At 61.4% G+C, this 56,281-nt stretch carries 53 protein-coding genes (2 of these 53 cut by a window edge); 25 read left to right on the plus strand and 28 right to left on the minus strand.

Going from position 1 to position 56,281, the window contains the following annotated elements; all coding sequences use genetic code 11:
* The 5 genes from tauC to ABX75_RS28030 form a co-directional block, all read left to right on the plus strand.
* Nucleotides 1-76 carry the final stretch of a taurine ABC transporter permease TauC gene (gene tauC, locus ABX75_RS03815; RefSeq protein WP_034095349.1) on the plus strand. The gene continues 761 nt to the left of window position 1, outside the view, so the window shows 76 of its 837 coding nt (coding positions 762-837); the start codon falls outside the window, past its left edge; it ends in the stop codon at nucleotides 74-76.
* Nucleotides 77-89: 13 nt separating this feature from the next.
* Complete coding sequence (tauD, locus tag ABX75_RS03820; RefSeq protein ID WP_047881477.1) at nucleotides 90-926, plus strand: taurine dioxygenase; 837 nt, start codon at nucleotides 90-92, stop codon at nucleotides 924-926.
* 387 nt (nucleotides 927-1,313) lie between these two features.
* Nucleotides 1,314-2,288, plus strand: a complete 975-nt coding sequence (locus tag ABX75_RS28020) for a hypothetical protein (RefSeq protein ID WP_144419287.1) — start codon at nucleotides 1,314-1,316, stop codon at nucleotides 2,286-2,288.
* 54 nt (nucleotides 2,289-2,342) lie between these two features.
* Nucleotides 2,343-3,275: a hypothetical protein gene (locus ABX75_RS28025; protein WP_053060069.1), complete on the plus strand. Its 933-nt coding sequence runs from the start codon at nucleotides 2,343-2,345 to the stop codon at nucleotides 3,273-3,275.
* A gap of 57 nt (nucleotides 3,276-3,332) precedes the next feature.
* Nucleotides 3,333-4,076, plus strand: coding sequence for a hypothetical protein (locus ABX75_RS28030; RefSeq protein WP_053060070.1), 744 nt, complete (start codon nucleotides 3,333-3,335; stop codon nucleotides 4,074-4,076).
* 62 nt (nucleotides 4,077-4,138) lie between these two features.
* Here the strand turns inward: ABX75_RS28030 and mgrA are convergent, their stop codons facing one another.
* The 3 genes from mgrA to epsC all read right to left on the minus strand — a co-directional run bounded on the left by mgrA (nucleotide 4,139) and on the right by epsC (nucleotide 8,538).
* Entirely contained in the window at nucleotides 4,139-5,176 is a 1,038-nt protein-coding gene (gene mgrA, locus ABX75_RS03835) for an L-glyceraldehyde 3-phosphate reductase (RefSeq protein WP_034095347.1), read from the minus strand.
* 139 nt (nucleotides 5,177-5,315) lie between these two features.
* On the minus strand, nucleotides 5,316-7,277 hold the full coding sequence (gene betT / locus ABX75_RS03840) for a choline transporter BetT (RefSeq protein ID WP_167389851.1): 1,962 nt from the start codon (nucleotides 7,275-7,277) through the stop codon (nucleotides 5,316-5,318).
* A 334-nt stretch (nucleotides 7,278-7,611) separates the two neighbouring features.
* The gene (epsC, locus tag ABX75_RS03845; RefSeq protein ID WP_034095345.1) at nucleotides 7,612-8,538 is read right to left on the minus strand and encodes a serine O-acetyltransferase EpsC; all 927 of its coding nucleotides are present in this window, start codon (nucleotides 8,536-8,538) and stop codon (nucleotides 7,612-7,614) included.
* Nucleotides 8,539-8,704: 166 nt separating this feature from the next.
* Between epsC and ABX75_RS03850 the strand changes: the two genes are divergently transcribed.
* From ABX75_RS03850 to ABX75_RS03905, 12 genes are all read left to right on the plus strand, one after another.
* The gene (locus tag ABX75_RS03850) at nucleotides 8,705-9,700 is read left to right on the plus strand and encodes a D-cysteine desulfhydrase (RefSeq protein WP_034111311.1); all 996 of its coding nucleotides are present in this window, start codon (nucleotides 8,705-8,707) and stop codon (nucleotides 9,698-9,700) included.
* A gap of 277 nt (nucleotides 9,701-9,977) precedes the next feature.
* Nucleotides 9,978-10,772, plus strand: coding sequence for a cystine ABC transporter substrate-binding protein (gene tcyJ, locus ABX75_RS03855; protein WP_047881478.1), 795 nt, complete (start codon nucleotides 9,978-9,980; stop codon nucleotides 10,770-10,772).
* A complete protein-coding gene (tcyL, locus tag ABX75_RS03860; protein WP_034111309.1) occupies nucleotides 10,772-11,437 on the plus strand; it encodes a cystine ABC transporter permease in 666 nt (221 codons plus the stop codon). The genes tcyJ and tcyL overlap by 1 nt, the downstream gene beginning before the upstream one ends.
* 3 nt (nucleotides 11,438-11,440) lie before the next feature.
* Nucleotides 11,441-12,187 (plus strand): L-cystine ABC transporter ATP-binding protein TcyN, encoded by a 747-nt coding sequence (tcyN, locus tag ABX75_RS03865; RefSeq protein ID WP_034095342.1) that lies wholly within the window; start codon nucleotides 11,441-11,443, stop codon nucleotides 12,185-12,187.
* A 316-nt stretch (nucleotides 12,188-12,503) separates the two neighbouring features.
* Entirely contained in the window at nucleotides 12,504-13,265 is a 762-nt protein-coding gene (locus ABX75_RS03870) for a hypothetical protein (RefSeq protein ID WP_047881479.1), read from the plus strand.
* Nucleotides 13,266-13,451: 186 nt separating this feature from the next.
* On the plus strand, nucleotides 13,452-14,693 hold the full coding sequence (locus tag ABX75_RS03875) for an SfnB family sulfur acquisition oxidoreductase (protein ID WP_047881480.1): 1,242 nt from the start codon (nucleotides 13,452-13,454) through the stop codon (nucleotides 14,691-14,693).
* Between the two features lie 24 nt (nucleotides 14,694-14,717).
* Nucleotides 14,718-15,911, plus strand: a complete 1,194-nt coding sequence (locus tag ABX75_RS03880) for an SfnB family sulfur acquisition oxidoreductase (protein WP_047881481.1) — start codon at nucleotides 14,718-14,720, stop codon at nucleotides 15,909-15,911.
* A complete protein-coding gene (locus ABX75_RS03885) occupies nucleotides 15,911-17,263 on the plus strand; it encodes an LLM class flavin-dependent oxidoreductase (protein WP_047881482.1) in 1,353 nt (450 codons plus the stop codon). The genes ABX75_RS03880 and ABX75_RS03885 overlap by 1 nt, the downstream gene beginning before the upstream one ends.
* A gap of 74 nt (nucleotides 17,264-17,337) precedes the next feature.
* Nucleotides 17,338-18,147: a MetQ/NlpA family ABC transporter substrate-binding protein gene (locus ABX75_RS03890; RefSeq protein ID WP_034095337.1), complete on the plus strand. Its 810-nt coding sequence runs from the start codon at nucleotides 17,338-17,340 to the stop codon at nucleotides 18,145-18,147.
* A gap of 2 nt (nucleotides 18,148-18,149) precedes the next feature.
* Entirely contained in the window at nucleotides 18,150-19,265 is a 1,116-nt protein-coding gene (locus tag ABX75_RS03895) for a methionine ABC transporter ATP-binding protein (protein ID WP_047881483.1), read from the plus strand.
* Nucleotides 19,255-19,899, plus strand: coding sequence for a methionine ABC transporter permease (locus ABX75_RS03900; protein ID WP_034111298.1), 645 nt, complete (start codon nucleotides 19,255-19,257; stop codon nucleotides 19,897-19,899). Before ABX75_RS03895 ends, ABX75_RS03900 begins: the two co-directional genes overlap by 11 nt.
* A 39-nt stretch (nucleotides 19,900-19,938) precedes the next feature.
* Nucleotides 19,939-20,571 (plus strand): bifunctional 2-polyprenyl-6-hydroxyphenol methylase/3-demethylubiquinol 3-O-methyltransferase UbiG, encoded by a 633-nt coding sequence (locus ABX75_RS03905; protein WP_034095334.1) that lies wholly within the window; start codon nucleotides 19,939-19,941, stop codon nucleotides 20,569-20,571.
* A gap of 676 nt (nucleotides 20,572-21,247) precedes the next feature.
* On the opposite strand, the gene ABX75_RS03910 is transcribed toward ABX75_RS03905, so the two are convergent.
* The 12 genes from ABX75_RS03910 to ABX75_RS03965 form a co-directional block, all read right to left on the minus strand.
* On the minus strand, nucleotides 21,248-23,434 hold the full coding sequence (locus ABX75_RS03910) for a glycoside hydrolase (RefSeq protein ID WP_047881484.1): 2,187 nt from the start codon (nucleotides 23,432-23,434) through the stop codon (nucleotides 21,248-21,250).
* A gap of 257 nt (nucleotides 23,435-23,691) precedes the next feature.
* Nucleotides 23,692-26,751 carry an efflux RND transporter permease subunit gene (locus tag ABX75_RS03915; protein ID WP_034111294.1) on the minus strand — a complete coding sequence of 1,020 codons (3,060 nt, stop codon included), beginning with the start codon at nucleotides 26,749-26,751 and terminating at the stop codon, nucleotides 23,692-23,694.
* On the minus strand, nucleotides 26,748-27,818 hold the full coding sequence (locus ABX75_RS03920; protein ID WP_047881485.1) for an efflux RND transporter periplasmic adaptor subunit: 1,071 nt from the start codon (nucleotides 27,816-27,818) through the stop codon (nucleotides 26,748-26,750). The genes ABX75_RS03915 and ABX75_RS03920 overlap by 4 nt, the downstream gene beginning before the upstream one ends.
* Nucleotides 27,815-28,897: an efflux RND transporter periplasmic adaptor subunit gene (locus ABX75_RS03925; RefSeq protein WP_034095330.1), complete on the minus strand. Its 1,083-nt coding sequence runs from the start codon at nucleotides 28,895-28,897 to the stop codon at nucleotides 27,815-27,817. The genes ABX75_RS03920 and ABX75_RS03925 overlap by 4 nt, the downstream gene beginning before the upstream one ends.
* A gap of 208 nt (nucleotides 28,898-29,105) precedes the next feature.
* Nucleotides 29,106-29,957, minus strand: coding sequence for a transporter substrate-binding domain-containing protein (locus ABX75_RS03930; RefSeq protein WP_034095329.1), 852 nt, complete (start codon nucleotides 29,955-29,957; stop codon nucleotides 29,106-29,108).
* Complete coding sequence (locus ABX75_RS03935) at nucleotides 29,954-30,730, minus strand: amino acid ABC transporter ATP-binding protein (protein WP_034095328.1); 777 nt, start codon at nucleotides 30,728-30,730, stop codon at nucleotides 29,954-29,956. The genes ABX75_RS03930 and ABX75_RS03935 overlap by 4 nt, the downstream gene beginning before the upstream one ends.
* Nucleotides 30,727-31,386, minus strand: coding sequence for an amino acid ABC transporter permease (locus ABX75_RS03940; protein WP_034095327.1), 660 nt, complete (start codon nucleotides 31,384-31,386; stop codon nucleotides 30,727-30,729). Before ABX75_RS03940 ends, ABX75_RS03935 begins: the two co-directional genes overlap by 4 nt.
* Nucleotides 31,367-32,032 (minus strand): amino acid ABC transporter permease, encoded by a 666-nt coding sequence (locus tag ABX75_RS03945; protein WP_047881486.1) that lies wholly within the window; start codon nucleotides 32,030-32,032, stop codon nucleotides 31,367-31,369. The genes ABX75_RS03940 and ABX75_RS03945 overlap by 20 nt, the downstream gene beginning before the upstream one ends.
* Nucleotides 32,033-32,495: 463 nt before the next feature.
* The gene (locus ABX75_RS03950) at nucleotides 32,496-33,278 is read right to left on the minus strand and encodes a MetQ/NlpA family ABC transporter substrate-binding protein (RefSeq protein WP_034095325.1); all 783 of its coding nucleotides are present in this window, start codon (nucleotides 33,276-33,278) and stop codon (nucleotides 32,496-32,498) included.
* Between the two features lie 128 nt (nucleotides 33,279-33,406).
* A complete protein-coding gene (locus tag ABX75_RS03955) occupies nucleotides 33,407-34,333 on the minus strand; it encodes a sigma 54-interacting transcriptional regulator (protein WP_034111285.1) in 927 nt (308 codons plus the stop codon).
* A 50-nt stretch (nucleotides 34,334-34,383) separates the two neighbouring features.
* Entirely contained in the window at nucleotides 34,384-34,965 is a 582-nt protein-coding gene (locus ABX75_RS03960) for an alpha/beta hydrolase (RefSeq protein WP_047881487.1), read from the minus strand.
* Nucleotides 34,966-35,090: 125 nt separating this feature from the next.
* Entirely contained in the window at nucleotides 35,091-35,933 is an 843-nt protein-coding gene (locus ABX75_RS03965) for a LysR family transcriptional regulator (RefSeq protein WP_040265346.1), read from the minus strand.
* 106 nt (nucleotides 35,934-36,039) lie between these two features.
* Between ABX75_RS03965 and ABX75_RS03970 the strand changes: the two genes are divergently transcribed.
* Together ABX75_RS03970 and ABX75_RS03975 are read left to right on the plus strand one after the other, a co-directional pair.
* Nucleotides 36,040-37,236, plus strand: coding sequence for a CynX/NimT family MFS transporter (locus ABX75_RS03970; protein WP_047881488.1), 1,197 nt, complete (start codon nucleotides 36,040-36,042; stop codon nucleotides 37,234-37,236).
* A 73-nt stretch (nucleotides 37,237-37,309) separates the two neighbouring features.
* Nucleotides 37,310-37,771 (plus strand): HIT family protein, encoded by a 462-nt coding sequence (locus ABX75_RS03975; RefSeq protein WP_047881489.1) that lies wholly within the window; start codon nucleotides 37,310-37,312, stop codon nucleotides 37,769-37,771.
* 44 nt (nucleotides 37,772-37,815) lie between these two features.
* Here the strand turns inward: ABX75_RS03975 and ABX75_RS03980 are convergent, their stop codons facing one another.
* Nucleotides 37,816-38,895: a fatty acid desaturase gene (locus tag ABX75_RS03980; RefSeq protein WP_034095320.1), complete on the minus strand. Its 1,080-nt coding sequence runs from the start codon at nucleotides 38,893-38,895 to the stop codon at nucleotides 37,816-37,818.
* A 101-nt stretch (nucleotides 38,896-38,996) separates the two neighbouring features.
* Between ABX75_RS03980 and ABX75_RS03985 the strand changes: the two genes are divergently transcribed.
* Nucleotides 38,997-40,001, plus strand: a complete 1,005-nt coding sequence (locus tag ABX75_RS03985; RefSeq protein WP_034095319.1) for an AraC family transcriptional regulator — start codon at nucleotides 38,997-38,999, stop codon at nucleotides 39,999-40,001.
* On the opposite strand, the gene ABX75_RS03990 is transcribed toward ABX75_RS03985, so the two are convergent.
* Nucleotides 39,998-40,363, minus strand: coding sequence for a response regulator transcription factor (locus tag ABX75_RS03990; RefSeq protein WP_034095318.1), 366 nt, complete (start codon nucleotides 40,361-40,363; stop codon nucleotides 39,998-40,000). The two genes, ABX75_RS03985 and ABX75_RS03990, sit on opposite strands and share 4 nt — an antisense overlap.
* Nucleotides 40,364-40,463: 100 nt before the next feature.
* Here ABX75_RS03990 and ABX75_RS03995 point away from each other — a divergent pair, with 100 nt between their 5' ends.
* Both ABX75_RS03995 and uraH read left to right on the plus strand, forming a co-directional pair.
* Complete coding sequence (locus ABX75_RS03995) at nucleotides 40,464-40,937, plus strand: heme-binding protein (RefSeq protein ID WP_034095317.1); 474 nt, start codon at nucleotides 40,464-40,466, stop codon at nucleotides 40,935-40,937.
* A gap of 23 nt (nucleotides 40,938-40,960) precedes the next feature.
* Nucleotides 40,961-41,371, plus strand: a complete 411-nt coding sequence (gene uraH, locus ABX75_RS04000) for a hydroxyisourate hydrolase (RefSeq protein ID WP_034095316.1) — start codon at nucleotides 40,961-40,963, stop codon at nucleotides 41,369-41,371.
* Nucleotide 41,372: 1 nt separating this feature from the next.
* Here the strand turns inward: uraH and ABX75_RS04005 are convergent, their stop codons facing one another.
* On the minus strand, nucleotides 41,373-42,059 hold the full coding sequence (locus ABX75_RS04005; protein ID WP_047881490.1) for a Crp/Fnr family transcriptional regulator: 687 nt from the start codon (nucleotides 42,057-42,059) through the stop codon (nucleotides 41,373-41,375).
* Nucleotides 42,060-42,142: 83 nt separating this feature from the next.
* Here ABX75_RS04005 and ABX75_RS04010 point away from each other — a divergent pair, with 83 nt between their 5' ends.
* Nucleotides 42,143-42,670: a DUF962 domain-containing protein gene (locus ABX75_RS04010; RefSeq protein ID WP_034095314.1), complete on the plus strand. Its 528-nt coding sequence runs from the start codon at nucleotides 42,143-42,145 to the stop codon at nucleotides 42,668-42,670.
* Nucleotides 42,671-42,749: 79 nt separating this feature from the next.
* Here ABX75_RS04010 and ABX75_RS04015 read toward each other — a convergent pair whose 3' ends face one another.
* The 6 genes from ABX75_RS04015 to dibA form a co-directional block, all read right to left on the minus strand.
* Entirely contained in the window at nucleotides 42,750-43,730 is a 981-nt protein-coding gene (locus tag ABX75_RS04015) for a sulfate/molybdate ABC transporter ATP-binding protein (RefSeq protein WP_034095313.1), read from the minus strand.
* A gap of 3 nt (nucleotides 43,731-43,733) precedes the next feature.
* Complete coding sequence (gene cysW, locus ABX75_RS04020) at nucleotides 43,734-44,603, minus strand: sulfate ABC transporter permease subunit CysW (protein WP_034111277.1); 870 nt, start codon at nucleotides 44,601-44,603, stop codon at nucleotides 43,734-43,736.
* Nucleotides 44,604-44,616: 13 nt separating this feature from the next.
* Nucleotides 44,617-45,435, minus strand: coding sequence for a sulfate ABC transporter permease subunit CysT (gene cysT / locus ABX75_RS04025; RefSeq protein WP_034095311.1), 819 nt, complete (start codon nucleotides 45,433-45,435; stop codon nucleotides 44,617-44,619).
* Between the two features lie 76 nt (nucleotides 45,436-45,511).
* Entirely contained in the window at nucleotides 45,512-46,522 is a 1,011-nt protein-coding gene (locus tag ABX75_RS04030) for a sulfate ABC transporter substrate-binding protein (RefSeq protein WP_034095310.1), read from the minus strand.
* 65 nt (nucleotides 46,523-46,587) lie between these two features.
* Entirely contained in the window at nucleotides 46,588-46,770 is a 183-nt protein-coding gene (gene oscA / locus ABX75_RS04035; protein WP_007941032.1) for a sulfur starvation response protein OscA, read from the minus strand.
* Between the two features lie 177 nt (nucleotides 46,771-46,947).
* A complete protein-coding gene (dibA, locus tag ABX75_RS04040; RefSeq protein WP_047881491.1) occupies nucleotides 46,948-48,861 on the minus strand; it encodes a phosphodiesterase DibA in 1,914 nt (637 codons plus the stop codon).
* Between the two features lie 165 nt (nucleotides 48,862-49,026).
* Here dibA and desA point away from each other — a divergent pair, with 165 nt between their 5' ends.
* Both desA and ABX75_RS04050 read left to right on the plus strand, forming a co-directional pair.
* Nucleotides 49,027-50,211, plus strand: a complete 1,185-nt coding sequence (gene desA / locus ABX75_RS04045) for a delta-9 fatty acid desaturase DesA (protein ID WP_034095308.1) — start codon at nucleotides 49,027-49,029, stop codon at nucleotides 50,209-50,211.
* Nucleotides 50,212-50,399: 188 nt separating this feature from the next.
* Nucleotides 50,400-51,413, plus strand: a complete 1,014-nt coding sequence (locus tag ABX75_RS04050; RefSeq protein WP_034111275.1) for a sensor domain-containing diguanylate cyclase — start codon at nucleotides 50,400-50,402, stop codon at nucleotides 51,411-51,413.
* Here ABX75_RS04050 and ABX75_RS04055 read toward each other — a convergent pair.
* The 4 genes from ABX75_RS04055 to ABX75_RS04070 all read right to left on the minus strand — a co-directional run.
* On the minus strand, nucleotides 51,410-52,627 hold the full coding sequence (locus tag ABX75_RS04055; RefSeq protein ID WP_047881492.1) for an HDOD domain-containing protein: 1,218 nt from the start codon (nucleotides 52,625-52,627) through the stop codon (nucleotides 51,410-51,412). The two genes, ABX75_RS04050 and ABX75_RS04055, sit on opposite strands and share 4 nt — an antisense overlap.
* A gap of 108 nt (nucleotides 52,628-52,735) precedes the next feature.
* Entirely contained in the window at nucleotides 52,736-54,013 is a 1,278-nt protein-coding gene (gabT, locus tag ABX75_RS04060; RefSeq protein ID WP_034095305.1) for a 4-aminobutyrate--2-oxoglutarate transaminase, read from the minus strand.
* Between the two features lie 182 nt (nucleotides 54,014-54,195).
* The gene (gene gabD / locus ABX75_RS04065; RefSeq protein WP_034095304.1) at nucleotides 54,196-55,638 is read right to left on the minus strand and encodes an NADP-dependent succinate-semialdehyde dehydrogenase; all 1,443 of its coding nucleotides are present in this window, start codon (nucleotides 55,636-55,638) and stop codon (nucleotides 54,196-54,198) included.
* Nucleotides 55,639-55,860: 222 nt separating this feature from the next.
* A protein-coding gene (locus tag ABX75_RS04070; RefSeq protein WP_034095303.1) for a helix-turn-helix domain-containing protein crosses the window boundary here: on the minus strand, nucleotides 55,861-56,281 show its 3' portion. Its footprint extends 404 nt past the window's final position; 421 of the gene's 825 nt are visible here — the last part of the coding sequence; its start codon lies beyond the right edge, outside the window; it ends in the stop codon at nucleotides 55,861-55,863.

Here is a 56,281-nt window from a genome sequence, read left to right on the forward strand (position 1 = left end):
GATCGCCTTCGCCCTGGAAATGGGCCTGCGTGCCCTGCAGCGTAAATTAGTGCCCTGGCATGGCCAGGCACACTGACTGTGAGAATCCCATGAGCAACGTTACCGTGAGCCCCTTGAGCACCGCCCTGGACGCCCAGATCAGTGGCGTCGATATCACCCGGCCGCTGTCCCCCGATCAGCGCGACGCCATTGAACAGGCGTTGCTTACCCACTCGGTGCTGTTCTTTCGCGACCAGCCGATCACCCCGCAACAACAGGCACGATTCGCGGCGAATTTCGGTGACTTGCACATCCATCCGATCTACCCCAACGTGCCGGAACAACCCGAAGTATTGGTGCTCGACACCGCCGTCACCGACGTGCGCGACAATGCGGTGTGGCACACCGACGTGACGTTCCTGCCCACCCCGGCTCTCGGCGCGGTGCTCAGCGCCAAGCTGCTGCCGGCGTACGGCGGCGACACGCTGTGGGCCAGCGGGATCGCGGCGTATGAGGCGCTATCCGCGCCGATGAAACGGCTGCTGGACGGCTTGACCGCCACCCACGACTTCATCAAGTCCTTCCCTCTGGAGCGCTTCGGCAACAGCGCCGAAGACCTGGCGCGCTGGGAAGCTGCCCGCCAAAAGAACCCGCCATTGTCCCATCCGGTGGTACGCACGCACCCGGTGAGTGGGCGCAAATCGCTGTTTGTCAGCGAAGGTTTCACCACCCGGATCAACGAGTTGGAAGCCGCCGAGAGCGAGGTGATTCTGAAGCTGTTGTTTGCCCACGCCACTCGGCCGGAATTTACCCTGCGCTGGCGCTGGCAGGCCCATGACGTGGCGTTCTGGGATAACCGTGTGACACAGCACTACGCAGTGGATGACTACCGACCGCAACGGCGGGTGATGCACCGCGCGACGATTCTGGGAGATGTGCCGTTCTGATTTCCGGCGCCCCCGTGCAGTCCAGCTCATTACGCGCCGCCTCGCGTCGGCGCGTTTGATGCTCATAGCAAACTTTAAACAGCCAATATCGACCGCATCCGATTTATTAAAATAAAACTCGTCATATGGCCTACTCTCGGCAACCTCGTTACACAATTAATTAACATCCCCGCCTTGCTATCACTTCAGAAAAATCCTCTATAGCTATCGTTATCTCACGTTACCAATTCCGCACTGGCACTCGGAACCCCAGACAGTTACCAACCACAGATCTCACGACACTGTCGCGACGTGAAAACGCTAACGCCTCACTCATCAATACCGCAAAAGCGATATAAAACTTAATCTTATATCGACAAAAAACTTATTTAATTGAGAAACAAATAGATGAACACATCACTAACATCTACTCACCCGTCAATCGCCGCCAATAGACAAAGCGAGAATTATAACAACACGTTACCCACGGCAACTGCGCCTCACAGGCACTCTAATTCAACATCAATGAAACATACACTTGCTCAGACTACCTCAGCATCCGCACCCTCTCATATAAGTGTCGAAAAAACACTTGCACTGCTTGGCAATGCACTCAATGAAATCATGACATCACTGAATAACCTGCTAAACATACAACCATCGGTAAAAACGTTGGTTGATAACAAGCCTCTCCGGCCAGCCACCGATCTACCCCATACAACATTGGAAACCACACAGGTAGTTGACGAGGCGACCGCCCCCCAATCACACGAGTTTCTTTCAGCCAAAAAAAGTGGCGAAAAACCGGATGACATCTGGGGCGGGCTGTTTTCTTCACCAGTGCTCACGCTGTATTCGAGCGGCGCCCCGCTCAGTTCCCATGTCGCGGGTATAAAACTGGCCATGCAACGGTTTGGTCAAAGTCCACGGGATATTTTCAGTGAAGTCACCAGACTTGACACGGGCTTCAATATAACGATGCGCGACGGCTTCAAACTTCATATTACGTTTGAAGAACTAAAACTGGCTCAAGAAGGCTGCCAGATGCTCGGTGACGAAGGCATGCTCAAAGATGCAGCCTTTCTTTTCGGCGCCTTGGTAAAACGAAAGCAGATCGAATCATTTAATGCTTCGGCGCCCTCCGACTATGCCATTGCCATGTGGGAAACCAACAAGGGGGAGTCGGCCAAAAACGTGTTGGAGTTATTGGGCATGAAAAACCATATCCAGTCGGCCAAGTCCCATGACATCGCCGCGAATAAAGGTTTAGGCATTGTTGTGAAAAGCCCTGTCGAGTCCCTCGCCATTGTCGATGGGTTGGCAGACTTCAACTGCACACCTTCCGGTGTCCGAAAACATCAACAAGCCTACCTGCTTACTTGACTATTCCTTTGAAGCGCCTGGAACAAAAACATCACACCCTTAGGAATTGAGCCGATGAACACGTTCTCCAACTACCGTTCCAACGCCCTGTCCGCCAATGCGTCCCCCTCGCTGGACAACCGCAATGCGCTGCTAAAAAACCACGATTACGAGGCTCCCCAGCAACCCAATGCACACACCCAGCACAGCATCGAGTTGGTCTTAAGTTCGATGTTCACGTTATTGCAAAGCCTTGAAACTGCTCTAAAGAACTTGACCCACCCGCAACAGGCAGCGGTCATCCATCAAGACACGCAGCTTTCCACGCCTGTCCGTCCCGGCGTTGATACAACACGGCAACTCCCGACCCGTCTTAATAGCCTGCTGCAAAAAGAGGTCACGCCAACGAACGACACTGAAAACCCGCAATTCCCGGACCTTTCGTCAAAAACCAACGGCGCAGCGCCCAGCGATATCGAAAAGGGGTTTTATTCCGTGCCCCGCGAGTTTGGTGAAAACCGCTATACGGATCGCTACGCGGCAATGATCAAACTGATGATGATGAGGTTCGGACAGAGCCCCATGGATTGTTTCGAAAAAGTCACCCGAACGGGAGACACCTATGCCGTCGACATGAAAGACGGAGAAAGCGTGAACATCACCCGCGCGGAAATAAAACTTACGGCAGATGCCGCCAAATTCGCCGGCCATGACAACGGAATGATCAAGGACGCGAACTTCATGCTGACCGCTTACGTAAAGCGCGTTCAGAACACCCATGAAGATCCGGTCATTCGCTCCAACTTCGAAGCCGCCTTGCGTAGCGTCATCACTACGCAAGGGTTTGAGAAAAAGATCCTGGAAGACCTTGGCATGGTGCCGTTTATGACTCACGCCAACGCACATGAGATGTCGGAAACCAAGGCACCGTCCTACCTGTATAACCACGGCCTGGTGCTGGATAAAGAGGCGCTGCCGTATGACGGGCACGGCTACATCCTGGTCTGAGCATCCTTGCTCGTTGGCTGTAACACAGGCGGATTTCCAAGCATCAAGGCGCATTGCATGAACTTATCAGCACTCGTGGGCAGCTATGCCCAACCTTATTCCAACCTCGTCCCCCCTGCGATTGAGCACACCGGCACCGCGCGTCCTGGCGCGTATGACAATACGGCGGCACAGGTCAACCGGTTCGACACGGGGTACATGCCCATGTCCAAAACCGCCGCTGGCATCAAGCCCAAGAATATCTGGACTGCTTTCACGCAAGGCAGGCAGGGGAATTGCGTCACTGTTTCGGCTATAAAAGCGGCGATGATGAAATACGGTCACAGCCCCCATGGCATCTTCAAGTCGGTGACCGAAACACCCACCGGCTTCGATATTGTCATGCGCGACACGTTCAAGCTAAGCCTGACCCATGACGAAATAAAACAGGCGAAGACCGGTTCGGCTTTTCATGGCGACGACCCAGACGTACTGGCGGATGCGGTGTTTTTATATGCCGCCAGTGCCAAGCGCGCGCAGATGAAAAACCACGAGGGCCGGGCGAAGCGAAGCTTCGAAGCCGCCATGGGCACGCTCAACGACGGTGAAGGAGACCGGGATGGGTTTAAGCGCCTGGGCCTGTTAGGCAAAACCCGCTGGACTCATTTTCGCGAACTGGACAAAGGCAACACCGGCACCGCCTCCCTCAACAACCATTCGGTGGCCGTGGTCGATGGGCACGTGGACCTCTATGGGGAAAAAATACCGTTTTCAATGTCCGAGTTTCGGCATTGGCGCGGGATGTACCTCAAGCTGGTATAGCGCCCGCGCCTGACCGGATGATCAAACGCCCTCTCGCCGTCCAGGCGAGAGGGCGCCGTGCATTACTGCGCCAGTGACGGCTTTTCCCACAAGTTAATCCCACCTTCCTGGGCAAACCGATCGATTTCCGCCAGTTCTTCAGCGCTGAACGACAAGTTGTTCAGCGCGCCGACGTTCTCAACAATCTGCTCTGGCCGGCTCGCACCGATCAGCGCGCTGGTCACCCGAGGGTCGCGAAGGGTCCAGGCCAGAGCCAGTTGCGCCAGGCTCTGGCCGCGACGCTGGGCGATCTCGTTCAGCGCGCGGACGTGGGCGAGGTTGGCTTCAGACAAGTGCCCGGCCTGCAACGAACCACCGCCGGGACGATTGACCCGTGCATCGGCCGGCACGCCATTGAGGTACTTGTCAGTGAGCAAACCCTGGGCCAGCGGTGTGAAGGCGATCACGCCGGTGCCAAGCGCTTCGGTGGTGTCCAGCAGGTCTTTTTCCACCCAGCGGTTGAGCAGGTTGTAGGCCGGTTGGTGGATCAGCAACGGTACTTTCCATTCCTTGAGCAGCGCGGCCATCTCGCGGGTTTTGGCGCCGGAGTAGGACGAAATGCCGATGTACAACGCCTTGCCCTGTTGCACGGTAGTGGCCAGGGCGCTGGCGGTTTCTTCCAGGGGCGTGTCGGGGTCGAAGCGGTGGGAGTAGAAGATGTCCACGTAATCCACGCCCAGGCGTTGCAGGCTCTGGTCCAGGCTGGCCAGCACGTATTTGCGCGAGCCGCCGCCCTGGCCATACGGGCCGGGCCACATGTCCCAGCCGGCCTTGCTGGAAATGATCAGTTCGTCGCGATAGTGCTTGAAGTCTTCGCGCAGCAAACGGCCGAAGTTGATCTCGGCACTGCCGTAGGGTGGGCCGTAGTTATTGGCCAGGTCGAAGTGGTTGATGCCCAGGTCGAACGCAGTGCGTAACAGCGCGCGCTGGGTGGCGATCGGCGTGCTGTCGCCAAAGTTGTGCCACAGCCCCAGGGACAGTGCCGGCAGCACCAGGCCACTGTGGCCTACGCGACGGTACGGGATAGATTCATAGCGGTTTTCGGCAGCAATATAAGTCATCGAATCCTCTCTTGGACATCGGCAAATAAGGCCCGGGAATAAGACTATTCCCAGGCCTTTTAACCAGCTGAATCGCTTAACTTCGCCATTGCTGTTTTACAGCAAAGACCTGCCCGAGAGGAACACGCACGCTTCGTCTCTAGCGCACCAGATGCAGGAACTGCAGGTGACGCTCGTACTGGTCGAGGATGTCGTTGATGATCTGCTCCTTGGTGTAGCCCACCAAGTCGTAATCCTGGCTGCCCTCGCTCAGATGCACTTCCGCCCGGTAATAGCGGCGGTTATTGATAGCTTTCTTGCCCATGCCGCCCAGGGCAAACGACGGCGTGAAGTAGCCGCGCATCTGCACTTGATAGACAAACGGGCGCTCCTCGCCGTGGCCGATTTCCAGGCTGACGCTGTCGTTGGCCGGGTCCGGCTGGGTGACAACGTTCAGGCCCTTCTCGACAAACACCGCGGTCACTTCTTCGATGGCTGGGCGCACGGTCGATTCGAGGAAACGGTACACCTCGTCACGCGATGGAAAGTGCACCGCCTGGCTCAAGCGTTGACGCCAGCCGCCACGGCCCTTGCGTGACGCAGAGATCGGCGCCAGCGAGTGCAACTGGGCGATCTGCTTTTGCGACTCCATGTAGAACGCCTTGTGCAGCCCCCACATCATCAGCAGCAGAATCAGCGAGAACGGCAACGAGGTCAGGACCACCGCCGACTTGAGCGAATCGATACTGCCGGCGAACAGCAACGCGCTGGTCACCAGCGCCGTCATCGCGCCCCAGAACACCCGCAGCCATTTCGGCCCGTCTTCGTCGGCGTTGCCACCCTTGGACGACAGCGTCGACAGCACCACAGTGCCGGAGTCGGCCGACGTCACGAAGAACACAAAGCTGATAAACACCGTGACGGCGATGACGGCCTTGCTCCAAGGATAGGTTTCCAGCAACAGGTAAAGGCTCATCGATGGATTATCGATAGCCGATTGGCCGAGCGCCGCCATGCCGTGGTTGAGCACTTGGTCGATGGCGCTGTTGCCGAAGATCGACATCCACGCCAGGGTGAAGCCGAGCGGGATCAGCAGCACGCCGAATACGAATTCACGGATGGTGCGGCCGCGGGAAATCCGCGCGATAAACAGACCCACGAACGGCGACCATGCGATCCACCAAGCCCAGTAGAACACCGTCCAGCCGCCCAGCCAGTCGCTGGGTTTGTTGTAGGCGTAGACGTCGAAACTCTTGGTCGGCAAGGCGCCGAGGTAGTCGCCGATGTTCTGGATCAGAGTGTTGAGCAAGTGCTGGGTAGGCCCGGCGAACAACACGAACAGCAGCAGCGCGCAGGCCAGCAGCATGTTGATGTCGGACATCACCCGCACGCCCTTGTCCACGCCGGCCACGGCCACCAGGATCGCAGCGCCCATCATCAGGGTGATCAACCCGACCTGGATCCACTGGGTGTGGGCGATGCCGAACAGGTAGTCCAGACCGGAGTTGAGGTGCAGCACGCCGAAGCCCATGTCGGCCCCCAGGCCGAACACCGTGGCGATGATGCCAAAGCCATCCACCGCATAACCGATGGGGCCGTTGATGCGCTTGCCGATCAGCGGGTACAGCGCCGAACGCAACGCCAGCGGCAGGTTATGCCGGTAGGCGAAATAGGCCAGGGCCATGCCGACAAAGGCGAACACACCCCAGCCATGCAGGCCCCAGTGCAGAAACAGCACCTGCATGGCCTGGCGTGCGGCGTCGGCGTTCATCGGCGCGCCTTGGGGCGGTTGCACCAGGTGCGTCAGCGGCTCCGAGACGCAGAAGAAAAACAGCGTGATGCTGATGCCGGCGGCGAACAGCATGCCGGCCCAGGACAAGTAACTGAATTCGGGCTCGTCGTGGTCGGCACCGAGTTTTATCTTGCCGTAGCCCGATAACGCGGTGACCACCACGAAGACCAGATACAGGGTCATCGCCAGCATGTAGTACCAGCCGACCGTATTGGCCGCCCAGTTTTGCGCCGCCAGTAGCCAGGCACCGGCCTGTTGTGGGATGGCGATAACGGTCAAGCCGAACAGCAGAATAACCGTGGCGGCAAAGTAGAAAACGGGCGCATTCATGCGCACCAGGCCGCTGGAAGGGGTAGACGATGCACTCATGAGCGATGCACCCCTGGGATGTGAAATGTGGCTGGGAAAAACAGACTCAGCAAAGGTAAGCCTCCTGTTGTGAGCGGGCAGCGAACCACCGGTTTAACTTGAACGAACGTTCAAGTTAAACATGAATAGGTGGTTTTGGACTAATCGCAGGGCTGAGCGGTATGACGGCTGAGCAAAGGAAATCGTTCAGCGACTGCTCACGGAAATACCGCCCCGGTGTGGAATACAGTCAGTGTATCTGTGGCTGACAGGCCACTTGTGGTGAGCCTCTCCCCAAGTGACCCGTGCAGGTTCTCTACTTCTGCGCCCCATCATCATGCTGCAGATTCGCTTGAGTGATATTCGCCCCCGCCGGCACATTGCGGGTCAGCCACACATTGCCGCCGATGGTCGAGCCCTTGCCGATGGTGATGCGCCCCAGAATCGTCGCCCCGGCGTAGATCACCACGTCATCCTCGACGATCGGATGGCGCGGGTGGCCTTTCTGCAGCTGCCCATCTTCATCGGCCGGGAAGCGCTTGGCGCCCAGGGTCACCGCCTGGTAGATGCGCACGCGCTCGCCGATGATCGCGGTCTCGCCGATCACCACGCCCGTACCGTGGTCGATAAAGAAACTCGGGCCGATCTGCGCGCCTGGGTGGATATCGATGCCGGTAGCCGAATGGGCGATTTCCGCGCTGATGCGTGCCAGCAACGGCAAACCGGCGCGGTACAAATGGTGCGCCAGGCGATGGTGAATCACCGCCAGGATCCCCGGGTAGCACAGCAGCACTTCATCCACACTGCGCGCGGCCGGGTCGCCGTGATAGGCAGCCAGCACGTCGGTGTCCAGCAAGCTGCGCAGGGCTGGAAGCGCCAGAGCGAAATCCTGGATCAGGCGGATGGCGTGGGCGTCGATATCACTGTCATCCTCACCGCCCTGGCGCGCGGCGTAGCGCAGCTCCAGGCGTGCCTGGGCGAGCAAAGCATTGAGGGCCACATCTAGGGTGTGGCCGACGTAAAAATCCTCGCTTTCTTCACGCAGGTCCGCCGGGCCCAGGCGCATGGGGAACAGCGCCCCGCACAGCGACTCAAGAATCTGCGCCACGGCCTGGCGCGAGGGCAACTCGCGCCCCCCATGCTCGCCGCTCAGGCGGCCATTGCGGGAGCGCCACTGATCGCGGGCGCCGCGCAGTTGGCTGACGATGGTCTGCAATTGCCAATGGCTGGAACGCTCACTCACGGTTTTCACTCCTGACAAAATGGCCATCACTTTACGGCAAGCGCACCGACCGACATTAAGAACCAATGGTGCGATGCTCATAACCATCGGACATAAGCGATTGACGGTTGCCCGATGAAAAGTGCCTGCCTATAGTCGGCCCATTACTTCGCCACCGTGTTTAACCATGATCAAACAACAGCTCGACCGTTTTGACCGCCTGGAACTGCTGGGCGGTGCCACCGCGCTGGAAAAACTCGAACGGCTATCGGCGTGGCTGGGCCGGGATATCTACGTCAAACGCGACGACACCACCCCGCTGGCCATGGGCGGCAATAAGCTGCGCAAGCTCGAATACCTGGCCGCCGATGCCATCGCCCAAGGCGCCGACACCCTGGTGACCGCCGGCGCGATCCAGTCCAACCATGTGCGCCAGACCGCCGCCCTCGCCGCCAAGCTCGGCCTGGGTTGCGTCGCCCTGTTGGAAAATCCTACCGGCACCGACGATCCGAACTACCTGGGCAACGGCAACCGCCTGCTGCTGGAGTTGTTCGACGCCAAGGTGGAATTGGTGGAAAACCTCGATCACGTCGACGAGCAGCTCAACGCCCTCGCCGACCGCCTGCGCAGCAACGGCAAGACGCCGTACCTGGTGCCCATCGGTGGCTCCAATGCATTGGGCGCCCTGGGCTACGTGCGCGCCGGGCTGGAGCTGGCCGCGCAGATCGAAGACAGCGGCATCGACTTCGCCGCCGTGGTGCTGGCCTCCGGCAGTGCCGGTACGCACAGCGGTCTGGCGCTGGCCTTGAGTGAGGCACTGCCGCAATTGCCCGTCATCGGCGTCACCGTATCGCGCACCGAAGAGGCACAGTTCCCGAAAGTCCAGGGCCTGGCCGAGCGCACCGCCGAGCTGCTGGGCGTGGGCTTGCCCGAGGCGTTCAAGGTGATCCTGTGGGATGAGTACTTTGCGCCGCGCTACGGCGAGCCGAATGCCGGCACATTGGCCGCGATCAAACTATTGGCCAGCCAGGAAGGTCTGTTGCTCGACCCGGTCTACACCGGCAAAGCCATGGCGGGTTTGCTCGACGGTATCGGGCGTCAGCGCTTTGAGGACGGGCCGATTATCTTCCTGCACACCGGCGGCGCGCCGGCGCTGTTTGCCTATGACGCGGTGTTCAACTGAGTAAACCAGTTAAAAGTGGGAGGGGGCTTGCCCCCGATGGCGGCCTATCAGTCAGAGATGCGCTGGCTGGACTATAGCTATCGGGGGCAAGCCCCCTCCCAAATTAGAAACAGTTTATATTCTAAAAAAGAATATGATTTTGAATTTATATTATTTTCAAGTCTTAAAAACCGGCTTTATAGTCGCGCCGCAGGCGAAGACGCGCTTCGCGCTTTAAGGCAGGATACGCCTACTGCGTCACCTGCTTCGCTCACCATAAAAAACACAGGGGCTCTTCATGTCTATTTCTGCATTCCGTCGCACGTTACTGGTTGGCACGCTGGGTCTGGCACTCGGTGCCGGTTGGTTGGGTCAGGCTGTGGCCGGCGAACAATTGGCCAATATCAAGAAGGCCGGCGAGATCAAAATCGGCCTGGAAGGTACCTATCCACCCTTCAGCTTCCAAGATGAAAGCGGCAAGCTCAGTGGCTTCGAGGTGGAGCTGTCCGAAGCCCTGGCCAAAGAGCTGGGCGTGAAGGTCAAGCTGCAAGCCACGCCATGGGACGGCATCCTCGCCGCGCTGGAATCCAAACGCCTGGACGCGGTGGTCAACCAGGTCACCATCTCTGAAGAGCGCAAGAAAAAGTACGATTTTTCCAAGCCCTACACCGTTTCCGGGATTCAGGCGCTGGTTCTGAAAAAGAATGTGGGCAGCATCAAGACCGCCGATGACCTGGCCGGCAAGAAAGTCGGCGTGGGCCTGGGCACCAACTACGAACAATGGCTCAAGGACAACCAGCCCAAAGCCATCATCAAGACTTATAACGACGACCCGACCAAGTTCCAGGACCTGCGTATCGGCCGCATCGACGCGATCCTGATCGACCGCCTGGCCGCGCTGGAATATGCCAAGAAGGCTAAGGACACCGCCGCTGCCGGCGAAGCATTCTCGCGCCAGGAATCGGGTATTGCCTTGCGCAAGGGCGAGCCTGAACTGCTGGACGCTGTGAACAAGGCCCTCGACAAACTGCGCGCCGACGGCACCTTGAAGAAGCTGTCCGAGAAGTACTTCAACGCTGACGTCACTCAATAATGGAAGCAAGCTTCCAACTCGCACTGGATTCCGCGCCCTTTCTGCTCAAGGGCGCGTACTACACGGTGATCCTCAGCCTGGGCGGCATGTTCTTCGGTTTGCTGCTGGGCTTTGGCCTAGCCTTGATGCGCTTGTCGCGCTTCTTGCCGGTGCGAGGGATTGCTCGGATCTATGTGTCGTTCTTTCGCGGCACGCCGTTGCTGGTGCAGCTGTTTTTGATCTACTACGGCTTGCCACAAGTAGGCATCGAGCTGGACCCGATTCCGGCGGCATTGATCGGCTTCTCGCTGAACATGGCCGCTTACGCCTGTGAAATCCTGCGTGCCGCCATCGGCTCAATCGAGCGCGGCCAGTGGGAAGCAGCGGCCAGTATCGGCATGACCCGCGCGCAGACCCTGCGCCGGGCCATCCTGCCGCAGGCCATGCGCACAGCGCTGCCACCGTTGGGCAACAGTTTTATTTCGCTGGTCAAGGACACGGCGCTGGCCGCCACCATTCAGGTCCCCGAGCTGTTTCGCCAGGCGCAATTGGTGTCGGCGCGCACCTTCGAAATTTTCACCATGTACCTCAGCGCTGCGCTGATCTATTGGATCCTGGCCAGCATCCTGGCGCATTTTCAGAATCGCCTGGAAGACCGGGTCAACCGGCATGACCTGGAGTCTTGAAGCATGATCGTGGTTGAAAAACTGACCAAACAATTCAACGGTCAGGTGGTGCTCGCCGGTATCGACCTGGAGGTCAAGGAAGGCGAAGTCATCGCCATCATCGGCCCCAGCGGTTCCGGCAAAACCACCTTCCTGCGCTGCCTCAACTTTCTCGAAACGCCCACCAGCGGACGCATCAAGGTGGGCGATATCGAGATCGACGGCAGCCGCCCAATCAACCAACAGCAAGGCCTGATACGTCGTCTGCGCCAGCACGTGGGTTTTGTGTTCCAGAGCTTCAACCTGTTCCCGCATCGCACCGCGCTGGAAAACGTCATCGAAGGCCCGACCGTGGTCAAGAAGATGCCACGCGAGGCCGCTGTCGCCCTGGGCCGCAAGCTGCTGGCCCGGGTCGGGTTGGCGGGCAAGGAAGACGCCTACCCACGGCGCCTGTCCGGCGGTCAGCAACAGCGCGTGGCGATTGCCCGTGCGCTGGCCATGGAGCCGGAGGTGATTCTGTTCGACGAACCCACCTCGGCGCTGGACCCGGAGCTGGTCGGCGAAGTACTGGCGACCATCCGCAGCCTGGCCGAAGAGAAGCGCACCATGGTCATCGTCACCCACGAAATGAGCTTTGCCCGGGATGTGGCCAACCGCGTGATCTTCTTCGACAAAGGCGTGATCGTGGAGCAAGGCGAAGCCAAGGCGTTGTTCGCCAACCCCAAGGAAGAACGCACACGGCAGTTCCTGAGCAAGTTTCTCGCTCACTGAGCCTGCCTGTTTGTGGCGAGGGTGCCTGCGCCCTCGCCATACCCCGCGTTCCTACAGCAACGCCCCATCGAGCCGCATAAAACGCCCTGCCTCGCGCCGCCTGAAATCCCCCTCCCAGTCAGACCCTTCTGAATATCCGCAAACCCGCCGTTTAGCCTTTTGCCGCCATTGACGCTCCTTGGCCAACCCTCTTATCTAGGCCTCAGAGGATTGGATCCTATCCCGGCTATTCACTGAATCGTGCCTTTCAGCCCCCCTGCGCACCCGCGCCAAGGGGCCGGAACGATTGCTGCTGGCTGCATCAAGGAGATGACTTATGACGCCCACGCTCACCGCCCCAACGCTGCCCCAGGCCAACCGATATGGCATCAACGCTCGGGCGGCCACCCAGTTGCAGGTTGCCATTGCGCCGTACCTCGGCATGGACGAAGGCGACCTGATCGAATTGTTCTGGAACCGTTGCTTTGCCGCCTCGCGGCGGATCACGGCGTGCAAGGTCGGCACGCCTACGCACCTGCGGGTGCCGGAGAGTTTTGTGCAAGACGGCCTGGCGCAGGTGTATTACCAGGTTATGCAGGTGGGCCACGGCCCGGCGCGCTCGGCCGTGACCCAGGTGCGCGTCAAGACCAACGCCCCAGGCGGCCAGCCCCCGGCGCTGTACAGCGACGAAAACCAGAACCTGGCCCCCGTCGCCCTGCCCGAGACCATTCGCCGCTACGGCGTCAACAGTCGCCAGGTACGCCGTGGTGTGCCGCTGACCATCGAGCCCTACCTGAACATGACCACCGGCGACGCCATCACCCTGCGCTGGGGCGATGTGCGCATGGATCTGCCGAAGATCCAGGCCCGCGGCATCGGCCTGGCCGTGCAGGTTTGGGTGCCGGCGACGGTGATCGCGGAGGCGGGCGACGACTGCCGGCTGGAGGTGACGTACTGCATTCTGGATCGCGTCGGTAACACCTCGCACTGGGCGCCGTCACGCACGGTGCGCATCGCGGCGTCGACGTCGTCACGGCCGACCCGGGCCGTGACGCCCTATCGCCCCAAACCGCTCGGCTCCCCGTGCGAACCGGGCTGATCGCCTTCTATGCATATTCCTAAAAGTTAGTTTATTTAAATATTTAACAAGCTTAGGGTATATGCACCGGACCACCGGACATCTCTGAATTTTTGTTTTTAATTTCATTGAATGCGAGGTCGGTATGGTCAGAATTACCCCGGTGCGCAACGCCAGGGCATTGCGTGCAGCCAAGGAGCGGCGCTGATGTCTAACTTGGCTCTTACACCCCCAGTCTCTCAGCTGGACGTCGCGCCTTTGCTGTTGCCGGCCGTGGTGCTGCGCAACGACGCAGAGGCGCTCGACGCCGCCCATGAGCTGGCCCAGGCCGCGCGCCTGCAAGCCGCCACACGCGACCAGCAACGCAAACTGCCTTGGGCGCAAATCGAACAGTTCACCCGCAGTGGGCTGGGCAGCATTTCTATTCCCCGCGAGTACGGCGGCCCGCAGGTGTCCTTCGCCACCCTGGCCGAGGTGTTCGCGATCATCAGCGCGGCCGACCCCGCGTTGGGGCAGATCCCGCAGAACCACTTCGGCATCCTGCATCTGTTGCAGGGCACTGCCACCGAGCGCCAGAAAGAGCAGCTGTTCCAGAGCGTGCTCGACGGTTGGCGCATCGGCAACGGCGGCCCTGAACGCGGGACTAAAAACACCCTGGAACTCAAGGCGCGCCTCACCGCCCAAGGCGACGGTTATGTAGTCAGCGGCCAGAAGTTCTACTCCACCGGCGCACTGTTTGCCCATTGGGTTGCGATCAAGGCGCTCAACGACGACGGCAAACAAGTCATGGCCTTCGTGCGCCGTGGCACCCAAGGGCTGCGCATCGTGGATGACTGGTCCGGGTTCGGCCAACGCACCACCGCCAGCGGCACCCTGTTGCTCGATCGCGTCCCGGTGGACGCCGACCTGGTGGTGGACAACTGGCGCCTCGGCCAAAGCCCGAACATCCAGGGCGCGGTCTCGCAATTGATCCAGGCCGCCATCGACGCCGGCATTGCCCGCGGTGCGCTGCAAGACACCATCGCCTTCGTGCGTGAGCGCTCGCGCCCATGGATCGACGCCAAGGTCGAACGCGCCAGTGATGACCCGTACGTGATCGCCGATATCGGCAAGCTGACCATCGAACTGCACGCTGCCGAAGCCCTGCTGCGCAAGGCCGGCCAGGTACTCGACCAGGTCAGCGCCGCGCCGATCACTGCGCAGTCGGCGGCGCGCGCGTCGATTGCCGTGGCCGAGGCCAAGGTGCTGACCACCGAAGTGTCGCTGCTGGTCAGCGAAAAGCTCTTCGAACTGGCCGGCAGCCGCGCCACCCTCGCCGAATTCAACCTCGACCGCCACTGGCGCAACGCCCGCGTGCACACCCTGCACGACCCGGTGCGCTGGAAGTATCACGCGGTGGGCGCGTATCGCCTCAACGGCACCTTGCCCGCCCGACACTCCTGGATTTAACCGAGCGGACGTCTGGAGACCTCTATGCCTTTCTCGACCAACGTCGCGGTGATCACCAGCGACGAACATGCCCTTGTAGTGGCCAGCGATCTGGCCGAAGACTTTCGTCGCGACAGCGCCCAGCGCGACCGCGAACGCCGCCTGCCGTGGCCTGAGCTGGATGCGTTCTCGCGCTCCGGGCTGTGGGGTATCAGCGTGCCCAAAGCCTTCGGCGGTGCCGGCGTGTCCAACGTGACCCTGGCCAAGGTCATCGCGCTGATCGCCCAGGCCGATGCCTCCCTGGGCCAGATCCCGCAGAACCATTTCTATGCCCTGGAGGTGCTGCGCGTAAATGGCAGCACCGCCCAGCAGCAGCGCCTGTACGCCGAGGTACTCGCCGGCCAGCGTTTTGGCAATGCACTGGCGGAGCTGGGCACTAAAACCGCCCACGACCGCGTGACGGCCCTGACCCGCGACGGCGATGGTTTTCGCATCAACGGGCGCAAGTTCTACGCCACCGGCGCGCTCTACGCCCAACGTATCCCCACCTCGGTGGTGGACGAACACGGCGTGCAGCAACTGGCCTTTGTGCCCCGCGACAGCCAGGGCCTGAACGTGATCGACGACTGGAGCGGCTTCGGCCAGCGCACCACCGGCAGTGGGTCGGTGATGTTCGATAACGTGTGGGTCGCGGCGCAGGACGTGGTGCCGTTCCAGAGCGCCTTCGAGCGCCCGACCACCGTGGGCCCGCTGGCGCAGATCCTCCATGCCGCCATCGACACCGGCATCGCTCGCGCCGCCTTTGAAGACGCGCTGCACTTTGTGCGCACCAAAACCCGGCCGTGGATCGACGCCACCAGCGACAAAGCCAGCGAAGACCCGCTGACCCTGAAAAGCTTCGGCCACCTGAGCGTGCGTCTGCATGCCACCGAAGCCTTGTTGGAGCGCGCCGGCGAATACCTCGACCGCGCCCAGGCCGACAGCAGCGCCGAACACGTCGCGGCCGCCTCGATTGCGGTGGCCGAAGCGCGCGCTTTGAGCACTGAGATTTCCCTGGCCGCCGGCAGCACTTTGTTCGAGCTGGCCGGCAGCCAGGCGACCCTGGCTGAACACGGCCTGGATCGGCACTGGCGCAACGCACGCGTACACACCCTGCACGACCCGGTGCGCTGGAAGTATCACGCGGTGGGCAATTACTACCTCAACGACGCCAACCCGCCATTGCGGGGGACGATCTGATGAGCAAAAAGAAAATCCTGCTCAATGCCTTCAACATGAACTGCATCGGGCACATCAACCACGGCCTGTGGACCCATCCTCGGGACACCTCGACCCAGTACAAAACCCTGGCCTACTGGACCGATCTCGCGCAGACCCTGGAGCGCGGATTGTTCGATGGTTTGTTCATCGCCGATATCGTCGGCGTGTATGACGTTTACCAGCAATCGGTCGAGGTGCCGCTCAAGGAGTCGATTCAACTGCCGGTCAACGACCCGTTGCTGCTGGTCTCGGCCATGGCCGCGGTCACCCGCCATCTGGGGTTCGGCCTCACCGCTAACCTCACCTACGAGCCGCCGTATCTGTTCGCCCGGCGCATGTCCACCCTCGATCACCTGAGCGAAGGCCGAGTGGGCTGGAACATCGTCACCGGCTACCTGGACAGCGCCGCCAAGGCCATGGGCCTCACCGAGCAAGTCGAGCATGACCGCCGCTACGACCAGGCCGATGAGTATCTGCAGGTGCTCTACAAACTGTGGGAGGGCAGTTGGGAAGACGACGCAGTGCTCAACGACCCGCAGCAACGGGTCTACGCGCAACCGGGCAAGGTGCATAAGGTCGAGCATCGCGGCGAGTTCTATCAGGTGGAGGGTTATCACCTGTGCGAGCCGTCACCGCAACGCACACCGGTGTTGTTTCAGGCCGGCAGTTCCGAGCGCGGCTTGGCCTTCGCCGGGCAACACGCCGAGTGCGTGTTTATCAGCGGGCAGAACAAAGCCGCGACCAAGGTGCAGGTGGACAAAGTGCGCGCCAGCGCGCTCAAAGCCGGGCGCAACCCTGAGGACATCAAGGTGTTCATGGGCATCAATGTGATCGTCGGCGCCACCGAAGCCCTGGCCTGGGAGAAACACGCCGAGTACCTGAGCTACGCCAGCGCGGAAGCGGGTGTGGCGCACTTTTCGGCGTCCACCGGCATCGACTTTTCCCAGTACGAACTGGACGAACCGATCCAGTACGTGAAGAGCAACGCCATTCAATCGGCCACCAAGACCCTGCAAAACAACGATTGGACCCGCCGCAAATTGCTGGACCAGCACGCCCTGGGCGGGCGCTACATCACCCTGGTGGGCTCGCCCCAACAGGTGGCCGATGAGCTGGAGTCGTGGATCAACGAAACCGGGCTGGATGGCTTCAACCTCACGCGCATCGTGACCCCGGAAAGCTACGTGGACTTCATCGACCTGGTGGTGCCGGAGTTGCAGCGGCGCGGGTCGTACAAGACTGAATATGAGCAAGGCACCCTGCGTGAAAAAGTCTTTCACGCCAGCGCCCGCCTACCCGACCAACACACCGGCTCTACGTACCGCCACTGATCAAAGAGCTGGGAGGGCACCTCCCACCGTACAACTGCCTTGTTTGCCCTGATCCCTGATGACTGGAAACCACTATGAAAAAGACACTGATCAATAACCCAGTCAAAGCACTGGCCCTGGCCTTCGGGCTGTTCAGCTCGACGGTGTTCGCCGCCGACGCACCGCTGAAAGTCGGCACCACCGCAGCCTTTGCGATTCCGCTGGAGGCCGCCGTGGCCGAAGCCGGCAAGCAAGGCTTGAAGGTCGAGCTGGTGGAGTTCACCGACTGGATCGCACCGAATGTCAGCCTGGCGGCGGGCGACATCGATGTGAATTACTTCCAGCACATCCCGTTCCTGGAAAACGCCAAGGCCGCCGCCGGGTTTGACCTGGTGCCGTATGCGCCGGGCATCATCAACAACGTTGGGTTGTATTCGAAAAAATATAAAAGCTTCGCCGACCTACCCCAAGGCGCCAGCGTGGCGATTGCCAACGACCCGATCAACAGCGGTCGCGGCCTGCAATTACTTGCCAAGGCGGGCTTGATCACCCTCAAGCCGGGGGTGGGTTACAAGGCCACCGAAGAAGACATCGTCGCCAACCCGAAACACATCAAGATCCTGCAAGTGGAAGCCGTGCAACTGGTACGCGCCTATGACGACGCGGACCTGGTGCAGGGCTACCCGGCCTATATCCGCTTGTCCAAGACCTTCGATGCCGAGTCGGCGCTGCTGTTCGACGGCCTCGACCATCCCGAATACGTGATCCAGTTTGTGGTTCAGCCCAACAGCAAAACCGACCCACGGGTGATCAAGTTCGTCGACATCTACCAGCACTCGCCGGTGGTGCGCGCCGCGCTGGATAAATCCCTCGGCAAGCTCTACCAAGTCGGTTGGGAGGGCTGAACATGACCGTCGCCCACGCACATTTGCGCGACCTGGGTTTACCGCCCAGGGACGCCGAGCAGACCGAGCTGCATCCGCACCTGAACCGCGCCCATGTGCGCTTTATCAACCTGGGTAAGACCTACGACGGCAGCGTGCATGCGCTGCAAGGCATCGACCTGGCGATCCAGCGTGGTGAAGTGTTCGGCATTATTGGCCGCAGCGGCGCCGGTAAGTCATCGTTGATCCGCACCATCAACCGGCTTGAACAACCCAGCAGCGGGCGCGTGCTGATCGATCAGGTGGACATCGGCGACTTCGACGAAGACCACCTGGTGGCGCTGCGGCGGCGCATCGGCATGATCTTCCAGCACTTCAACCTGATGTCGGCCAAGACCGTATGGCAGAACGTCGAGCTGCCGCTCAAGGTAGCCGGCGTGCCCAAGCTGCAGCGCGAGCAGAAGGTGCGCGAGCTGCTGGAATTGGTGGGGCTCAAGGACAAGCATCAGGCTTACCCGGCGCAGCTCTCCGGCGGGCAGAAACAACGGGTGGGCATCGCCCGCGCGCTGGTGCACGACCCGCAAATCCTGCTGTGCGACGAGGCCACCTCGGCCCTCGACCCTGAAACCACCCAGTCGATCCTTGGCCTGCTGCGCGAGATCAACCGGCGCCTGGGCCTGACTATCGTGCTGATCACCCATGAGATGGCGGTGATCCGCGAAATCTGCGACCGCGTGGTGGTGCTGGAGCATGGGCGCATCGTCGAGCAAGGCCCGGTGTGGCAGGTGTTCGGCGATCCGCAGCATGAGGTCAGCAAAACCCTGCTGGCACCGCTGCAACAAGGTTTGCCGCCGGAGCTGCAAGCGCGCTTGCAGGACCAGCCAGCCTCTGCCGAAGCGGCGGTGGTACTGCGCGTGCAGTTCACCGGCAGCGCCGCCGACGAGCCGGACCTGGCCGCGCTGTTCAGCGCACTGGGCGGGCGCGTGCGTTTGCTGCACGGCGGGGTGGAGCGCATCCAAGGCCACGCCCTGGGGCAATTGCTGCTGGCGGTGAGTGGCTCGGCCCACGGCGCCGACGCCTTGCGCCAACGCGCCGGGCGCTTTGCACAACAGGCGGAGGTGTTGGGTTATGTGGTTTGATCGTTTATTACAGGGCGCCCTCGACACCCTGCTGATGGTCGGCGTGTCATCGTTGATCGCGTTGCTGGTGGGCATCCCGCTGGCGGTGTTCCTGGTCACCAGCGACAAGGGCGGCATCTTCCAGGCGCCGGCGTTGAACCGGGCGCTGGGGGCGTTCGTCAATCTGTTCCGCTCGATTCCATTTTTGATCCTGATGGTGGCGCTGATCCCGTTCACTCGGCTGATCGTCGGCACCACCTACGGCGTGTGGGCTGCGGTGGTGCCGCTGACCATCGCTGCCACGCCGTTCTTTGCCCGGATCGCCGAGGTGAGCCTGCGCGAAGTCGACCACGGCCTGATCGAAGCCGCCCAGGCCATGGGCTGCCGGCGCTGGCACATCATTTGGCATGTGCTGTTACCCGAAGCGTTGCCGGGGATTGTCGGCGGTTTCACCATCACCCTGGTGACCATGATCAACTCCTCGGCCATGGCCGGCGCAATCGGTGCCGGTGGGTTGGGGGACATTGCGTACCGCTACGGTTACCAGCGTTTCGATACGCAGATCATGCTCACGGTGATCGTGCTGCTGGTGGCGTTGGTGGTGCTGATTCAGGTGAGCGGCGATCGCCTGGCGCGGGTGCTGAACAAACGGTGAGGTATAGTCGGGACCTTTCAGTGCCCGGTATCGCTCGCCATGACGCTCAAACCCGACGACCTCGACCAGATCACCTCCACCACCCTCGGCCACTACAACAAGGTGGCCGAGGACTTTCGCGAAGGCACCCGCGACCACGATGTGAGCCAGAACATCGACGCCTTGCTGCGGCATATCCAGGGTGCGCCGCCGTTTACCGTGTTGGATTTTGGCTGCGGGCCTGGCCGCGATCTACAGACGTTTACGCGCCTGGGCCACATCGCCGTAGGGCTCGACGGCTCCGAGCGTTTCGCGCAGATGGCGCGCGAGGACAGCGGCTGCGAAGTGCTGCAACAAGACTTCCTCAAGCTGCAACTACCCGCCGCGCGCTTCGACGGCATCTTCGCCAATGCGGTGCTGTTTCATATCCCCAAACAGGAATTGCCCCGGGTACTCAAACAGCTGCATGCCGCGCTGAAACCGGGGGGCGTGCTGTTCAGCTCCAACCCGCGCGGCGACAACCAGGAAGGCTGGAACGGGCCGCGCTACGGGTCGTATCACGACCTGGAGGCGTGGCAGACGTTGCTGACCAGTGCAGGGTTCGTGGAGCTGGAGCATTACTACCGCCCTGCCGGATTGCCTCGCGAACAACAGCCGTGGCTGGCCAGCGTCTGGCGCAAACCTCACCAATAGCTTGGCATTACATACCAATGTGGGAGGGGGCTTGCCCCCGATGACAGTGGGTCAGTCAGTACATCTGATACTGATACACCACCGGCGCCTCCCCCATCCGCAGTGACAACCAGGAAGGCTGGAACAGGCCGCGCTACGAGTCGTATCACGACCTGGAGGCGTGGCTGGCGAGCGTCTGGTGTAAACCTTATTAGCAACCTGAAAAAATGCGGTTTTTGTGGTGAGCGGGCTTGCCCCGCGCTGGGGCGCGGAGCGGCCCTCTCTACAGACACTGCGGTGTGCCAGGCAAAAGCGGTTGCCAGGTTTTAGGGCCGCTTCGCAGCCCAGCGCAGGGCAAGCCTGCTCACCACAACAAGCCCCTCCCACATTTACTGCACCTGATACACCACCGGCGCCTCCCCCATCCGCAGTGACAACCAGGAAGGCTGGAACAGGCCGCGCTACGAGTCGTATCACGACCTGGAGGCGTGGCTGGCGAGCGTCTGGTGTAAACCTTATTAGCAACCTGAAAAAATGCGGTTTTTGTGGTGAGCGGGCTTGCCCCGCGCTGGGGCGCGGAGCGGCCCTCTCTACAGACACTGCGGTGTGCCAGGCAAAAGCGGTTGCCAGGTTTTAGGGCCGCTTCGCAGCCCAGCGCAGGGCAAGCCTGCTCACCACAACAAGCCCCCTCCCACATTTACTGCACCTGATACACCACCGGCGCCGCACCCACCGGCAGTGCGGTGACACTGCGCGAGGCATAGCCTTCTCTTCCGGTAGCGGAGAAATTTGCCACCAACCGCGTGCCATCGGCAAAGGTGGTCTGTTGCAGCTGCCTATCCGCCGTCAGCCAGCGAAAATCAGTCATGGCCTGGGTCGCCAGGCGCTGGTGCAACGGACGGAAAAATGCGTCCTGGCGCTGGATCGCCGGCAAGCGCTGCGCCAGGGTGGCGGCGCTCAGGTGATACAGCGGCGGCACGTTGTAGAGCAGTTGGGTCAGTTCGTTCTCGGCCCGTACGTTGCTCAGTTTGAGGCTGTCGAACAACCAGTGATGGGTGGTGATCACCGAGCCATGGAACACCGCCTGATATAACGGCAGGCGCAGGGTCGGATCGAAATACACGCTGCGCAGCGACGCTTTCAATGGCACCGGCTTGAAAAACACCGCCGGTTGTTCGGGCGGGTACCAGTTGCCGACGTAGTACGGCGACTGCTTATCCTGGGTCATCTCACGGTCGCCCCAACCAAGCACCGGTGTCTGCATGCCATGGGCGAACAGGATGCCCTGGGCGGTTACAGCGTTACCGTCCTCGGAGCCTGTGGGTAACTTCAGCACGGTATTGAGCCAGCGCACGGTGTCGATATTACCCGCGGCGTTTTGCGCCTGGGTCATCGGCGCGCCAGGGCGGTAGCTGTCGAACAGCATGCTGGTGGCGTAGGCATCCAGAAACCAGGCATTGAAACCGGCCTTAGCCTGCACGGCCTTCACTCGCGCTTCCAGCAGCGGCCGCATACAGCGCGGGTCGGTGTAGTGGCCGGATTTCTGGAAACCGCTTTTGTATGTGCCGTCTTGCAACACGATGGCGCAGTCGCGATACGCCTTGCGGCCCAGGTGGGCGGTGGTCCAGTCCGGGTTTTCCGTGGCCGACAGTGCGGTTTCGTAGGAGTCGTAAGGGGCCATCAAGTAGCCGGCCTGCACTGCGGCGCGAATCGCTTCGGGGTGCCAGAGGCCGCCCTCCCAGCCTTCGCCCAGGGTCACCAGCAAACGCGGCAGGCCGCTGTTGCGCAGGGTTTGAAGGGTCTTGCCGCCCCAGGTGGCCGGGTCGGCGCTCAACGCCCCGGCGAACGCCACGGCCAGTTCTGCGCGCAGCTCGCCATAACGTGCGGCAAGTCGGGTCATGTCCGGCTCGTCGACTTGCCAGCTCTGCCGCGCCTTTTTATTGATCGCCGCGTTGAGGCTGCGCAGCACCACGCTCTGCTCGTAGGGATTCAACGGGCGGGATTGCGCCAGGATCTGCGTGGCTTCCTTGTCCAACAACGCCTTGAGTGCATGGGCGCGCAGCTGCTTGAGCAACAGCGGCCAGTCACGCACATCGTTCGGCGCCAGCAGGTCATTGCCCCACAGGTAGACGTGGCTGGCGCCCAGCAATTTCTGCGCCTCGGGGGTCTGTTGCAGCTTGTCGTCGAGCGTCTCATAACGGCCCTGCTCGACCAGCCATTGACGATAGCGTTTGGCGCCGGCGAGGGGGTCTGCATCGCCCAGGTACAGGCGCAGGGTCATTGGGGTATTGGGGTCCAGCGCGGTGAATTCATGGGCCAGCGCCAACCCCACACCGGCACCTTCAGCTTGCCATTGCAGACGGTTGTTGTAGGGGTTGGTGAGCAGCCAGTTCAGCGTGAAACCGCCGTGATCCATACCCCACAGCGGCAGACTGAGGTCCTGGGTGGTGTTGAACGCGCCCTGCTCCAGCAGGAACGCTTGCCATACCGCATTGCCGGTGGGCACGTAATGCCCTTCGGCCAACGGCCAGATCAGTCCGTTGCCCATGGCCTCTGCCGGTTGTTGCAGCAATGCCAAATGCCCTGCTTGGCGCGCGGTGATGCTCAGCAGCAACTCGCGCTGCTCAAGACGTGCGCTGAGGCAATAGACGCCGTTGTCCCACTGCCAGCTCGCTTGCTCGGCGCTGCTTTGCAAGTCGCTGACGGCATGCGCGGTGACGCCGCTGGAGGCTTGCACACTGGCCAGACCCGACGGTGTCACCCGCAGCGCCAGGGTGGCGGGGTCCAGTTCGACGCGCCACAGCGTGTTTTCCAATAGGGCGCCGGCAAACGCCATGGGCGACAGCAAGCAGAAGACCAGCAGGGTAAGACGCAGACGGTTCATGGTGGGCAACCGTTGAAGAGTGAGACCAAGAGGGTAAAACACTCAACGGTAGACGGGGTAACAAATGCCCTGATGACGATCAAACGTGGGGGGGCGGTGCGACGATTCGGCGTGCACCCGATAGCGATGCGTCAATGATAGCTGGGCTGACTGAACCACTGCTATCGGGGGCAAGCCCCCTCCCACATTTTGAGCCGGTTCTTTCAGTTAATACTGAGGAGGGCGACTGGCATTAGTGCAAGCCCCCTCCCCCATTTCTAAACGGTTTTTTCTTCAGGCTTGGGCTCGCGAATCTTGTACCACGCCACATACAGCGCCGGCAGGAACAGCAGCGTCAGCAAGGTGGCGATGATGATGCCGCCGATCATCGCGTACGCCATCGGCCCCCAGAACACTTCGCGGGCAATCGGGATCATGCCCAGGCTCGCCGCAGCGGCCGTGAGCAGAATCGGCCGACGGCGGTGCTCGGTAGCCTCCACCACGGCATCCCACGGCGTGTAGCCGTCGCGCTCATAGGCGTCGATCTGCGTCACCAGGATCACCGAGTTACGGATGATGATGCCGATCAACGCCAGGATGCCGAGGATCGCCACAAAACCCATGGGCGTGCCGGTGGGAATCAGGGCCAGCACCACGCCGATCAGCCCCAGCGGCGCAACACTGGCCACCAGGAACATCTTCTGCACGCTGTGCAACTGGATCATCAGGAACGTCGCCATCAAAAACAGCATCAGCGGCACCACGCTGGCGATCGGGCCCTGGGCCTTGCCGCTTTCTTCCACGGTACCGCCGGTGGCGACTTTGTAACCCACCGGCAGGCCGGCGCTGAACTTGTCGATCTCCGGCTTGAGCTGCTTGACCAGGTCGGTCGGCTGCATCTCATCGCGCACTGAGGCCTTGATGGTGATGGTCGGCAAGCGGTCGCGACGCCACACCAGCGGCTGTTCCAGCTCATAGCGCACGGTGGCAAACGCCAGCAGCGGGATCGACGTGCCGTTGGGCGTGACGATCTGCAAATTCTGCAGGGTTTCCGGCGTGCCGCGCTCTGCGTCTTCGGCGCGGCCGACCACGTTGATCAGGTAGATATCGTCGTGCACCTGGGTCACCGACGCGCCGCTGACTACGCTGTTCATCAACTGCGCGACATCTTCGGAGGACAGCCCCAGTTGCCGCGCCTTGTCCTGGGCGATGTCGATGCGCAGCACTTTGCCTGGCTCGTTCCAGTCGTAAATGATCTCACCCAAGTGGGTGTTTTTATCCAGCAGGGTCGCCAGTTCGATGGCGTGTTTGCGTACCTGGTCGGTGTCTTTGCCGGACACCCGATACTGAATCGGACGCCCCACCGGCGGGCCCATTTCCAGCGGCTGCACATAACTGCCGATACCGACGAAGTCATCGCGCAGACGCTTCTGCAAGCGTGCGATCAACGCGCCGCGTTCTTCCAGGCCTTTGCTGACGATCACCAACTGTGCGTAGTAAGGGTTTTCCAGTTGCTGGTCGAGGGGCAGGTAGAAACGAATCGCGCCCTGGCCGATGTAAGTGCTCCAACGGGCGATGTCCGGGTCGTCCTTGATGATCGCTTCAAGGCGGTCGACGGCCTTGCGCGTCTCGTTGATCGAGGCGTTCTGCGGCAGGTTGAGGTCCACCAGGATTTCCGGGCGATCCGACGACGGGAAGAACTGGTTCTGCACGAACTGCATGGAGAACACCGACGCCACGAACAGCCCCACGGTGATGCCAATGGCCCACCAGCGGTTGCGCATCGCCCACAGCATGCCGCGATTGAAACCCCGGCCAATGCGCCCAGGCTCGGCGTTGTGCGGCTTCACATTGGCGCTGAGAATATGCACGCCGATCACCGGCGCAAACAACACCGCCACCACCCACGACACCAGCATCGCCACGGCGATCACCGCGAACAGGGTGAAGGTGTATTCCCCTGCCGAGCTGGCATTGAGGCCGATGGGCACAAAGCCGGCCACGGTGACCAGCGTACCGGTGAGCATCGGGAACGCGGTCGAGGTGTAAGCGTACGTGGCCGCCTGGGCCTTGGTTTCGCCTTTTTCCAGGCGCGTGATCATCATCTCCACGGTGATCATCGCGTCGTCCACCAAAAGGCCGAGGGCGATGATCAACGCGCCCAGCGACACGCGCTGCATGGTGATGCCGCTGTATTCCATGAACACGAACACCAGCGCCAGCACCAGCGGAATCGAACACGCCACCACCAGCCCGGCACGCAGACCGAGGCTGATAAAACTCACCACCAGCACGATGATCACCGCCTCGAACAACGCACTGGTAAAGCCGCCCACGGCTTCTTCCACTACTTCGGCCTGGTCGGAAACCTTATGCACGCCGACGCCCACCGGCAGGTCGGCGGTCAGCTCGTCCATGCGCTCATGCAAGGCTTTGCCGAACGACTGGATATTGCCGCCCTTCTGCATGGCGATGGCCAACCCGATGGCGGGCTTGCCGTTGAAACGGAACATCGGCCGCGCCGGGTCGACGTAGCCACGGCTGATCTCGGCGATATCCGCCAGGCGATAGAAACGGTCGTTGAGGCGCAGGTTGACGTCGGCCAGGTCCTTCTCCGAGGCGAACTGCCCCGAGGTGCGCACCGAAATACGCTCCGGTCCGGCTTCGATCACCCCGGCCGGGGTCACGGCGTTCTGGGATTGCAGGCTCTGCACCACTTGGCGCTGGTCGATACCCAGGGCCGCCAGTTTGCGCGTGGAGAAATTCAGGTAAATCACTTCGTCCTGCTGGCCGATCATCTCGACCTTGCCCAGCCCCGGCACTGCCCGGATTTCGGCACGCACCTGTTCCACGTAGTCACGCAGTTGGCGCATCGACAGACCGTCGCCGGTGAAGGCGTACACCGACCCGAACACGTCACCGAACTCATCGTTGAACGAAGGCCCCTGCAAGCCCTGGGGGAAGGTTCCGCGAATATCGTCGATCTTCTTGCGCACCTGGTACCAGATTTCGGGGATGGCCTTGGCGCTGGTGGTGTCCTTGAGGAATACGAACACCGTGGACTCGCCTGGCCGCGTGTAGCTTTTCACGTAATCCAGAGAGTCGAGTTCTTCGAGTTTTTTCTCGATGCGGTCGGTGACCTGCTTGAGGGTTTCTTCTTGGGTTGCGCCCGGCCAGCGGGTCTGGATCACCATGGTCTTGATGGTGAACGACGGGTCTTCTTCGCGCCCCAGGTTCATGTACGAGAACACGCCCATCAGCAGCGCGACGAACATCAGGTACCAGACAAAGGACTGATGCTTGAGGGCCCAGTCGGATAAGTTGAAGCTGCCTTTCATCGCGGGCTGTCCTCGTCGATTTTGACTTTCTGCCCGGGCTTCAGGCTGTTCACGCCGGCGGTGACGATGCGCTCGCCGGGTTTGACGCCGCCGTTGATCAAGGCGCTGCCGGCCTCGCGGCTGATCACCGTGACGTCGCGCGGCTGCACGCTCTGGTTTTGCGTGTCGAGCAGCCAGATGCGAGTGGCGCCGTCCACCTCCTGCAAGGCGCTCACCGGCAGCTCGATGCGCGGCTCAATGGCGGTGCTCAGGGTGACGCTGATGGCGGTGCCGAGGCGGAACGCTGGTGGTGTTTCGGCCAGCGTCAGGCGCGCGCGACGGGTGCGCGTGGCGCTCTGGGCCTGGGGCTCGATTTCACGCACGGTGGCGGTGGTATTGATGCTCGGGTCCAGTTGCCCGGCAACCAGAAACACCCCATCCGGCGGCAGGCGCTCGGCCAGGCCGGCGGGCAGGTCGATCACCGCTTCCTTGATATCCGGGCGCGCCAGGGTTACCACTTGTTGGCCGGCGCTGACCACCTGGCCGGCCTCGGCATTCCAGGCGGTGACGATGCCGGCGTGGTCGGTGCGCAGTCCGGCGTAATTGAGCTGATCCTTGGCCTGGTTGACCGAGGCCTGAGCCTGGTCGAGGGAGGCCTGGGTGGTTTTCAGGTCGGTCAGGGCCACATCCAACTGGGCCTGGGCGCCGACGCCACGGTTGAACAGTTCCTGCTGGCGCCGGGCATTGGCCTGGGCATTGATAAATTGCGCCTGCACCCGCGCCAGGTCGCCCTGGGCGGCGCGCAACTGGTTCTGCTGGTCGGTGGGGTCGAGCACGGCCAGCAAGGCGCCCTTCTCCACTTCGGCGCCCACATCCACCAGGCGACGGGCGATGCGGCCGGGCACGCGAAAGCCCAGGTTACTTTCGTAACGGGCCTGGATGGTGCCGGCGAAGCGGCCGAGGTTTTCTTGGTCTTCAGCCTTTACTTGCATCGACAGCACCGGGCGCACCGGCTCGGGCGCGGGCTCTTCTTTGGAGCAGGCCGCCAGCAACAGGCCGGCGGCGAGCATCAATACCAGACGCTTCATGGCTGGGCTCCTGGCTGGGCAATCTCGACGTGCATACCGGGGTGCAACAATTGCCCGCCGGCCACCACGACTTTTTCACCGCCCTTGAGACCCTCGCTGAGGATGACTTTGCCAGTGAGATAGCGGGCCACGGTGACTTTATGCAGCTGCACCTTGCCGTCGCCGTCCACCAGCCACACCGCCGGTTCGTTGAGGTCCTTGGTGAGGGCCGACCACGGCAGTTCCACACTGGCCTTGGCCGGGCCATTGGCAGTGGCGCTGACAACCGAGCCCAAGTGCATGCCTTCGGGCAGCGCCTGCAGGGCGATTTTCACTTGCACGGTGCCGGTGTTGGCGGCCACGGCGGGGGTGACTTCGCGCACCTTGCCCTGCACTTGGATGCTTGGGTTGTCCAGCAGGCTGACGGTGATCGGCGTATCGGTCGACGGTTCGACCAGCAGGGATTCATATACGTTGAACACCGCATCGCGCTCGCCGTCGCGAGCCAGGCTGAAAATCGGCACGGTGGCCTGCACCACTTGGCCTACCTCGGCCTGGCGCGCGGTGATCACACCCGGCGCATCGGCCACCAGCGCGGTGTAGCCCAGTTGTTCACGGGCATTGGCCAGTTGCGCCTGGGCGGCGGCCAAAGCGCTTTGGCTGCTGCGCAACGCCGCCTGGGCCGAGTCGTATTCGCTGCGGCTGGTGTAGCCCTTGGGCAGGAGTTTTTCCTGGCGCACAAAGGCCGCCGCTGTCTGCTTGACCCGCGCCTGTTCAGCCACGACCTGGGCCTGGGCCGAATCGACGTTGGTCTGCAAGTCTTTGGGATCAAGCCTGGCCAGCACTTGCTTGGCGCTGACGCGGTCACCCACATCCACCATGCGCTGGATGATCTTGCCGCCCACGCGAAAGGACAGATCGGTTTGCACCCGCGCCTGGATATCCCCGGTCAGCGTGACCGCCGCGGCGAAATCCGCTGGCTCCACGGTTTGCACAAACACCCGGGAATGCGCCTTGGGCTCGGTGTTTTCCTGACCGCAACCGCTCAAGAACGCGACTAAGCCAAGACCGAATATACAAGTGGAAATACGACCGCCCATGCAGTCTCCTTTTGCGTGATGCCGACGTGCCAGTGTGTATGCGACTGTCAGCTTAGATCAGGGTTCCTTATCTGCATGGGGAAGAGAGTATTGAGGTGATTTCACCGGCCTCATCGGGGGCAAGCCCCCTCCCACACTTTGATTTATGAATACATTCAAATGTGGGAGGGGGCTTGCCCCCGATAGCGGTACAACAGTCAGCGCAGAACTAGCCCTGCCATTTGCCGCCTTCGACAATCACACTGTCAGGCGGGGTGTCATCGCTGAGTTCTTTACGTACGTATTGGTCATACAGTTTGAGCAGGAATTTCTCCTCGCCCAACTTCGCCAACTCGGCGTTCACCCAATCACGCAGTTCGATATTGCCCTTCTTCACTGCCGGCGCAATTGGCGCCTCGTCGCCGAGCTTCTCTTCCAGCACGCGGTAGCCTGGGTTCTGCTTGGCCCAGCTGAACAGCACCAGGTTGTCCTGGGCGTAGGCATCGCCGCGACCGGCCGCCAGCGCTTGCAGGGATTCTGAGTTCTTCTCGAACTTGAGCAGTTTCCAGTCCGGGTGGTTTTTGGTCAGCCAAATATCGGCGGTGGTGCCGGTGGTGACGATGAGGGTGCGGGTCGCCAGGTCATCCAGGTGCTTGACCGGGCTATCGTTGGGCACCAAGGCCTGCACCGCGACTTTCAGGTTGGGGTGGGTGAAGTCCACCGCTTCCTTGCGCTCCGGGGTGACGGTCATGTTGGCCAGGATCAGGTCGACCTTGTCGCTTTGCAGGAACGGAATACGGCTGGCCGGCTCCACCGCGACGAATTCGACTTTGTTCTCATCGCCCAGCAGGTCCTTGGCGAAACGACGGCCAATATCGGTATCGAAGCCGACGTAGCGCCCGGCCTCGTCCACAAAGCCGAACGGCGGTTTGTCAGTGAATACGCCGACGATCAGCTTGTCGCGCGCCTTGATTTTGTCGATGTAACTCGCAGCAGCCACAGGTTTTGCAGGCTCTTCGGCCTTTTTATCGCAGCCGACCAGCAGAGCGACGGCCACCAGGGGCAGTAGTAGTTTTTTCATAGCAATTCCAGTTCCTTGATCTTCTTGGGCAGTGTTGAAACAAAGGAAAACTTCTCCAGAAACTGCTGCGCGCGTGCGGTCTGCGGGTTCGTAAAGAATGCCTCGGGGGTGTTGTGTTCGAGAATGCGACCGGCCTCCATGAACACCACGCGGTCGGCGACGGCGCGGGCGAAGGCCATTTCGTGGGTGACGATCAGCAGCGTCATACCTTCGCGGGCCAGGCCCTGGATCACCTCCAGTACTTCCTTGACCATCTCCGGGTCGAGGGCCGCGGTGACTTCGTCAAACAGCATGACCTGGGGGTTCATGCACAACGAGCGGACGATGGCGATACGTTGCTGCTGACCGCCGGAGAGCTGACGCGGGAAGGCGTCGCGCTTGTCCGCCAGGCCGACACGCGCCAACAGTTGTTCAGCCTGCTCGCGGGCTTCGTGCAGGTTGCGTTTTTGCACTTTCAGCGGGCCGAGCAGCAGGTTGTCGAGCACACTCATGTGCGGGAACAAGTGGTAGCTCTGGAACACCATGCCGATGTCCTGCCGCACCTGGCGCCAGTCGGTGTTTTTATCCAACAGCTCCTGGCCGGCAAACCGCAAGCTGCCGCCGTCGGCCACTTCCAGGCCGTTGAGGCAGCGCAGCAAGGTGCTTTTGCCGCAGCCGCTGGGGCCGAGGATCACCACCACTTCGCCGCTGTGCACGCTCAGGTCGATGCCCTTGAGTACCTGCTGCTCGCCGAAAAATTTGTTGAAACCCTGAAACTCGATCAATGCGCTCATGCTTGGGCCCAGCGCCGTTCCAGCACCTTGGAGGCGGCCGACAACGGGTAGCAGATAAAGAAGAAAAACAGAAACAGCGCGCCGTAGATCAACACCGACTCATAGGTGCGCTCGATGATTTGCTGGCCGACCTTGATCACGTCCACCACGCCGATCAGCACTGCCAGGGAGCTGGTCTTGATGATGCGGGTGTAGACGTTGATGGTCGGCGGGGTCATGCGTTTAAGTGCCTGTGGCAGCAGCACGTAGCCGTACAACTGCGGCGCCGACAAACCAATCGACAAGCCCGCCTCGCGCTGGCCGCGGGGCAACGAGTGCAGGGCGCCACGCACTACCTCACCGACTTCGCTGGCGCCCCACAGCGATAGCACCAGCACCGCGCACCAGAAACTGGGGAGGCTGAGGCCGAAGAAAATCGGCAACCCGAAAAACAACAGGTACAACCACACCAACACCGGAATCGCGCGGAACAGTTCCAGATAGACGCGCAGCACCGCGTTGATCGCCTTGTTATTCAAGGTGCGCAGCACGCCATACAGCACGCCGCCCAGGGTGCTGAAAACGATGCTCAGCACCGAGATCGACAAGGTCTGCGCGGCGCCCTTACCCAGTTGCGGCAACGACACCCATAACAACTCAAGACCCGAACTGGCCATGCTGGAGCCTCCTTTCCAAGCGGCTGAGCAGCAGCGACAGCGGTAAAAACAACAGCACGCAAATCAGCGTCAGCACGGCGAGCATTTCGTAGGTTTTGTAATAGAGGGCGATGTAGCTCTTGGTGGTGTAAAGAATTTCCGGCACCGCCACCGCAGAAACTACGGTGGTCTCCTTGAGCAAAAAGATGAAATTGGCGAACAGTGCCGGCAGGCTGAGAATGCCGGCCTGGGGCAGGATCACATGGCGCAGCAGTTGCCAGTCGGACAGGCCGATGGACTTGCCCGACTCGATCTGCGCCAGCGGCACCGCTTCCACGCCGGCGCGCAGCACTTCCGTGAGGTAGGCGCCGCCAAGAAACGTCATGGTGATGATCGCGGCCCAAAACCCGGAGATATTCACGCCCAGGGCAGGCAAGGCGAAGTACACGAAAAACAGCTGGATCAGCAGCGGTGTATTGCGCGCCAGCTCCACATACAACGCCACCAGGCGCGACAGGTACGGCGTGCGAAACACCAGCAGCGCCGCGTTGATCAGCGCTACAAGCAATGAGGTGGCGATGGCGATCAGGCCCACTTGCAGCGTGACACCCACAGCGTTCAAAAACGCCGGCAGGGTGCTGGGGATAAAAGCGAAATCGAAGGTCATTTGCAGTCCATGACGCCGCAGGGTAGAGCGGCGCGTGCTATCCAAGCCAACGTGGGTAACGCTGGGTAGCACGAACTTTAAAGGTATAAAAAGTAAAATTTAAATACCTAAATAGCATATTGATATCACCCAAAAAGATAACCTCGGGATTCGCGGAGTGAACGGGTGGCGACTATGGTTGAGGGGTCTGTGTTTCGAGGGAATAAACAATGAACAAAGCGAAACCGATTGATCCGCAGGAGCTGGTGAAATGGTTGGTGGCGTTGCGCAGGGCGATCAATAGCCGCGCGCTCTGACACGCTGAAGTTCCACTGTGAGGTAAAGATCTAATGTGGGAGGGGCAAGTCGAATCGTCGCACCGCCCCTCCCACATTTTGATTGCACTCCAGATTCCACACATAAAAAAACGCCGACGCTATGTGAGCCGTCGGCGTTGAAACCTTGAAGGGGGTTTTGGCTTACATCAGAACGCCGGCACGACCGCACCGTTGTACTTCTTCTCGATAAAGGCTTTGACTTCCGGGCTGGTCAGGGCCTTGGACAGTTTCTGGATTGCATCGCTGTCCTTGTTGTCCGGGCGGGCTACCAGGAAGTTCACGTAAGGCGACTTGGCGTCTTCGATGATCAGCGCATCTTTGGCCGGGTTCAGGCCGGCTTCCAGGGCGTAGTTGGTATTGATCAGGTCCAGGTCGACCTGGTCCAGCACGCGGGGCAGCAAGGCCGATTCAAGCTCTTTGAATTTGAGGTTTTTCGGGTTGCTGGCGATGTCTTTCGGTGTAGCCAGGGCGTTGGTCGGGTCTTTGAGGGTGATCACACCGGCTTTCTGCAGCAGCAACAGGGCACGGCCGCTGTTGGAGCCTTCGTTCGGGATTGCCACGGTGGCGCCGTCTTTCAGCTCTTCAATTTTCTTGATCTTTTTCGAGTAACCGCCGAACGGTTCAACGTGCACGCCCACCACGGTCACCAGGTTGGTGCCCTTGCCCTTGTTGAAGTTTTCCAGGTACGGCAGGGTCTGGAAGTAGTTGGCATCCAGGCGCTTTTCAGCGACTTGCACGTTGGGCTGCACGTAGTCGGTAAATACTTTGATTTCCAGGTCCACGCCTTCCTTGGCCAGGGTTGGCTTGACCAGCTCAAGGATCTCGGCATGCGGGATCGGGGTGGCGGCCACCACCAGTTTCTCGTTGGCCTGGGCGAAGCTGGCAGTCAGGGCAGCGGCGAGTGCGGTAAACAACAGAACCTTTTTCATGCAGTGTCCTTATCGATATTCGGAGGGCGTCTCTGACGACCGTTTGTTAAGTGAGGTGCCAGCGAAGTGCTATCGCGGCATGGAACGGACAATACCTAGATTTTTTATTCCCGAACAATATCTTTTATTCACGTTGATATTCCATTTTGCTCATGTAGGAATTGGCGCAACGTTGCCTGCTCCGCTGGGCTGGCTTGGGCATAGATCCGCCGCACTTGCTCCAGAGGCGAATCCACCACCGGCAGGTTCAGGTGCTCGGGCAAAATTTCGTCGCCGCTACTGACCAGCAACGCGAAGTGAATAACGTTTTCCAGCTCACGGGTATTGCCTGGCCAACTGTGATGTTCCAGTACGCGCTGCGCAGCCTCGCTGATCAGCGGCACCGGCAAGTCCAGGCGCTGACTGTAGATGCCCAGGAAGTATTCGGCCAGGGACAGAATATCCCCCACCCGCTCACGCAACGCCGGCAGGTCCAGCCGGCCTTCGCTCAAATAGTGGAAGAGCCGCTCATGGAACTTGCCGGCCGCCACGGCCTGGGCCAGGTCGATGCTGGTAGCGGCCACCAGGCGCACGTCCACCGGGCTCGGTTGATGAGCCCCGACGCGGGTGACTTCGTGGTTTTCCAGCGCGGCGAGCAATTTGACCTGGATCGGCAACGGCAGGTCGCCGATCTCGTCCAGGTACAAGGTGCCGCCATTGGCCGAACCGAACCAGCCGGCGCGGCTGCTGGCGGCGCCACTGTGACTGCCGGCGGCGTAGCCGAACAGCTCGGCATCGGCGTAGGTGGGGCTGATCGCGCCGCAATTGACCGAAACGAACAAGCCACTGCGGTCACTGCCACGGTGAATATGCCGCGCCAGCAGCTCTTTACCGCTGCCGGTTTCGCCGCGGATCAGTACGGGCAAGGCACGCGGCGCGAGCGCTTCCAGGTCTTCGCGCAGCTTGCGCGAGCGCGGGTCGACAAACACCAGGGCCTTGGCGCGGATGCTCAGCGGGCTTTTTTCCGCGTCGGGGAAGGTCAGCAGTGGCTGGCCGAAGGTTTCATGCAGACTCATGACAGGCTCCCGCCCCTATCCACTGCGGGACGGGGGCGTTAAAAAAATGATCAGGCACTGCGCCGGGCGTGATGCTCAAGGCGACTTTGCAGGCGATAGAGGTAAGCGAAACCCTGCTCCCAGCGCTGGTGGCCGGACTTCACATTGATATGCCCGGCACCGGCCAGGATCCCGGCTTCAGCTCCCCAGTTGCGCGCCAACTCCAAGGCCCGAGGGGCACTGACGGCACTGTCGTTGTCGGAGCTGACCACCTGGGTGGGGAACGGCAACAGGTCGGTAGGGATCGGCGCAAAGTTGCGCAAGGCCGGCGAGCAGGCCGGGCGTTCCACATCCGCCGGCGCCACCAGCAAGGCACCGCGCACCTGCCGCAGAAAATGCAGCGGCGCGGTTGCGGCCCAATGGGCCACGGTGATGCAGCCCAGGCTGTGGGCGATCAGAATCACTGGCGTGCTGTCGGCGGCGATCGCCTCGGCCAGCGCGGCTACCCAGTCTTCGCGGCGCGGCGTCAACCAATCGGCCTGCTCCACGCGGGTGCTGTTGGGCAGGCTGTTCTGCCAGTGACTCTGCCAATGATCTTCTGGCGATCCTTGCCAGCCCGGCACGATCAGGTAACGAACCAACTCGCTGTGCATGGGTGTGCCCTCCTGCAGCGTTTAACGTTGCTAGCAGTATAGGGACGGGGGTTATATTCGTTAAGGAATAAGAAGCTATTTATTAATAACCAAAAATTCAAAATTCTACCCGATCTGCCTTCACTTCACTTCTCGCACAATTCGAACAACTGAGCCTGTAAGCATTGCCCCGCCGCACTCAGGCCATGGCGGGCATACAACGCCAGACGCACGCCTTGCACCTCGGGCAAACCGCTGTCAGGCCCCAGCTCCATATGCCCTGGCTGCACTACCCGGCGCGGCAACAGACTCACCCCCAACCCCGCCGCCACTGCCGAACATACGCTGGCCAAACTCGCGCTGGAGTAACCGATACGCCAGCGCCAACCGCCCACTTCCAGGTGCTGCAGCATTTCATTGCGGTACAGGCCGCCCACCGGAAAGGCCACCAACGGCAACGGGTCGCGCCCCACGGAGGGTGTGGTGCGACTGTCCACCCAGCACAGCGGCTCGGGCCACGAGGCCAGGCAGTCGGCGCTGTCGCCCATTTGTTTGACCAGCAACACATCGAACTCGCCGGCCCGGTATTGGCGTTGCAACTCGGGGCCCAAACCACTGGTGACCTCCAGACGCACCCGTGGATAAGCCTGCACAAATGACGACAACAGCGGCATCAGGCGCTCGGCGGCAAAATCTTCCGGCACCCCCAGGCGCAGCACACCGTCACTTTGTTGGCTGATCAGCACCTCAGCGGCCTCCTCATGCAGCGCGAGGATGCGCCGCGCGTACGCCAGCAAGCGCTCGCCCTCGGCAGTGGCGACCACGCGGCGCTGGTCGCGGTCGAGCAATTGGCACGCCACCGCGTCCTCCAGGCGGCGAATCTGCTGGCTTACGGTGGATTGGGTCAGGTGCAGGCGCTCGGCGGCGCGGGTGAAGTTGCCGCAGTCCACCACGGCGACAAAACTGCGTAATAACACGGGGTCGAACATCCACATCACCATTGTGTTTGCCACTGATTGGCATGGTTATATTTAATTTCAGAATACCCTTAGGGCTGCCCATACTTCACCTCCCATCGTGCCCGGAGCGGCCTGCATGACCCTGAACAAATCCCTCGCCGGCTGGGGACTATTGCTGGTGCTGGGCCTGAACCTGCGACCAATCCTCAGCTCAATCAGCCCGCTGCTGGGCGAAATTCGCCAGGCCACGGGCTTGAGTTTCCAGAGCAGCGCCCTGCTGACCAGCCTGCCGGTGGTGTGCATGGGCCTGGTGGCGCTGGTCGGCGTGCGGGTGGAAGCACGCTTGGGCGAGCGGCGTGGCATCGCCCTGGGGCTGATGATGATCCTGTTGGCCTGCCTGGCGCGCTGGCTGATGGGGCAGGCGTCGGCGCTGTTGGTCACGGCATTGCTCGGCGGGGCCGGTGTGGCGCTGATCCAGGCGCTGGTGCCGGCGATGATCAAGCGCGAGTTTCGTCATCGCGTGCCGGTGGCGATGGGGGTGTACTCGGCGTCGCTGATGGCCGGCGGCGGGCTGGCGGCGTTGCTCAGCCCGGTGGTGGCGACGCACTTTGCGCAGTGGCAGGCCGGGCTCGGAGTCTGGCTGTTGCCGGCACTCGGCGCGTTGCTGTTGTGGGCCTGGCTGCCGCTGGGCGCGGCGCGTAACCCGCAAGTGCCGCCGGCGCTGGAAGGCCTGCGCAATCGGCGCGCGTGGTTGCTGGCGTTGTATTTCGGCCTGGTGAACTGCGGCTACATGAGCCTGGTGGCCTGGCTACCGGCTTATTACCAGCAACTGGGCTGGGGCGTGCTGCCCAGCGGCTCGCTGCTGGCGTACATGACCATTTTTCAAGTGATCGCCGCGCTGCTGATGCCGGTGCTGGCGCAACGCGGTGTCGATCGTCGTCCGTTGCTGGTCATCAGCCTGCTGGCGCAAACCGTGGGTTACCTCGGCCTGATCTTCGCGCCGCTGGAATATCCCCACCTGTGGGTGGCCCTGTGCGGCTTCGGCCTGGGCGCCTGCTTTGCCCTGAGCCTGCTGCTGACCCTCGACCACCACCGCGACCCACGCCATGCCGGGCAACTGGCGGCCTTCGTGCAAGGCGTGGGGTTTTTGATCAACGCCATTTCACCGTGGATGACCGGTTGGCTGCGCCAGCTTACTGGCGACTTCGTCAGTGCCTGGTGGGTGCTGACCGTGACAGTGCTGGCGATGCTGGCCGTGACGCGGGTATTCAGCCCGGCAAGCTATCGCGTCGAACTGGCCGTCGTGGCCCCCAGCCAGCGCTTTACACACTAGCGACACACACCCATGTCAGATTTACACCACTGAACTCCACCCGCCCCTTTGACGAAAACGAGGACGTCGTCTGATGGACTGTATCTTCTGCAACATCGCCCGCGGCACCGCCCCTGCCCACCTGTTATGGGAAGACCAGAGCCACATGGCTTTCCTCTCCATCTTTCCCAACACCCCAGGGTTCAGCGTGGTGATTCCCAAGGCTCATTACGGCAGCTATGGGTTTGCCCAGTCGGACGAGGTGCTGTGCGAATTGGTGGTTGCGGCCAAGAAGACCGCACTGCTGATTGACCGGGCGCTCGCGGGTGTGGCGAGGACCGGCATGATTCTGGAGGGTTATGGCGTCGATCATTTGCACGCCAAACTGTTCCCGATGCACGGAACGGGCGAGGACAGCGCCTTCAAAAAAATCAGTTCCCGCGTGGATAAGTTTTTTGATCGCTATGAGGGCTATCTCTCATCCCATGACTGCGCCCGGGCCGACGATTCGACGTTGGCCGAGCTGGCCGCCCACATCCGTGCCGTCAACGACTGAGCACGGGGGTGGCCAGACTCGCCACCTCAACCGGCCGCCGCACCTTAGCGCAGCACCGTTTCCGCCGGGTTGAGGCCTGCATTGGGCGCCGCCATGGGCTCAAGCCGATTGGCCCGCGCAAATGTGCCGAAATCATTGAAGCGCACGCCCATGTCGGCCATGACCTTATGCGCCACCTTGGCCGTCATCTGGCGGATATAGAACGGTTCCTTCACCACAAAATGATGAATCCCGTGGGTGCTGCCAAAGTTGAAGCAGAACGCCTGCAACGGCCACATCCACCATGGGTTTAGCACCTGGGTTTGCTGGATCACATTGCCCGGTTCCACATCGCCGTAGTAGTGCATGTTGGAGCTGACAAAGTGCAGGCAGAACGTGCGCAGCACATTGGGCCCGATGATCACCACGGCGGCGATGTCGATCACGTGCATCATCTGCAAGGTGCCCGCCGACCATTCGATGGGCGCGCCGAGCAAGCTGGCGACACCGTTGGCGGCGTGGAACCCGAGAAACACGTACCACGCGCCCCAATGCAGCAGCGCCAGCGGCGCGTAGACCAGCAGCGCGCGCTTGAGGATCTTGAATTTATGGCTCCAAGTCTTGGCCCGCAGCATGCGGATAAACGCCGACATCACGTTATCGCCCACCATCAACAGGCGCGCCAGGCCCCACGGTTCGCCGTTGGTGATTGCGCGCTCCTCCATGTCGGCCTCGGTGCCGGAGACCTTGTGATGATTGAGGTGCAAGTGGCGGCGAATCCATGGGTTGATGGTGCTCGGCCGCGCCAGCCACACCAGCGCCATCATCAGGTTATGCGGCACACGTTGCTTGCGAAAGTACATGCTGTGGATCAGGTCATGTTCCAGCTCATGGGTCAGTGACGCAAAAAATGCGTTAAGCAGCAGGCATACCCACCAGGCCATATGCCCGGTAATGTAGAGCGCCGCCGAGCCGAGCATGCCCAGCAACGCAAAGGCCAGGATGCCCGCGCCCAGCGCGTCCTGATGCAGCAGCCAGGGGTATTGCTGGCGCAAGCGCACGCCTTCGGCGAGTACGACTTCGCGAATGTGCGCCGAACGTTGTTGTGCATTCAGCGATTGGGGACTTGCAGAAGTACCGTCCATGCTCCCATCCTCTTGTTTATCGAGGTTTACATCCTGCACCAGGCGCTTGCGCAGGACGCTAGCCCCACACGCCAACCTGTTGACCGCAAACGCCAATCGCCATGACCGAACCCACCTCCCTCGCCAGCTGGACCCGCGCCTTGCGCAAGCAGCTCGATGCCTTGGGCCTGGACAGCGCCGCGCTATGCCGCGAGGCCGGGCTCGATCCGCAGCTGATGGAGGACCCCAACGCGCGCTACCCGCTGTCGGCCACCACGCGCCTGTGGGAATTGGCGGTGCAGGCCAGCGGCGATCCGGCGATCGGTCTGCGGGTGTCGCGGTTTGTCAGCCCCACCACGTTTCATGCGTTGGGCTATGCGCTGGTGGCCAGCGGCAGTTTGCGCGAGGTGTTCGAACGCATCGTGCGTTACCACCCGGTGGTCAGTGACGCCTTGACCCTGGAGTTGAGCGGCGATGGCGAGCGTTATCGGTTTCGCCTGCTGCAACCGCCAGGCAGCCCGGCGCCAGCGTTGGAGGCCATTGATGCGTTCGCGGCGATTTACGTGCGCACCTGCCGCAATCGCCTGGGTCGGGATTACGCGCCGTTGGCCGTGTACCTGCGCCGCCCGCCGCCGGCCGACCCGACGCCGTGGCAAACGGTGTTCCGCGCGCCGGTATTTTTCGCCGCCGACGAAGACCGCCTGGAATTCGCCGCGCGCGACTTCGACAGCCACCTGGACGACGCCAACCCGGAGCTGGCCGAACACAACGAAACCGTGCTCAAACGCACCCTCGCCCAACTGCAACCGCTGACCTGGGAGCGCAAGGTGCGGGCGGTTATCGAAGCGCAATTACCGGACGGCGAGCCCAGCGCCGAACGCGTTGCCCAAGCCCTGCACCTGAGCCTGCGCAGCCTGCAACGGCACCTGGCGGATGAAGGCTGTCGGTTCGATGCGCTGCTCAACCAATGTCGGCAGAACCTGGCGTTGCAGCACCTGCGCGATCCGCAGTGTTCGTTGGCCGAGATCAGCCATTTATTAGGGTTTGCCGATACCAGCAGCTTCAACCGCGCGTTCAAGCGCTGGACGGGGATGACGCCGGGGCAGTTCAGAGAAGGCCTGGGTTAGCGCCCACGCTCGCGCCGCAACAGCTTCTTGACCCGCGCGACCAGAGCCTTGTCATCAAAGGGCTTGAGCAGGTAGTCATCCTCATGCAGTTCCAACCCGCGCAGGCGATCTTCGATCCCGCCCGGTGTGGTCAAGAACAACAGCGGCGTGTCGCCCTGCTGTCGGATCGCCTGCTGCAGCGTCCAGGCATTCAGGCCCGGCAACATCACGTCCAGGATCACCAGGTCGTACACGCTGCTTTCCACAAAGCGCTGCGCGGCCATGCCGTTGGCCGCGACTTCTACGGCGAAACCCGCCTCGCTCAAGCCTTGGGCCATGCGTTGCGCCAGCTGCGGCTGGTCTTCCACTAACAACACCTGCATGCCTTACCTCTGGGTTTAATGACAAACCTGTCATCCAATTGTGCGGCTTCTGACCCCGTTCACTGGCTACCGTGGTGGCCTGTTCAACGGAGCTTTCACCATGTATCGCACTGCTTTGTTTCTGAGCCTGGCCCTGACCGGCGCCGCCCAAGCGGCACCGCAATTGCCACGCCATGCCGATTTGGATCTGCGTACCGCCCGCCAATTGGCCGATGCCAGCCTGGCCCACTGCAACGCCGCGCTGACCGTGCTCGATCGCGGCGGCAATTTGCTGGTGGCCCTGCGCGCCGACGCTGTCGGGCCGCACAACAGCCTCGCCAGCCAACGCAAGGCCTACACCGCGCTGTCGAGCAAAACCGCCACCCGGCTATTTGCCGAGCGCGCCCGCAACAACCCGGAAGCGGCCAACCTTAACACCTTGCCCGAATTGCTGTTGCTCGGTGGCGGCGTGCCGTTGTTTGCCGACGCCGAACTGGTCGGCGCGCTGGGTATCGCCGGAGCCGGTGGCGCAGCGCAGGACGAAGCCTGTGCAGTCCAGGCCGCCGAGCAACTGGGCCTGAAAACTTCTCTGTGATTAACCCTCGAAAGGACCTCCCCATGAAAACCCTGAGCATGACCCTCGCCGCCCTCAGCCTGAGCGGCCTGTGCAACCTGGCCCTGGCCGCCGGCAACCCGCTGAGCGTGCACGTTCTCAACCTGGAAAACGGCCTGCCGTCGGCGGGCGTCAGCGTCACCCTGGAACAGCAGGTGGGCGATCACTGGCAAGCGCTGTCCGAGGGCGTGACCAACCAGCAAGGGCGCATTGCCGAACTGTTCCCCGCCGACCGCAGCCTGACGCCCGGCGAGTACCGCGTGGTGTTCAAGACCGGCGACTATTACAAAAAAGCCAACCGCGAGACGTTCTTCCCGGAAGTGCCGGTGATTTTCCAGGTCAAGCAGGCCGACCAGCACTACCACATTCCGCTGCTGCTCAGCCCGTACGGGTTCTCCACCTACCGCGGTTCCTAGTTCACGCGCCTGCGGCACGCCGCAGGCCAGGCAGGTCGAGCACTTCGATTGCGCCGTAACTCAAGCCGATAATGCCCTGCTGCTCCAGGCTCTTGAGCAAGCTGTTGATGGTCTGGCGCGACAGGCCCAACATCGCCGCCAGGTCTTCCTGGGGCAGTTGCAGCACGCGGCGTACCTGTTCGATTTCGCCGTAGCCTTCGGCAATCATCAGCAACCGATGGGCCAGACGCGCCGACGCGGGCATCAGGCTCATCTGTTCGATATTGATCAACGACAGCCGCAGTTTATGGCTCATCAACAGGGCCACTTCCCGCCAGTACACCGGCTGGCGCTCAAGCAGCGCGAGCATCGCTGCCTGCGACACCTGCAGTAACGTGCACGGCCCCATGGCCAGCGCATCATGGGTGCGCGGCAGGCCGTCGAACAGGCAGATTTCACCGAACCAGTAAGGGGTTTCCACCAGGCTCAAAACCGCTTCCTTGCCTTGGGCATTGACCGCGCTGATACGCACCGCGCCGTCGAGCACGGCATACAGGCCACAGGGCGGATCGCCGCGTTTGAACAGCAACTGTCCCGCCGCCAACGTGCGCAACCGAGCGGCCGCCAGCAGGCTACGCTGAAAATCGTCCGGTAAATGGCTGAACCAGTGGCCGGTGACCAATTGGCGGTGCCAGTTCTCTGGGTTCATGAGCGCTCCGAAGATTGTCGCCCAGCTGACAGTCAGGCGTGGTCCGACAGGGCATGATCAAACATCCTACAGGAGGAACAACAATGAAAAGCCTCGTCGACCACCTCAGTCAATACGCCGCCTACCACCGCGACCCGCGCAATATCGCTAGCCATTTTGTCGGCATCCCGTTGATCGTCATCGCCGTCGCCGTGCTGCTGTCGCGCCCCACCTGGGCTATCGGCGGCCTGTGGATATCTCCGGCGCTTATCGTGGCGCTGCTGTCGGCATGGTTTTACTTGCGTCTGGAACTGGCGCTCGGCGTGTTGATGAGCGCGCTTATGGGCTTATCGGTGTGGGCCGGGCACACACTCGCCACGCACAGCACGCTGGTATGGCTGAGCAGCGGCATCGGGCTGTTTGTGGTGGGCTGGGTGATTCAGTTTGTCGGCCACTATTACGAAGGCAAGAAACCGGCGTTTGTGGATGACATTTCGGGGTTGATAGTGGGGCCGCTGTTTGTGGTGGCGGAGGTGGCGTTTTTGCTGGGGTTGCGGCAGGGGCTCAAGCGGCAGATCGAAGAACGCTCGGGCCCGGTGGCGCGCCGCGATCTAAAGCCGAGACAGGTCTGAATGTGGGAGGGGCGGTGCGACGATTCGACTTGCCCCCTCCCACATTGGCCCCATTCTCACATTGGGTAGTGCAGGGTTCTCAGGTTTTTTGCCAGACCTTGGGCTTGAAGAACAGGGTTTCGCCACGGGCCAGGCCGATCAGGCTGTCGTGGTCTTTCACCACTTCGGCTTCGATCAGTTCGGGCTGACCCTCCACCTTCAAGGTCACTCGCGTCGTCGCTCCCAACGGGCGGATATCGCGGACTTCGGCGGCGTGGTGGTCTTCCAGTTCATGGCGCGACAGCGACACTTCATGGGGGCGGAACAGCACGTGCTGGTCTTCGCCCAAGTGCAGGCGATTGGAGTCGCCGAGGAAGTGGTACACGAAGTCACTCGCCGGGTTTTCGTACACCTCGCCCGGTGAGCCGATTTGCTCGATCACGCCCTTGTTCATCACCACGATACGGTCGGCGACTTCCATGGCCTCTTCCTGGTCGTGGGTCACGAAAACCGACGTGAGGTTGATGTCCTCATGCAAGCGCGCCAGCCAGCGGCGCAGTTCTTTACGCACCTTGGCGTCGAGGGCGCCGAAGGGTTCGTCCAGCAGCAGTACTTTGGGTTCCACCGCCAGGGCGCGGGCCAGGGCGATGCGCTGGCGTTGGCCGCCGGAGAGTTGTTCCGGGTAGCGGTCGGACAGCCAATCGAGCTGCACCATGTTCAGCAGCTCATGGACTTTCGCCGCGATCTGACTTTCGCTGGGCCGTTGGTTTTTCGGTTTCATACGCAGGCCGAAGGCGACGTTGTCGAACACGGTCATATGGCGGAACAGCGCGTAGTGCTGGAACACAAAACCGACGTTGCGATCACGCACATCATGGCCAGACACGTCTTCGCCGTGGAACACGATGCTGCCGTCATCCGGAGTTTCCAGGCCGGCGATAATGCGCAGCAAGGTGGTCTTGCCGCAGCCGGAAGGGCCGAGCAACGCCACCAGCTCGCCGCTCTGGATATCCAGATTGATGCTGTCCAGGGCCTTGAAGGCGTTGAAGTTCTTGCTGACGTTACGGACTTCGATCGACATGACTTATTCCTCTGCCGCACTGGCGCGCAGGCGATTGATACGGTTCTCGCTCCACTGCTTGAGCAGCAGGATGAAGAGCGCCAGGACCAGCAACAGACTCGCCACCGCGAACGCGGCGACGTGGTTGTATTCGTTGTAGAGAATCTCGACATGCAGCGGCAAGGTGTTGGTCACGCCGCGAATGTGGCCGGACACCACCGACACCGCGCCGAACTCCCCCATCGCCCGCGCCGTGCAGAGCACCACGCCGTAGATCAGGCCCCATTTGATGTTCGGCACGGTGACATGCCAGAACATCTGCCAGCCGTTGGCACCGAGCAGGCGCGCGGCCTCTTCTTCCTGAGTGCCCTGCTCCTGCATCAGCGGGATCAACTCACGGGCCACGAAGGGCACGGTGACGAAAATGGTCGCCAGCACGATGCCCGGCAAAGCGAACACGATCTGGATGTCGTGCTCTTGCAGCCACGGGCCAAAGAAGCCCTGGGCGCCGAACATCAGCACATACACCAGACCGGCAATCACCGGCGATACCGAGAACGGTAGGTCGATCAGCGTCACCAGAATGCTTTTGCCACGGAACGAATACTTGCTCACGCACCACGCCGCGCTGACGCCGAACACCACGTTGAGCGGCACCGAAATGGCCACGGCGATCACCGTGAGTTTCAACGCCGAGAGCGCATCGGGTTCCAGAATCGCGGTAAAGAACGCGCCGAGGCCGTTCTTCAGGCCCTGGGACACCACGATAAACAGCGGCAGCAGCAAAAACAGCACGAACACCAGCCAGCCGAAGCCGATCAGGATGCGCCGCGACGCTGCGCTGCCACGTCGGGCGGCGTTGGAGGACGCGGCGGAAATAGACGATTGGGACATGTTCCGCGCCTCCTTAAGGACGTTCGATACGCCGCTGCAGCAAGTTGATCAGCAGCAGCAGCACAAAGGAAACCACCAGCATCAGCACCCCGATGGAGGTGGCGCCGCGGTAGTCGTATTGGTCGAGCTTGACCATGATCAGCAGCGGCAGGATCTCGGTTTTCATCGGCATATTGCCGGCGATAAAAATCACCGAGCCGTACTCCCCCACGCCACGGGCGAACGCCAAAGCGAAACCGGTCAGCCAGGCCGGCAACAGCGCCGGCACGAGGATGTAGCGGAACACCTGCAACGGCTTGGCGCCCAGGCAGGCGGCGGCTTCTTCGACTTCGCGCGGGATATCGGCCAGTACCGGCTGCACCGTGCGCACCACGAACGGCAGAGTCACGAAGGTCAGCGCCAGGGTGATGCCCAACGGCGTGTAGGCGATCTTGAAGCCCAGGTCGGCGGCGAACTGGCCCACCAGGCCGGTCGGCGTATACAGCGCGGTCAGCGCAATACCGGCCACGGCGGTGGGCAAGGCGAATGGAAGGTCGATCATCGCGTCGATGATCTTGCGACCGGGGAAGGTGTAGCGCACCAGCACCCAGGCCAGCAGCGTGCCGATCACGCCGTTGATCAACGCGGCGTACAGCGCGGTGCTGAAACTCAGCTTCAATGCCGCCAGCACGCGGGGTGCGGAAATAATGGCCCAGAACTGATCCCAGGTGAGTTGAGCGGCGTGAACGAACATCGCCGCGAGGGGGATGAGCACGATCAGGCTGAGGTACACCACGGTGTAACCCAGCGTCAGCCCGAAGCCGGGTATGACGGGGGAGATACGACGCGACATAAGAGTCCTTGGTTAGCGTAACGGACACACAAAACCCGCAGCTGAATGCGGGCTCTGTGGGCGGGTTGTTGCTGGCTTACTGCGCCGTGTAGATCTGGTCGAACACGCCACCGTCATTGAAGAATTTCGGTTGGGCAGTTTTCCAGCCGCCGAAGTCTTTGTCGATAGTCACCAAGTCCAGTTTCGGGAACTGCTGGGCGTATTTGGCGGCGACTTTCTCATCCCGTGGACGGTAGAAGTTTTTCGCCGCAATCTCCTGGCCAGCGGGGCTGTACAGGTGCTTGAGGTATTCGGTGGCGATTTCGGTGTTGCCCTTCTTCTCGGCGTTCTTATCCACCACCGCTACCGGCGGTTCGGCGAGGATCGACAGGGACGGTACGACGATATCGAATTTGTCTTTGCCGCCGTCTTCCTTGAGCGCCAGGAACGCTTCGTTTTCCCAGGCCAGCAACACGTCGCCCTGACCGTTGTTGACGAAGGTGATGGTCGAGCCGCGCGCGCCGGTGTCCAGCACCGGTACGTGCTTGAACAGTTCCTTCACATATTCCTGGGCCTTGGCTTCGCTGCCGCCGGCCTTGAGGCCATAGGCCCAGGCGGCGAGGAAGTTCCAGCGGGCGCCGCCGGAAGTTTTCGGGTTTGGCGTGATCACCGAGACGTCCTTCTTGATCAGATCGCCCCAGTCCTTGATGCCTTTGGGGTTGCCCTTGCGCACCAGGAACACGATGGTCGAGGTGTACGGAGTACTGGCGTCTGGCAGGCGGGTCTGCCAGTTTTCCGGCAGGGTTTTGCCCAGTTTGGCGATTTCGTCGATGTCACCGGCCAGGGCCAGGGTCACTACGTCGGCGCGCAGGCCGTCGATCACCGCACGGCCTTGCTTGCCAGAACCGCCGTGGGATTGCTGGATCTTGACGGTGTCGCCGGGATGGGACTGTTTCCAGAAGCTGGTGAATTCCGCGTTGTAATCCTGGTACAGCTCGCGGGTCGGATCGTACGAGACATTGAGCAACTCGTAGTCCTTGGCAACCGCGGAACCGGCAAACACGGCGCTGGCCAGGGCGGCCAGGGCATAACGGCGAATCGACGACATAGAAGCTCCTGAAATTCTGGGGTGTTGGCTTTTTCTTATAGTTGCGGGTCTATCGCCGTCAGCGCTTAGCTCGGTTTGTTACCGGGGTTCTGCAAACGGAATTTTTCCTTGCGCTCGATCTGCACCACTTGGGCGTTGTGCACGGTGATTTCCACCGCGCCAAAACGCAGATCGCGCAGGGCGCTCTGGATCTCACGCAAGATGGTTGCTTCGTCCTGGCCGTCGACGCTACGTAGAGATGCGCTCATGGTCTCGCTCCTGAAATGAATAGTGCCTGGCAGTGGCGGCACTGCTTGCGGCGTGAGAGCGATAGTAGATAAGCGTGAATATTCTTAAAAATACTATTTAAGAATTTTTATATAACCAAAAAGAATTTTCTGGCAAGGCGTGGAGCGTTAGAAAGGAGGCAAGCCCCCTCCCACATTTCAAGTTTGGATGAGGGGCGCGCGGTGCCAATCTATTTCGGACGCTGACATCGGCCGGCCAAACCAATACCCTTGGCCCAGATCACAGCCCTGCTCCAACAGGAACCGCGCCTGCTCCACCTGTTCGATACCCTCGGCCTGCACCTGCATGCCCATGCTTTTGGCCAGGGCGATGACCACGCGCACGATCGCCATGTCGTCTTCATCCCATGGCAACCCGGCGACAAACCCCTGATCGATCTTGAGCTTCTGCACGGGCAGGCGCTTGAGGCGCAGCAGGGAGGAATAGCCGGTGCCAAAGTCGTCGATCGCCAGGCGCAAACCCAATTCGCGCAGGCGATGCAGCTGTTCCAGGGCCGCCTCGGGGTCGTCCATCACCGCGCTTTCGGTGACTTCCAGTTCCAGGAATGCCGGGTCCAAACCGGTGTCATGCAGCACCTGGGCGACTTGCTCGTACAGCTCGCGCCGGGCGAACAGGCGGCTGGACACGTTGACGGCGACAAAGCTCAGCCTTAGGCCGTCGGCCAGCCATTGGCACATCTGGCGGCAGGCTTGGTCCATGACCCAGGCGTCGATCTCTGCGATCAGGCCGGTGCGTTCGGCAATCGGGATAAATTCGATGGGCGGCACCAGGCCGCGCTCCGGGTGCTGCCAACGTACCAACGCTTCCAAGCCCACCAGGCGGCTGCCCGTCAGGTCGTGCACTGGCTGGTAATACACGCGCAGTTCCTGCTGTTCGAGGGCGCGACGCAGCTCGCTGGCCACCTCCACGCGGTTCTGTGCATGGGCCGTGAGTTCCTCGGTGTACAGCGCGTAGCTTTCGCGACCGACGCCCTTGGCTTTGAACAGTGCGGAATCGGCGTTGCGCAACAATTGTTCGGCGCTGAGGGCGTCGTTGGGGAACAAACTGATACCGATGCTGGCACTGACAAACAACTGATGGCCGTCAAAGATGAACGGTTGCTTCATCACATCGAGCATGCGCTGAGCCAATGCCGCGGCCTGCACCACCTGTGGACAACTTTCCGCCAGCACCGCGAATTCATCCCCGCCCAGCCGCGCTAGGGTCACGCCGGGGCCGAACAGGCTCTGCAGCCGCTCGGCGACCAGTTTGAGCAATTGATCGCCGACGTTATGGCCGAGGCTGTCATTGATGATTTTGAAGTGATCCAGGTCGAGCAACAGCAAAGCACAACCGCGTTTGTGGATTTGCGCCGAGGCCAGCGCCTGTTCGGTGCGGTCGGTGAATAGCAGACGATTGGGCAGATCGGTCAGGGGGTCGTGGTGCGCCAAGTGAGCCAGCTCGTGCTCGGAGTTCTTGATGGCGCTGATATCGGAAAACACCGCGACGTAATGGCTGATGTGGCCATGATCATCGTGAATCACCCGGATGGTTTGCCATTGCGGGTAGATTTCGCCGCTTTTGCGCCGATTCCAGATTTCACCGCTCCATTCGCCCGTGCGCTCCAAGGCCTGGAACATCTGTTGGTAAAAAAGCGACGAATGGCGCCCGGACTTGAACAAACTCGGCTGCTGGCCCATCACGTCGTCGCGCCGGTATCCGGTGATCTCCATAAACGCACGATTGACGTGCACGATCAGGCCCTGGGCATCGGTGACCAGCACGCCTTCACGAGTGCAATCGAACACGGCGGCGGCCTGGCGCAGGCGCTCGCGGTGCTCCTTGGTCGGCTGCAACAGCAGGTGAGCCCGGGCGAAGTGCGCGCATATCAGGGAGATCACCAGCGCTGTAATGGCCACCCACACGTAGCCGCGCACCTGCATCCATTGACTCATGTCGTTGGGGTTATCGAAGAACTCGATCAATACACGCTGCGTGAGCCCGATCCATAAGACGGAAACCAGCAGATATACCAGCCCCGCGCGCAGGGCACCTCGGTATGAAAGCAGCATAGGTTCAGTAATCCTTACCCAAAAAACAGAATCGCCCCACGAAGCTGCGGATTATAGAATAAGAAACATCCAGTAAGTCTTATCTGAAAGGGCGGCTGGTTTTCTCTGTAGGCTTAGTGATAATGCGTGAGCTGTTCTTTTCTTTATCTGAGGGCCATACAGCCTATGTGGTACAACGGTTTTCTTGACTTGTCGGCCTGGCAACTGGTGGCAGTCACTCTGTTGATGACCCACGTGACCATCATTGCGGTCACCGTCTATCTGCACCGCTATTCCGCCCATCGCTCCCTGGAGCTCAATGCCGGGCTTAAACACTTCTTCCGCTTCTGGCTGTGGCTGACCACGGCGCAGAACACCCGCGAGTGGACCGCCATCCACCGCAAACACCACGCCAAATGCGAAACCGTCGACGACCCCCACAGCCCGGTGATCAAGGGCCTGTCTACCGTCCTGCGCAAGGGTGCCGAACTCTACCGCGCCGAGGCGGAGAACCCCGAGACCCTGCGTATCTACGGCAAGAACTGCCCGGACGACTGGCTCGAACGCAACCTCTACACCCCCTACCCACTGCTGGGCGTGGCGATCATGGGCGTGATCGATCTGCTGCTGTTCGGCACCATCGGCATCACTATCTGGGCGATCCAGATGATGTGGATCCCGTTCTGGGCTGCCGGCGTAATCAACGGCCTGGGCCATGCGGTGGGCTATCGCAACTTCGAATGCCGCGACGCGGCCACCAACCTGGTGCCGTGGGGCATCATCGTCGGCGGTGAAGAACTGCACAACAATCACCACACCTACCCGAACTCCGCCAAGTTGTCGGTGAAGAAATGGGAGTTCGACCTGGGTTGGGCGTGGATCAAGGTGTTCAGCTTCCTGCGCCTGGCCAAGGTGCAGCGCGTGGCGCCGATTGCCCATCGCGTGGAGGGCAAAGGCCATTTGGACATGGACACCGCCATGGCGATCCTCAACAACCGCTTCCAGATCATGGCCCAGTACCGCAAGTTGGTGATTGGCCCGCTGGTCAAACAGGAACTGGAAAAAGTCGATCACTCGGTGCGGCACCAATTCCATCGGGCCAAGCGCCTGCTGTCGCGGGAAACCAGCCTGCTGGATGATCGCCATCACTTGCGCATCCAAAGCATGCTGGAACACAGCCAGGCGCTGAAGGTGATCTACGAGAAGCGTCTGGCGCTGCAACAGATCTGGGTCAAGACCAGCGCCAATGGTCACGACATGCTGGCGGCCATCAAGGAATGGGTACACGAAGCCGAAGCCAGTGGCATCCAATCCCTGCGGGATTTTGCCCACCAGTTGAAAACCTACTCGCTGCGCCCTGCCGCCGTGTGACCCTGCCGTGGGAGGGCTCGCCCTCCCACGCGACCTGTTTTTGGCGTCATTTACCGGGCGCCGCCAATCGATACCGTTGACGGAACTTCACCGCAATTCGCCTCTCTCAAAGAACACTTCGCCATCATGGTGGCCCCTTGTTGTGACCGCTGCTTCGCCTTGCGGCGCGCCCAGAGAGAGTTGTGCCGATGGTTCAAGAAAAGCCTCATTTACCTGACCCGCCCACTGCCGAACAACCGCTTCCGGCTGCGGCTTCGACCCTGCTGGCGTTGGTGCATGCTCAGGGTGAAGTCGAGCGGCTGAGCGAACGCGAACAACTGCTCAGCTCGCTGCTGGTGAGTGTGAATGCCGTGCTCTGGGCCATGGAGTGGGAGACGCGCCGCGTGTTGTACGTCAGCCCGGCCTACGAACGCGTCTTCGGCCGCCCTGCCAGCCTGCTGTTGGCCGATCATCGCGAATGGCGCAACAGCATTCACCCCGAAGACCTCGATTACGCCGAACAAAGCCTGGCCCGCGTGCTGGAACAGGGCGCGGTGGAAAACCGCGAATACCGCATCATCACCGCCGAAGGCAAGATTCGCTGGCTGAGCGACAAGTGCTACATCAACCAGCAGGTCGAGCCTGGCGAGCCGGTGATCGTGGTGGGCATAGCCGAGGACATCACCGAAAAGAAGCAACTGGAGCTGGAGTTGCACCGCCTGGCCACCACTGACGTGCTGACCCAGAGCAGCAATCGCCGGCACTTCTTCGAGTGCGCCAACCAAGCCTTCGACACCGCCAGCGTACAGGGTGCGCCGCTGGCCTTTCTGTTGCTGGACATCGACGACTTCAAGGACATCAACGACACCTATGGCCACCTGGAAGGTGACCAGGTACTGCGGCGTATCGCCGAAAGTGGCCGAGGGGTGCTGCGCCGTGGCGACCTGTTCGGGCGCATTGGCGGCGAGGAGTTTGCCGCCGTGCTACCTGGCTGCGCGCCGGAGATGGCGCTGCAGGTGGCAGAACGTCTGGGTAAAGAGATTCAAGCGCTGAACTTCAGCTACGAAGGCCAGGCATTTGGCGTGACCGTCAGCCAGGGCCTGGCCAACCTCAGCGAAGAAGACTCAACCCTGGACAACCTGTTCGCCCGTGCCGATGCCGCCATGTACGAAGCCAAACGCCAGGGCAAGAACCGCATCATCGTCGCCACCGTCGACTTTTAGCCCACCGGCCTTTTGCGAATCCGCGTCAACTCCGACAAGCCGATCTTGAGCAAACGTGCCGTCTTGCCGTCGGCCAACGCTTCCAAGCCTTCGTGCTCAGTCAACCGCGCCATTTGCGCGGCCAGGTTCACCGCCAGCGCATCACGGGCATACACCCCGCCCTCCAGGGAATAGCTCGCCGCAATCAGCTGACGCAGTTCCAGCGGCAAGCGCCAGCGCGCGCGCAGCGACGAGCCGAAGGCGGCGCCAAAAGTGTCGAGGGACTCGCCAATCACTTTGTCGTCCAGCTCCCCACCGCCCCGGCGCCAGTCTTCCAGGCTGCGCAACAGCGCCAGGTCCCCCAGCTGATGCAGGATGCCGGCGCTGTAGCAGCGCTCGCGATCCAGATCAAGCAAGTGCGCAAGCAGCAGCGCGTAATCCGCCGTGTCTTGGGACAACTGCCAATAGCGCTCGGCGTACGCCGCCAGCACCGGATCGCCGAGTACTACGTTGTGCTTGAGCGCCAGGCCCAGGATCAGGTTCATGCTTTGCCCCGGCGCCAGTGTGTGCAACGCCGCGTGCAGGGTCTGCACCGGAGCGCCGTGATGGCCGGCGCTGTTGGCGGCGGCGATAAGCACGGCGGTGATTTGCGGGTCCGTGCGCACCTGTTCTTCCAGGCGTTTGAGGTCCAGGCCCTCGGAGCCGAGGCTGTGCTGCACGGCCGCTTGCACATCGACCCGCAGCGGTGCGCCATCGGACGCTTCGCGACGCTGCTCCAGAAACCCCGGCAACGTCATGCCCGGCGTCAGCGCCGGTACTTCGCAATACACACTTTCGCCTTCGTTAAGCAGCAAGTCCTGCAGACGCTGGGTCAGCGCCTGCATGTTCAGCGGTTTGGTCAGGTATGCCGTGGGTGCCAGGGGCAAGGCTTCGCGCACGCTGGCACTGTCATTGCGACTGCTCAGCAAAATAAATGGCAGAGGCGGCGTACGGCGCTGCTGACGCACCGCGCGCAGCAGATCCAAGCCGTCGATGACCGGCAACTCCCAGTCGGCCAGGATCAGATCGTAGGGCTTGTCGCGCAGCAGGGTCGCAGCCTGCTGCCCGTCGGCGCACACATCAAGCCGGGCGTCACAACGCACCGCAAGCAGGACCTGCTTGAGCAGGTCTTGCGACCAAGGGTCCGCCTCGGCAATCAACACACGGGGTACAGCCGGTAAATCAACCGCAGTCATCCGTCACGCTCCATCGGCAATGCCTGAACCATAGTCAACGCGGCCTGCGCCGTACAATCTACGGGCACAAAAAAACCGCCGAAGCGGTTTTTTTGTCAGCGGTCGTTATCAGAGTTCAGAGAAGCACTCTTCCATGATCGCCAAGCCTTTGTCCAACTGCTCGTCCGGCGAGGTCAGCGGCACCAGTACGCGCAAGACGTTACCGTAAGTGCCGCAAGACAGCAGGATCAGACCCTTTTCACGGGCCTTGGCCACTACCGCAGCCACGGCGGCAGCGTTCGGCTTGTGGCTGTCGCCGTCTTCGAACAACTCCACCGCGATCATCGCACCCAAGGCACGTACTTCGCCGATCACCGGGTACTTGGCCTGGATGGCTTTAAGGCCAGTCACCAGGCGTTCGCCGACGGCTTTGCAGCGGTCCAGCAGGTGCTCTTCTTCAAACACTTCCATTACCGCCAGTGCCGCAGCGCAGGCGATCGGGCTACCGGCGTAGGTGCCGCCCAGGCCGCCAGGGGCGATGGCGTCCATGTACTCGGCCTTGCCGCACACACCGGCCAGCGGGAAGCCACCAGCGATGGATTTGGCGAAGGTGGTCAGGTCGGCGGCCACGCCCATCTGTTCCATGGCGAAGAAGGTACCGGTACGGCCAGCACCGGTTTGCACTTCGTCGGCGATCAACAAGATGCCGTGCTTGTCGCAAAGTTCGCGCAGACGCTTCATAAAGGCTTTTGGCGCGACGTAGAAACCGCCCTCGCCCTGCACCGGCTCGATGATGATCGCGGCGATGTCGCGCGGTTCGGCATCGTTCTTGAAGATGCGTTCGATGCTGGCGATCGAATCGTCGATGCTCACGCCATGCAGTTCGTTCGGGTACAGCGCGCGGAAGATACCGCCGGGCATCAGGCCCATGCCGGCCGAGTAAGGCACGACTTTACCGGTCAGGCCCAGGGTCATCATGGTGCGGCCGTGGTAAGCGCCGGTGAAGGCGATCACACCGGCACGGCCAGTGGCGGCGCGGGCGATTTTCACGGCGTTTTCAACGGCTTCGGAACCGGTGGTGACCAGCAGGGTTTTCTTGGCGAAATCACCAGGGACCTTGGCGTTGATTTTTTCGCACAGCTCCACGTAAGGCTCGTAGGCCAGGACCTGGAAGCAGGTGTGGGTCAGCTTGTTCAGCTGTTCGGTCACGGCGGCGATGATTTTTGGGTGCACGTGGCCGGTGTTCAGCACGGCGATGCCGCCGGCGAAGTCGATGAACTCGCGACCTTCAACGTCGGTCACGGTGGCGTTCTTCGCCGATTCGGCGAAGATCGGGTGGATCTGGCCAACACCGCGCGGTACAGCGGCTTCGCGGCGTTTCATCAGGGATGCGTTGGTCTTGCTCATAAAGTCCTCATTCGCCACTCATCGGGTGGCGTGGTCCAAGGAATACGTGGCGGGGAGGCAACTACGGCAGCATGCGATGATCGACTGCCACAGCTTTCCCGGCCACTACGAATAACGATGTGACACACGCAAAGGGTCAGCGCTCTCGTGCCCTCTGCGTTTACTGCAATCTCTTACGGGGCTTAGATGCCCAGGCAGAGGTATTTGATTTCCAGGTAATCCTCGATACCGTACTTGGACCCTTCACGGCCCAGGCCCGAGGCCTTGATGCCGCCGAACGGCGCCACTTCGTTGGAGATCAACCCGGTGTTGACGCCGACCATGCCGTATTCCAGGGCTTCGGCCACGCGGAACACACGGCCCAGGTCGCGAGCATAGAAGTAGGAAGCCAGGCCGAATTCGGTGTCGTTGGACATGGCGATCACTTCGGCTTCGTCTTTGAAGCGGAACAGCGGCGCCAGCGGGCCGAAGGTTTCTTCCTTGGCCACGGCAGCGTCTTTAGGCACATCGACCAAGATGGTCGGCTCGAAGAAGTTGCCTTCAATCACCTTACCGCCGCTGAGCAGCTTGGCGCCCTTCTTCACCGCATCGGCGATGTGCTCCTGCACCTTGGCCACGGCTTTTTCGTCGATCAGCGGGCCAGTGGTGGTGCCTTCTTCCAGACCGTTGCCGATCTTGAGCTTGGCCACCGCCACCTTGAGTTTTTCCGCGAACGCGTCGTATACCGAATCCTGGATGTACAGGCGGTTGGCGCAGACGCAGGTCTGGCCGTTGTTGCGGTACTTGGAGATGATCGCGCCTTCGACGGCCTTATCCAGGTCGGCGTCGTCGAACACGATAAACGGCGCGTTGCCGCCCAGTTCCAGGGACACTTTCTTGATGTCCTTGGCGCATTCGGCCATCAACTGGCGACCGATTTCGGTCGAGCCGGTGAAGGACAATTTGCGCACGATCGGGTTGCTGGTCAGTTCGCCGCCGATGTCGCCGGCGCTGCCGGTGACCACGCTCAACACGCCTTTCGGGATACCGGCACGGTGCGCCAGTTCCACCAGGGCCAGGGCCGAAAATGGGGTTTGCGAGGCCGGTTTGATGACCATGGTGCAACCGGCGGCCAAGGCCGGGCCGGCTTTGCGAGTGATCATCGCGGCCGGGAAGTTCCACGGGGTGATCGCAGCGGTCACGCCGATCGGCTGCTTGATCACGATCAGGCGCTTGTCGGGCTGGTGGCCGGGGATCACGTCACCGTAGATGCGTTTGGCTTCTTCGGCGAACCACTCGATAAAGGACGCGGCGTAGACGATTTCGCCCTTGGCTTCGGCCAGCGGCTTGCCTTGTTCGAGGGTCATCAGGCGACCGAGGTCTTCCTGGTTTTCGATCAGCAGTTCGAACCAACGACGCAGCTTGTTGGCGCGCTCCTTGGCGGTCAGTGCGCGCCAGGCTGGCAGCGCCTTGTCGGCGGCTTCGATGGCGCGGCGGGTTTCTGCGGCGCCCATCTTTGGCACGGTGCCGAGAATCTCACCGGTGGCCGGGTTGTTGACCTTGATGGTCTGGCCGTTGTCCGCATCGACCCAAGCGCCATCGATAAAGGCTTGCTGGCGGAACAACTGGGCATCTTTAAGCTGCATGTCGGGTTTCCTTAACAGCACCGCGCGCACGCGGAGCGAATTAGAGTTGTTGAAAGGCGCCTTGTGGGCTGCCGTCAGGGAAATCAGCCCCTGCGCGCGAGTGAAGCGAAAAAGCGCACGGGAGACAGAGCGTTTGAAATCTCAAACGAATCCTAGGATCAATGGGGGTGCAGGGCAATAGGATGTTCGAAAAAAAGAACGAAAACGGCGAATTCGCTGACGTTATCTGACCAGCGTAGGCGCTGCCGAAGTCTTGGCCATGCCAGTACTGCGCACGTACCGCGCCGGCGACGCGCCCAGGGTCTTTCGGAACATGCTGATAAAAGAGCTCACCGACTCATAACCCAGCACTTCGGCAGTGCGTTGGACGGTCTCTCCTTCCGCCAGGCTCTGCAATGCCACAATCAACTGCCATTGCCGGCGCCACTGGCCAAAGGTCAGGCCGGTTTCGCTTTTGACCAGCCGAGCCAGGGAGCGCTCGCTCATGGCCACCTGCCGCGCCCAATCGGCGATGGTCGAGCGGTTGGAAGGGTCCTGCGCCAGGGCCTTGGCGATGGTGCGCAAGGGGGAAGCGGCAGGAAGGGGCAGGTACAACTGCTCGCAGCGTGCCATTTCCAGCTGTTCGAGCAATACGCTGGTCAAC

The sequence above is a fragment of the Pseudomonas sp. ARP3 genome, from assembly GCF_001029595.1.
GTDB lineage: Bacteria > Pseudomonadota > Gammaproteobacteria > Pseudomonadales > Pseudomonadaceae > Aquipseudomonas > Aquipseudomonas rhodesiae.

Excerpts from the sequence above, each read along its gene's own strand:
- ABX75_RS03890 (WP_034095337.1), top strand. The coding sequence starts at position 17,338 with ATGAAAAAGACACTGATCAATAACCCAGTCAAAGCACTGGCCCTGGCC.
- ABX75_RS03950 (WP_034095325.1), bottom strand. The coding sequence starts at position 33,278 with ATGAAAAAGGTTCTGTTGTTTACCGCACTCGCCGCTGCCCTGACTGCC.
- ABX75_RS03960 (WP_047881487.1), bottom strand. The coding sequence starts at position 34,965 with ATGCACAGCGAGTTGGTTCGTTACCTGATCGTGCCGGGCTGGCAAGGA.
- ABX75_RS03885 (WP_047881482.1), top strand. The coding sequence starts at position 15,911 with ATGAGCAAAAAGAAAATCCTGCTCAATGCCTTCAACATGAACTGCATC.
- cysW (WP_034111277.1), bottom strand. The coding sequence starts at position 44,603 with ATGTCCCAATCGTCTATTTCCGCCGCGTCCTCCAACGCCGCCCGACGT.
- dibA (WP_047881491.1), bottom strand. The coding sequence starts at position 48,861 with ATGCTGCTTTCATACCGAGGTGCCCTGCGCGCGGGGCTGGTATATCTG.
- oscA (WP_007941032.1), bottom strand. The coding sequence starts at position 46,770 with ATGAGCGCATCTCTACGTAGCGTCGACGGCCAGGACGAAGCAACCATC.
- tcyJ (WP_047881478.1), top strand. The coding sequence starts at position 9,978 with ATGTCTATTTCTGCATTCCGTCGCACGTTACTGGTTGGCACGCTGGGT.
- tauD (WP_047881477.1), top strand. The coding sequence starts at position 90 with ATGAGCAACGTTACCGTGAGCCCCTTGAGCACCGCCCTGGACGCCCAG.
- ABX75_RS03935 (WP_034095328.1), bottom strand. The coding sequence starts at position 30,730 with ATGAGCGCATTGATCGAGTTTCAGGGTTTCAACAAATTTTTCGGCGAG.
- ABX75_RS03980 (WP_034095320.1), bottom strand. The coding sequence starts at position 38,895 with ATGGACGGTACTTCTGCAAGTCCCCAATCGCTGAATGCACAACAACGT.
- uraH (WP_034095316.1), top strand. The coding sequence starts at position 40,961 with ATGAAAACCCTGAGCATGACCCTCGCCGCCCTCAGCCTGAGCGGCCTG.
- ABX75_RS03940 (WP_034095327.1), bottom strand. The coding sequence starts at position 31,386 with ATGGCCAGTTCGGGTCTTGAGTTGTTATGGGTGTCGTTGCCGCAACTG.
- ABX75_RS03875 (WP_047881480.1), top strand. The coding sequence starts at position 13,452 with ATGTCTAACTTGGCTCTTACACCCCCAGTCTCTCAGCTGGACGTCGCG.
- ABX75_RS04005 (WP_047881490.1), bottom strand. The coding sequence starts at position 42,059 with ATGAACCCAGAGAACTGGCACCGCCAATTGGTCACCGGCCACTGGTTC.
- tcyN (WP_034095342.1), top strand. The coding sequence starts at position 11,441 with ATGATCGTGGTTGAAAAACTGACCAAACAATTCAACGGTCAGGTGGTG.
- ABX75_RS03870 (WP_047881479.1), top strand. The coding sequence starts at position 12,504 with ATGACGCCCACGCTCACCGCCCCAACGCTGCCCCAGGCCAACCGATAT.
- ABX75_RS03975 (WP_047881489.1), top strand. The coding sequence starts at position 37,310 with ATGGACTGTATCTTCTGCAACATCGCCCGCGGCACCGCCCCTGCCCAC.
- ABX75_RS04050 (WP_034111275.1), top strand. The coding sequence starts at position 50,400 with ATGGTTCAAGAAAAGCCTCATTTACCTGACCCGCCCACTGCCGAACAA.
- ABX75_RS28025 (WP_053060069.1), top strand. The coding sequence starts at position 2,343 with ATGAACACGTTCTCCAACTACCGTTCCAACGCCCTGTCCGCCAATGCG.
- ABX75_RS03850 (WP_034111311.1), top strand. The coding sequence starts at position 8,705 with ATGATCAAACAACAGCTCGACCGTTTTGACCGCCTGGAACTGCTGGGC.
- ABX75_RS03900 (WP_034111298.1), top strand. The coding sequence starts at position 19,255 with ATGTGGTTTGATCGTTTATTACAGGGCGCCCTCGACACCCTGCTGATG.
- tcyL (WP_034111309.1), top strand. The coding sequence starts at position 10,772 with ATGGAAGCAAGCTTCCAACTCGCACTGGATTCCGCGCCCTTTCTGCTC.
- ABX75_RS03905 (WP_034095334.1), top strand. The coding sequence starts at position 19,939 with ATGACGCTCAAACCCGACGACCTCGACCAGATCACCTCCACCACCCTC.
- ABX75_RS03965 (WP_040265346.1), bottom strand. The coding sequence starts at position 35,933 with ATGTTCGACCCCGTGTTATTACGCAGTTTTGTCGCCGTGGTGGACTGC.
- ABX75_RS28030 (WP_053060070.1), top strand. The coding sequence starts at position 3,333 with ATGAACTTATCAGCACTCGTGGGCAGCTATGCCCAACCTTATTCCAAC.
- ABX75_RS28020 (WP_144419287.1), top strand. The coding sequence starts at position 1,314 with ATGAACACATCACTAACATCTACTCACCCGTCAATCGCCGCCAATAGA.
- ABX75_RS04055 (WP_047881492.1), bottom strand. The coding sequence starts at position 52,627 with ATGACTGCGGTTGATTTACCGGCTGTACCCCGTGTGTTGATTGCCGAG.
- ABX75_RS03945 (WP_047881486.1), bottom strand. The coding sequence starts at position 32,032 with ATGACCTTCGATTTCGCTTTTATCCCCAGCACCCTGCCGGCGTTTTTG.
- ABX75_RS03970 (WP_047881488.1), top strand. The coding sequence starts at position 36,040 with ATGACCCTGAACAAATCCCTCGCCGGCTGGGGACTATTGCTGGTGCTG.
- desA (WP_034095308.1), top strand. The coding sequence starts at position 49,027 with ATGTGGTACAACGGTTTTCTTGACTTGTCGGCCTGGCAACTGGTGGCA.
- ABX75_RS03915 (WP_034111294.1), bottom strand. The coding sequence starts at position 26,751 with ATGAAAGGCAGCTTCAACTTATCCGACTGGGCCCTCAAGCATCAGTCC.
- ABX75_RS03995 (WP_034095317.1), top strand. The coding sequence starts at position 40,464 with ATGTATCGCACTGCTTTGTTTCTGAGCCTGGCCCTGACCGGCGCCGCC.
- ABX75_RS03880 (WP_047881481.1), top strand. The coding sequence starts at position 14,718 with ATGCCTTTCTCGACCAACGTCGCGGTGATCACCAGCGACGAACATGCC.
- ABX75_RS03990 (WP_034095318.1), bottom strand. The coding sequence starts at position 40,363 with ATGCAGGTGTTGTTAGTGGAAGACCAGCCGCAGCTGGCGCAACGCATG.
- ABX75_RS04030 (WP_034095310.1), bottom strand. The coding sequence starts at position 46,522 with ATGTCGTCGATTCGCCGTTATGCCCTGGCCGCCCTGGCCAGCGCCGTG.
- ABX75_RS03925 (WP_034095330.1), bottom strand. The coding sequence starts at position 28,897 with ATGGGCGGTCGTATTTCCACTTGTATATTCGGTCTTGGCTTAGTCGCG.
- ABX75_RS04010 (WP_034095314.1), top strand. The coding sequence starts at position 42,143 with ATGAAAAGCCTCGTCGACCACCTCAGTCAATACGCCGCCTACCACCGC.
- ABX75_RS04015 (WP_034095313.1), bottom strand. The coding sequence starts at position 43,730 with ATGTCGATCGAAGTCCGTAACGTCAGCAAGAACTTCAACGCCTTCAAG.
- betT (WP_167389851.1), bottom strand. The coding sequence starts at position 7,277 with ATGAATGCGCCCGTTTTCTACTTTGCCGCCACGGTTATTCTGCTGTTC.
- ABX75_RS03955 (WP_034111285.1), bottom strand. The coding sequence starts at position 34,333 with ATGAGTCTGCATGAAACCTTCGGCCAGCCACTGCTGACCTTCCCCGAC.
- ABX75_RS03920 (WP_047881485.1), bottom strand. The coding sequence starts at position 27,818 with ATGAAGCGTCTGGTATTGATGCTCGCCGCCGGCCTGTTGCTGGCGGCC.
- ABX75_RS03930 (WP_034095329.1), bottom strand. The coding sequence starts at position 29,957 with ATGAAAAAACTACTACTGCCCCTGGTGGCCGTCGCTCTGCTGGTCGGC.
- ABX75_RS03985 (WP_034095319.1), top strand. The coding sequence starts at position 38,997 with ATGACCGAACCCACCTCCCTCGCCAGCTGGACCCGCGCCTTGCGCAAG.
- cysT (WP_034095311.1), bottom strand. The coding sequence starts at position 45,435 with ATGTCGCGTCGTATCTCCCCCGTCATACCCGGCTTCGGGCTGACGCTG.
- gabT (WP_034095305.1), bottom strand. The coding sequence starts at position 54,013 with ATGAGCAAGACCAACGCATCCCTGATGAAACGCCGCGAAGCCGCTGTA.
- gabD (WP_034095304.1), bottom strand. The coding sequence starts at position 55,638 with ATGCAGCTTAAAGATGCCCAGTTGTTCCGCCAGCAAGCCTTTATCGAT.
- ABX75_RS03910 (WP_047881484.1), bottom strand. The coding sequence starts at position 23,434 with ATGAACCGTCTGCGTCTTACCCTGCTGGTCTTCTGCTTGCTGTCGCCC.
- mgrA (WP_034095347.1), bottom strand. The coding sequence starts at position 5,176 with ATGACTTATATTGCTGCCGAAAACCGCTATGAATCTATCCCGTACCGT.
- ABX75_RS03895 (WP_047881483.1), top strand. The coding sequence starts at position 18,150 with ATGACCGTCGCCCACGCACATTTGCGCGACCTGGGTTTACCGCCCAGG.